The organism is Pseudomonas marginalis (genome assembly GCF_001645105.1).
Classification (GTDB): Bacteria; Pseudomonadota; Gammaproteobacteria; order Pseudomonadales; family Pseudomonadaceae; genus Aquipseudomonas; species Aquipseudomonas petroselini.
This window is the reverse complement of sequence record NZ_LKEG01000051.1, coordinates 1-57,671: the sequence shown is the minus strand read 5'-3', so window position 1 is coordinate 57,671 and position 57,671 is coordinate 1. Positions and strand designations below refer to the sequence as shown.

Here is a 57,671-nt window from a genome sequence, read left to right as displayed (position 1 = left end):
TCATCATGGAGAGCGGCTGGAAGGCTACTTGCGCCAATGCCATCCGGGCATGCTGGTGGCCCTGCCTGAACTGCACAAGGTCCTGCAGGGCAAGCCGTCCGCCGATATGCTGCAACAGTGGGTCACCGACACCAGCGGCTTACCAATGCCAATGCTGCAGCACCTTTACCGCAAGCGTCCATCGGTTACCGCGAGTGGCAAATTGCACGATGCTGGCGCAGTGTCCGGCGACAGCGCGCAGGCCTGTCAATTGTCCGGGCGATGACACTGCACGGCGAACGACAGGCGGATTTCGCGTATCAGGCGGTTTACCGCTACCTGATCAACTTGATCAACCAAGTCAGCACCGATACTCGGGTAAAACTGCCATCCCTGCGGCAATTGGCCGGGCGCCTGAACGTATCGATATCGACGATCCAGTACGCGTACGCATTGCTGGAGAAGGAGGGTAGGGTGTATTCGGTAGCCAAGTCGGGTTACTACGCCTGGCCTCTCTCGGCAAACTCGCTGACGTGGGCCGGTGGCGATCTGCTTGACCGGCTCTATGCCGCGGCACGGCGTCCGGGCATGGTGGTGCTCAGCGGGGATGAGCCCGCGCTGCTGGCCTCTTTGGATGGAACCCTGTTGCGCCTGGAGCGGGAGTTGGTGCGCCACTACCCGGCCCAGGCGCAACCCTGGTCCCAGCCGTGTGGCGTATGGGAGCTGCGTGCGGCACTGGCGGCACGCTACACCTCGTCACCCACGCGCTGCTGGCATGCCGATGATGTATACCTGGGGGCCGATCTGCGCGGTGTCCTGGACATCCTTATCGACGTACTGGGCCTGAGGGGGACTACGGTGATTGTGGAATCCCCCTGCGACTGGCTGATCCTGCGCCTGCTCCAGGATGCCGGGGTGCGCATTATCGAATTGCCCTGGACGCCGGAAGGGTGCCTGGATCTGGCGACCCTTGAGCAACTGCTGTGCGATGAGTCGGTGCATCTGGTATTGCTATCGTCCGTGGTCAGCCTGCCCTCTGGGGTCGCCCTCTCTGACCGCGACCGCGTGGCGGTCGCGCAAATGCTCGATCAGTACGGTTGCTGGCTACTGGAAAACGATACCTTTGGCGAGCTGGGTTTCAAGGAGCCGCAGGCGGCGTTACGCGAACTGGTGAACCCTGAGCGACTGGTGGTGTTTTCCTCTTTCGAGAAAATACTCGGCTCGGAAGCCCCCTATGGCTACCTGCTGTCCCGGCGCATGAGCAGCGAACTGCAGCGCCAGTTCCTGTTGCGTTCCTTTCGCTTATCGTCGATCCGCCAGCGCGCGATTGCCCGCCTTTATCAAAGCGGACGAGTCGACCAGCACCTGCGCGAACTGCGCTTGCAATTACGCGAGCAGGCGGAGGAAATGAGCCAGCGCCTCGACCGGCACCTGGGGGATCAAGTGGCGTACCGCGTGCCGGCCGCCGGGGCGGTGTTCTGGCTGGCTTCCACACGGACGGTAGACATGCGCCATGTGTTCCAGCAATTGCTCACCCAGCAGGTGGTGATTGCCCCTGGCGAGCTGTTCAGCGTCAGCGGCCTGCACCAGCAGAATTTGCGCTTGAGCAACACCTTTCATGGGCAACCCAACTTGGATATCGCGCTGACCGCCATCAGTGAGGCGCTGCGTCAGGCTCAGATTGGATGATTGTGCGAAGTTTCTCTGCCTGCTATAGGATCGATACCGTCGCGCAGCAGTCCAACTCTCAGTAAACTGCCATTTTTTTCCGAATCCTTCTTTCCGAGGTTTATGCATGACAATCAGTCCTTTTGCGGGCAAACCGGCGCCAGCCCAGTTGCTGGTGGATATCCCGCGACTGGTTACGGCCTACTACACCGGCCAGCCTGATGCAGCAATCTCCACCCAGCGCGTGGCGTTCGGTACGTCCGGCCACCGTGGCAGCTCGTTCGAGCTGAGCTTCAACGAGTGGCACGTGCTGGCTATCAGCCAAGCCATCTGCCTGTATCGCGAAGCCCAGGGCATCAACGGCCCGCTGTTTGTTGGCCTGGACACCCACGCACTGTCGACGCCTGCCGGCGCCAGCGCCCTGGAAGTGTTGGCCGCCAATGGCGTGCACGTGATGCTGGCGGAGGGCGATGAGTACACGCCGACCCCGGCGATTTCCCACGCCATCATCTGTTACAACCGTGGCCGCACCAGCGGCCTGGCCGACGGCATCGTCATCACGCCGTCGCACAACCCGCCGCAGAGTGGCGGCTACAAGTACAACCCGCCCAATGGCGGCCCGGCCGACACCCACGTCACTAAGTGGATTGAAGCCAAGGCCAATGAACTGCTGGCCAACAAACTGGCCGGGGTCAAGCGCATGACCCACGCCCAGGCACTCAAGGCCGACACCACCCATCGCCATGACTACCTCAACAGCTACGTGGCTGACTTGGTCAATGTGATCGACATGGACGCCATCCGCAGCGCAGACCTGCGCCTGGGCGTGGATCCGCTGGGCGGAGCAGGGGTGCGCTACTGGTCGGCGATCGCCGAGCACTACCGCCTGAACCTGGAGGTCGTGAACACCGAAGTCGACGCCACGTTCCGCTTCATGAGCGTCGACTGGGACGGCCAGATCCGCATGGACCCGTCTTCCAGCTACGCCATGCAAGGTCTGATCGGCCTCAAGGAACGTTTCGACGTGGCATTCGCCTGCGACCCGGACCACGATCGTCACGGCATCGTTACCCCGTCCGGCGGCCTGTTGGCACCGAACAACTACCTGGCCGTGTCCATCGACTACCTGTTCCAGAACCGTCCTGACTGGCGCGCTGATGCAGCCGTGGGCAAGACCGTGGTCAGCAGCGGCCTGATCGATCGGGTGGCGGCGCGTATTGGCCGTCGCCTGTACGAAGTGCCGGTCGGCTTCAAGTGGTTTGCCGATGGCCTGTTTGAAGGTTCGCTGGGCTTTGGCGGCGAAGAAAGCGCCGGCGCATCGTTCCTGCGCAAGGACGGCACGGTCTGGAGCACTGACAAGGACGGCCTGATCCCGGCGCTGCTGGCCGCGGAAATGACCTCGCGCAAAGGCCAGGACCCCAGCCAGATCTACCGTGGCCTGACCGATGCCCTGGGCGAACCGTTCGCCATCCGTGTCGACGCCAAGGCCACCCCGGCGCAGAAAGCGTTGCTGGGCAAGCTGTCACCGGACCAAGTGACCTCCACCCAGTTGGCCGGGGAAAGCATCCAGCAGATCCTCAGCCACGCGCCGGGAAACAACCAGGCAATCGGCGGGTTGAAGGTGATGACCGAAAACGGCTGGTTTGCCGCACGGCCGTCGGGGACCGAGGATATCTACAAGATCTACGCCGAGAGCTTCATTGGCGAAGATCACCTCAAGCAGTTGGTGGAAGAGGCGCAGGTGCTGGTAGACGGTGCTATCAGCGCTCACTGAAAACCCGCTGTATACAATGGGGGGGGCGGTTTTTTGTGGCGAGGGAGCTTGCTCCCGCTCGACAGCGCAGCTGGAGTCGGCTTTTGGGGGCGCTTCGCACCCCAGCGGGAGCAAGCTCCCTCGCCACAAAAGCCGGCCCCTACAAGGTCAGGCCAAGTCGACTAGGACAATCTCGCTGTCTTCAATCGCCGTCACCCGCAACACCTGCTCATCCTCCACCGCAACACCGTCTCGAGCTTGTGCACGCAAGCCATTGACTTCAATCACACCGGTCGCCGGCACCAGGTACGCACGGCGCCCGCTGTCCAGCCGGTATTCGGCACTTTCCCCCGCTTTCAGGTTCGCTGCCACCAAGCGTGCATCCGCACGAATGCGCAAGCTCTCGCTGTCACCGGCCTTGCCGCTGGCCAGGGTCACAAAACCTTCGCGATCGCCTTTCGGAAACGGCTTGGCGCCCCAGGCAGGTGGGAGGCCGGCTTCGTTCGGAATGATCCAGATCTGGAAGATCTTGGTCGGCGCCGCTTCCAGGTTGTACTCGCTGTGGGCGATGCCCGTGCCTGCGCTCATCACCTGCACATCACCGGCCTCGGTGCGGCCTTTATTGCCGAGGTTGTCGGCGTGGCTGATCGCACCTTCACGTACGTAGGTGATGATCTCCATATCGCGGTGAGCGTGCTGCGGGAAACCGGTGCCGGGGGCGATGATGTCGTCGTTCCAGACCCGCAGGTTGCCCCAGTGCATGCGCTTGGGGTCGTGGTATTCGGCGAATGAGAAATGGTGATGGGCGTCAAGCCAGCCATGATGGGCGCCGCCCAAGGATGTGAAAGGTCGAAGTTCAAGCATGATCGTCTCCTGTTGATGGCGCCTATGATCCAGCAGGTCATGATCGATAAAAAGCGTAAAAAATGCCTAATTCTTATCAGTGGATTAGATTGGTTGATGGCGTTTTGACTTTCAGTTCATCGCCTAACTGCATGACAGCAAAGCAATTGGCTGGAACTGAGCGTCGATTCCGGCGACCATGGCGCACTTGCAAAAACCCAACTCATCGCAGGAGTCCGTGTGTCGCAACAAAAGCCTGATCTTCCTCCCGAACTGCGCCCCCTGGCCGAGATGCCTCTGTTCAAACGCCTGGCCGCGCGCCTGATCGGCCATGGCCTGACCCGTTTGCGCGCCCAGCACCGGTTTTCCTGGTTGCACGGGCAGGCTGACGGTTTTCGCAGCGGGCACGAGGCGGGCGTAGAGTACGGCTATCGCGAAGGTAAGGCCGACGGCCTCGAGGAGGGCCGGCAGGTTCTGCTGATCCGTGACTTCCGACCGGAGGAGCACCGTGCGCCGGGGGTGGATGACAACCTGTTCGATGATTGGCGCCTGCCCCTCACCGCCGAGCTGAAAAAGCGCATCAAGGCTGACGTCTCGCGATTGCTACCGGCCCACGCCCAGCCAAGCACGGCGCAATGGAAGATGATTTTCAGCGATACGCCCTCTACATCCGTGATTGCCGGAGCCGGTGCGGGTAAGTCGACGTCGTTGGTGCTGCGTATTTTGCTGCTGACCCATTACCTGGGCTTTGAGCTGAGCTCGATGACGGTGGTGACCTTTACCCGTGAGTCACGCAAAGACTTCATCAGCAAGCTCATGCAGATTTTCAGTGTGTGGGGCCAACCCATTGATATGAAAGAAGCGCAGGGCGTGGTGCGTACCTTTCACTCGCGCATCCTGCCCATGGTGCGTAGCCTGCCGGGCTTTGAGCGTCTGCAAGCGTTCGAGAACCTGAACACCGGTTTTGAAGACGCTGACAGCAACCCGTTCGACCTGCGCATCAACGAAGCCCAGCGCCAACAAATGAACGCCTGCTATCACCGGCTGCACGGGCAGCACACGCGCTTTCGTGAGCTGATTGCGCCACTGGCGCGCCATGGGCTGCAGCTCAAAGAGCTGGAGCGCGATCACCCCGATGTGCAAAAACGGGTGGCGGTGACCGAGCTGGCGGCCAAGCGCGACGAAGAGCTCTGCGATGTGATCGAAGACTTGTGGTTTCGTGCGGGCGCCTGGCCGATCAAGGGCATTGAGCCCAACCGCCGGACCCTGGAGATCAATGGCGCGCAGTTTCACTGTCATGGCTATATTCCCGAACTGGACGCCTGGGTGGTGCTGGGCTTCGATTCACGGGAAAACGCCCAGATCAACCGGCCCAACTCAAAACTGTCTGTACGGGCAGAATGGGCGGTTAAGCGCACATTGTTTCAAGCTTTCTGTCGTAAGCCATTGATATGGTTAGATAGTTACGAGTCTTCCAAGCGACTTTTGAGCAGCCTGGCTGGGGATGCCACTGCCGGGCCAGGCTTTGATTACAAGGTCAAAGGCGAGTTGGCCTCGGCGCCGTTGCTGGACAGTTTTGTAACGGCGGCCGGGTTTATCGAAAACCTGGGGCTGGATGTGCCCACGGCAGTTGGGCAGATGAGCTTCGCCAAGGATGACCCGGACCGCTATTTCTTCGAAGCCCTGAGCATCTTCTGGAAAGCCTTGGAAGATCACCTGCTCGACCAATCGCCGCCGATCATGACGTATAACCGCATGTTTTCGCTGTTCGGCGAAAATACCCCGGAAAATCTCAAGCTGCTCAGCGATCCACTGTTGCGGCCGCTGTCGCACCTGATGATCGATGAATTCCAGGACGTTTCGCCGCAGATCGTCTCATGGCTACGCGCCAGCCTGCGTGAGATCCGCAGCCGTGGCCCGGCCATGCACGTCGGTCGCGGCGCCCAGCGCTCGTCGCTGCTGTGCGTGGGGGATGACTGGCAGTCGATCTACGGTTGGCGCGGGAGTTCGCCCAAATACTTCATGGCGTTCAATCAGGAATTTCCGTCACCCGCCACCACCCGCGTGATGCTGGGTGAGAACTACCGCAGCCATCAGCACATCATCGATGCCGCCGAGCATATCGTGCGGGCCGCACCGGCTATTCCTGGCAAGAAGGCCAAGGCCAGCGGGGCGCCCAAGGCACTGGTGCCGGTCAAGGTACTGGAGCGGGACGATGCGGGATTGGGACGGCAGTTGGCGGAGCATTACCAACGCGGCGAATCGGTATTAATGCTTTATCGAAAAAGCGGCGATAAGCTACTGATTCAAGAGCATATTCAGCCTTTAGTTAATCTGGATTCTAGCTTGCCGCCACCGGCGCGCAGGCTCAAGCAACTGACCTATCACAGTGCCAAGGGCCTGCAGGCTGACGCGGTGTTTTTGCTTGGGGATTGCCAGCACGTGACCAGCTCGCCCTACAAGAACCAGGTGTACCGCATGGCTGGCCTGGGCAAGGACGGCGACAGCGAGCCGTATGACACGGCGCAAAAGGACGAAGTGCTGCGCCTGGCCTACGTGGGCATTACCCGCGCGGTGAGCCATTGCTATTGGTATGTGGAAAAGCCCGAAGGCCAGGCGGTGAACGTGCCCAAGGCGTCGGAGCGGGTGGATGGCAGGAAAGCGTTCTTTGATGATCAACGCGGCTAGCGAGTGAATGGCATGTAACTGTGGGAGAGGGCTTGCCCCCTCCCAGAGGGGATATGTGTTGTTTGAACGATTGAATTCAGGCCCGCAATGACAGCGGCGGTACAAACGACTCCAACTCATCCTCCACCGCTTCGATAATCCGCTCTACGTCAGCCGCGTTCATCACCGTGGCGCAGGGGATGCCCGCGATGGCAATCAGTGTCTCGCCACTGGCGCGGTCGAACAGGCGGGCGATCATACTGCCAGGCGCGTCCATGCTGGCTTCAAAACCCATCGGATGAAAATGCCAGCGCATCAGCTGACAGGCGTTGGGGAACGTCACTTTGTTCATGTTGCCCACCTTGTTCATTGAGCGCTTCCTTTAGCTCGCGGCAGGGGGCCATGACCTTCACTGGTCGTGGCATCGAAGAACTTAAAAATAGCACTCGTTCGAGACCGGAACGTGAATTTTTTGACCCCGTTCAGCGGTTGTTTCCACTTGGATTGATGTGGGTCATGACCTGCGCAAATTTTGGCAAAAGGCCATCATCCTTGAGGGGTCAATAGGCCATTGAAGGCTTCGGCAAAATTCGGCAATCTCCAAGGTTGTTTAACCGCCTTCGAGCCTTCCATGCCACACATCGCCCCAGACGATGACTCCCAGCAATCCCAAGCCACACGTGAGTTGGTGCTGCGCCACCACCTGTGTTGGCGCCATCGGGACTTGGAGGGCGTGATGTCCTACTACCACCCGGACATTCAGTACCACGACTTTTTCCAGAACCGTGTCGTCGGTTCCGCCGAACTGCGCGACTACCTGCAAGCCAGCATGCCCCGCGAGGCCGATGAGGCGATCGAGCACACCGACCGCATCCGCGCCGACGGCGATACCGCGTTCATCCAGTACCGCATTACCTTGCGCGGCGGCCAGGGCCTGGTGTCGTTCCGTACCAGCGAGGCCATCACCGTGCGCGACGGGTTGATCTGGCGGGTCAACGAATACGCCTCCCTGGTGCATGAGCAGCCGGCTCAGGCTGCGCGGCCTTCAGTCAGCCGCCTGGGCCTGTCGCCCCAGCAATTGGGGCATATGGCCAATGACCTGCAGCAGTATTTCGAACACAAGCAACCCTACCTGGACCCCGAATTGGATCTGCAGCGGGTTGCCAAGGAGTGTGGCTACAGCCGCAATCAGATTTCCTACCTGCTGAATCAGGTACTGGGACAAAGCTTCTACCGCTATGTGAACCAGGCAAGGCTCCAGCATTTGCTGGCTGCATTGGATAGGGCCACTGCGCCGATCAAGGTTGACGACCTGGCGTTTGCCGCCGGCTTCAACTCGCTGTCGGCGTTCTACAGCGCCTTCCGCCAGCACACAGGCCAATCGCCCAAGGCCTACGTCAAACAAATTTCCCTGCGTGCACGCGCGCAAGACAGGCCTTAACGCCGCGCTCTAGGATCGCCCCTATCGAAACGAGGTAGGGGAACCTGGCATGCCGGCATGGCGCACTATCAGTTTATGGATGGACCAACTGGACGACCCGCTGCACGCGCGGCCCGCCCTGGAGCATGACCTGGACGTCGACGTGGCCATTATCGGCGCCGGTTACACCGGGCTGTGGACCGCTTACTACCTGAAACGCCAGGCCCCTGAGCTGAAAATCTCCATCGTCGAAGCGCAGACTGCCGGTTTCGGCGCCTCCGGCCGCAACGGTGGCTGGCTGATGGGCAACCTGCTGGGTGAGGACCGCTTGCTCGCCGGCTTGAACCCTGAACAACGGCGCGCCTCGTTTGACTTGTTGCACGCCATCCCTGACGAAGTCGCCCAAGTGCTGGCGCGTGAAGGCATCGACTGCGATTACCGCAAGGGCGGTGTCCTGTACTGTGCGGCGCGTTACCCCGAGCAGGAAGGCAGCCTGCGCCGCTATCTGGACACACTCTACGCACAGGGCCTGACCGAAGCCGACTACCGCTGGCTCGGCCCGCAGCAACTGGCCGAACAGGTCCGCATCGCCAAGCCCTACGGCGGCATTTATGCGCCCCACGTCGCGACCATCAACCCGGCCAAGCTGGTGCGCGGCCTGGCGCGGGTGGTTGAGCGCATGGGCGTGACCCTTTATGAAAACAGCCCGGTCACCCACTGGCAGTCCGGCAGCCTGCGCACCGCCAAGGCCAGTGTCCGGGCCGCCTGGGTGGTGCCGGCGGTGGAGGGCTACGCCAACACCTTGCCACTGCTGGGTCGCTACCAACTGCCGGTGCAAAGCCTGATCGTCGCCACGGAGCCCTTACCGGCCAGTACCTGGGATGAGATCGGCCTGAGCCACGGCCAGGCCTTTGGCGAAAGCAGTCGCCAGGTCACCTACGGCCAGCGCACGGCGGACAACCGCCTGGTGTTCGGTGCGCGCGGCGGCTACCAGTTCGCCGGGAAACTGCGCCACAACTTCGACTTGACCGACAGCGAGGTGGAACTGCGTCGCTACCTGTTTGGTGAGCTTTTCCCCCAGCTCAAGAACGTGCGGATTACCCATTCCTGGGGCGGCAACCTCGGCATGTCGCGCCAGTTCCGTCCGCACATGCTCTGCGATCACAAGACCGGCATTGCGCTGTCCGGGGGGTATGGCGGGGAGGGCGTCGGCGCCACCCACCTGGGCGGCCGCACCCTGGCCGACCTGATCCTGGGCCACGACACCCCGCGGGTTCACCAGCCCTGGGTGATTCGCGAACGCGGCCTGGATGCGCTCAAACCCTGGGAGCCCGAGCCCTGCCGTTGGCTGGGCTACAACGCGATCATTCGCAGTTTTGTCCACGAAGACCAGGTGTTGGCCGACCCCACTACCGCCCCTTGGCGCCGCAAGCTGGCGACCGGCGTGGCCGGGTTCATGGAAGGTTTCATGCACTGAGACCGGCATCTGGGACATCCAGGAGACCGTGCGCAAGACCTACGTATTGATTCTGTAACGCTTTGATCCTTGATCGCCTGCCATAAAAACAGCCCTAAAACCGCCAGGAAATCGAACCATGAAAGCCATTGCCCTGTTGCCCTTGATGTTGGTGGCCTCTGTCAGCCAGGCCGCCGAGACGGTGAAAATCTACAACTGGTCGGACTACATTGCACCGGACACCACCCAGAACTTCCAGAAAGAAACCGGCATCGGTTTCACCTACGACGTGTACGACAGCAATGAAACCCTCGACGGCAAGTTGATGACCGGTAAATCCGGCTACGACGTGGTTTTCCCGTCGAACCATTTCATGGCCCGGCAGATCCAGGGCGGCGCATTGAAGAAGCTCGACAAGCGCCAGTTGCCCAACTGGAAGAACCTCAACCCGGTGCTGCTCAAAGCCCTGGAGAACAATGATCCTGGCAATGCCCATGGCTTCCCGTACCTGTGGGGCAGCACCGGCATTGGCTACAACATCGACAAGGTCAAGGCGGTACTGGGCGACAACGCGCCTGTCGATTCCTGGGACTTGATCTTCAAGCCCGAGAACATGGCCAAGCTGCAGAAGTGCGGGGTGGCGATTCTGGATAACGGCCCCGAACTGTTACCGGCCGCACTCAACTACCTGGGTTTGCCGCACCACAGCAAAAAGGCTGAGGATTATAAGAAGGCGCAAGACCTGCTGATGAACGTGCGACCCTACGTGGCGTACTTCCACTCCTCGAAATACACCGCAGACCTGGCCAACGGCGACATCTGCGTGGCGGTCGGCTTCTCCGGCGACATCCTGCAGGCTGAAAGCCGTGCCAAGGAAGCCAAGAATGGCGTGAACATCGGCTACAACATTCCCAAGGAAGGCGCCGCGATCTGGTTCGACATGGTGGCCATGCCTGCCGACGCGCCTAATGAGAAAGCCGGCTATGCGTTCATGAACTACCTGCTGCGCCCGGAAGTGATGGCCGACATCACCAACTACGTGCACTACGCCAACGGCAACCAGGCCGCCGACAGCCTGGTAGACCCGGCGATCAAGGCCGACACCAAGATCTACCCAAGCCCCGAGATGATGGGCAAGCTGTTCGCACTGGAAGCCATGCCACTGAATATCGACCGCGTGCGCACGCGGGTGTGGAACACCATTCGCACCGGCCGCTGAGGCCTGATGTAAACGGACCGCTGTTGGGATGAGCCCGCTTGTTATGGTGAACGGGCTTGTTGTGGTGAGCCCGTTTGGTGTGGTGAACCGGCTTGTTGTGGTGAGCGGGCTTCGTGTGGTGAGCGGGCTTGCCCCGCGCTGGGCTGCGAAGCAGCCCCAATAAGATCACCGCGGTTATCCTAATGGATCGCGGCGCCTGGCCTTGGGGCCGCTTCGCGCCCCAGCGCGGGGCAAGCCCGCTCACCACAACAAGCCCGCTCACCACACGAAGCCCACTCACCACACCAAGCCGGATCACCACACCAAACCCACTCACCACACTAAGCCCGTTCGACCTACCGCCCCACAAACAGGTTAGGGATTCTCCAGATCATGCCCCAACGACTGGATAAACAACGAAAACAGCTCCGGCTGTGACGAGATATCCAGCTTCGCGTACAAGTGGCGACGGTGCACTTTCACGGTGTCCGGCGAGATATTCAGGCGTTCGGCCATGGCCTTGGACGAGAACCCGCGCAGCACCAGGCGGGCGATTTCCAGTTCGCGGTCCGAGAGCACGCCACAGCCGAACTGGCTCAATGCATCCCTGATCTGGCTGTCCATCGCCGGCGCTCGCTGGGTGCTTTGCTGCCAGTGCTGCTGCATCAGCGGCAATACCCAGGCGGCCATGGTTGTCATCAGCCCGGTCTCTTCAACACTGAAGCGCCGCTGCCTGCCCAATGACAGCGACAACGTCCCCGCGCCGGGCAATTGCAGAATCAATTGCACCTCGTCCTCCAGCACGTTGTCGTGGAAGTAATTGAGGAAGTACTCACTCTGGCGGAAATGATCCGGCGCCACTTCCTCCAGGCGGTACACGCCGCTGGCGTAGCCCTCGCGACACGCCTGGAAAAACGGGTCGAGCAAATACAAGCCATTGAGGTACACCAGCATCGACGCCGGTTTGCTGCTGGGTTGGGCATCGTATTCTTCCAGGGCCTGGGGCGGTCCTTCCAGGGGGTAGAAGATCGCCAGGGCGTTATCGAAAGGCAGGCACTGGTGCAACAGCAGCACCAGCTGTTTCCAGAAACGCTCGGTGCCGATGTGCGCGACGGTGCGGCCCAGGCCGGCATGCATCCCAACCTCCCGAAACAGGCTCATGTGACAGGCTCCCGCCAGCAAAAGATCGGGCAAGGGTTCGACTTTTGCCGGGTGGCGTCAAGGGGAGTACGCCAATAGGGGAATTGGCGGGCATAGGCCCAATGTTTATCTTCGCCATCATTGAGCGGGAAACATATCCCGTGACTTTCAGACTTTTCGTATCTGCCTCACACCAAGAACAACGAAAGAGGATAACGATATGAGCACTTCCCCCACGCCCAACAGCGTGCTGAAACCCACCTTGAGTGTCTTCGATGTAGTGGCCATCACCGTGTCGGCGGTGACGCCGGCCAGTTCCGTCTTCGTAATCGCGCCCTTTGCCATCCAGCAGGCCGGCAGCGGCGTGTTCCTGGCGTTTGTGATGGCCGGGTTGCTCGCACTGATGTTTGCCTTTTGTTACGCCGAACTCGGCCGCGCCCACAACAGCGCAGGGGGTGAGTATGTGTACGCCAAGCGCGTGTTCGGAGGCATGGCGGGCTATGCGACGTTTCTGACGGTGCTGGTGATGTTGCTGTTTATCCCACCGGTACTGGCCACCGGCGCGGCGACCTACCTGAATAACGCCCTCGGCACCCAGTTCGACTCGCAGACCGTCGCCTTGGCGATCGTCGTGTGCAGTTACGCCCTGGGCATCCTCAATATCAAACTCAATGCCTGGATCACCGGTACCTGCCTGTTGCTGGAAATCGCCGCGTTGCTGGTGATCGTGGTGATCGGCTTCGGCAATCCGGTGCAACCGGCCAGCGTGCTGTTCCAACCGCAGATCGTCGAAAACGGCGTGCTGCACCTGGCGCCATGGGCCCTGATGATCGGCGCGGTGGGTATCGGCCTGTTTTCCTATAACGGCTATGGCCCGGCGGTGTTGCTGGCCGAAGACATGAAATGCGGCGGCAAAGGCGTGCACAAGGCGGTGCTGTGGTCACTGGGGTTGGTGGTGATCATCGAGCTGGTGCCCATCACCGCACTGTTGATCGGTGCACCTTCCCTGAGCGCGATGATCAGCAGCCCGGACCCCATCGGCTACCTGTTGAGCAGCCATGGCAATGAAACCTTATCACGGCTGGTCAGCGCCGGGATCTTCATGTCGGTGTTCAACGCGATTGTGGCGATCGTGATCCAGATCGGCCGCGTGGTGTTCAGCAGCGGGCGCGATGCGCTGTGGACGCCGAGCATCAACACGCTGTTCACACGCATTCACCCGCGCTGGGATTCGCCCTGGTTGGCTACGCTGTTCCTGGCGATTCCTTCGGCGCTGCTGAGTTTCAGCTCCAACCTGGCCGACCTGACCTCGTTCAGCGTGCTGCTGATCATGCTGGTGTACCTGATGGTGGCGTTGAGCGCCTTGATGAGCCGGGTATTGCTGCGTGATCGCGAGCATCCCTATCGCATGCCGCTGTGGCCTTTGCCGGCGGTGCTCGCGGTACTCGGCGCCGGTTACCTGTTGGTCACCCTGGTGGCAGCCGCCTCGGTGCGGGACATCATGATCATCATCGGCCTGCTGGCGCTGTCGGTGATCCTGTATTGCATCAGTGGCCGGTCGAGTCCGGTCTTCCAGAAATTGTAAGGAGTGGTTATGCGCGCACGTCAATTGGGGGTCACGTTAGGGCTGGGCACGCCTGGAGAATGGAACGCCATCACCGATGTGCCCGGTGTGCGGGTTGGCCACAGCACGCTGAACACACGTATCGACGGCAAGCACGTGCGTACCGGCGTCAGCGTGATCCAACCGCGTGCAGGGGAGGCACGCCAGCAACCGTGCTTTGCCGGGTACCACGTGCTCAATGGCAACGGTGATGCCACCGGCCTTGAATGGGTCAGCGAGGCGGGGTTGCTGACCACGCCGCTGGCCATCACCAATACCCACAGCATCGGCATGGTGCGCGACAGCCTGATCGCCCTGGAGCGCGAGCGCCTGGCGGACCCGGCGGTGTACTGGTGCATGCCGGTGGTGATGGAGACCTATGACGGCCTGCTCAACGATATCTGGGGCCAGCACGTGGGCCCCGAGCATGTGCGCGAAGCCGTGGACAACGCCGCCACCGGTCCGGTGCAGGAAGGCGCGGTCGGTGGCGGCACCGGCATGATCTGCCATGAGTTCAAGGGCGGCATCGGCACCGCATCGCGGCGCTTATCGGCGGAGCAGGGCGGTTGGACTGTCGGCGTGCTGGTGCAGGCCAACCATGGCAAGCGCCAGGAACTGCGGGTGGATGGCTACCCGGTGGGGCGTCGGTTGATGGACATTCCGTCGCCCTTCGCCGAACGAGGCACGCCGGGCATGGGCTCGATCGTGGTGATCCTCGCCACCGACGCGCCGCTGTTGCCGCACCAATGCCAGCGCCTGGCGCAACGCGCGTCGATCGGTATCGCGCGTACCGGCGGCGGTACCGAGGATTCCAGCGGTGACCTGTTCCTGGCCTTTGCCACCGGCAACCAGGATTTGCCGCCGGCGGATTACGGACGTAAGGGCCTGCCTTTCAGTAGCGCGTTGCAGATGGTCAACAACGACCATATTTCGCCGCTGTTCAGCGCCGCGGCCGAGGCTGTGGAAGAGGCAATCATCAACGCGATCCTGGCCGGGGAGGACATGCTCACCGATCAAGGTGTGCTGGTACCCGGCCTGAGCGGTGACACGCTGTTGTCGGTATTACACACAACAGGCTGGAGGGTGTCCCGGTAATAGGGGGCACGCGAAGTTATTAAAACAAGTAATGGCCGTTTAATGTTGCTAATGACACCCTGGCAATATAATGGATCCAATTATTAACAGCGCCGGACAACTTAGGTTGCGTTAGCGCTATTTAATATTTAAATAACCCAAGGTTGTTTTTTGTCGGACAAAGTCAATTCCGCCCAACAAACACGGCGCGCAAATTACTTAAGTTGTTTGCGCGCCTGATTCTAATGCTGGAAAAGATGTAGACGAAAGATTTCAAGTTGTGTCAGTTTTCTTACGCCTTCAAAAGAGGCGAGTGATAGGACGATCTCGCCCGCGGGGTGCCTATCGATCAAAGACTGAAGCACTTGCAAACAAGGAAGTACGTTTATGTCAAAAGTAAAAGACAAGGCTATCGTGTCGGCGGCGCAAGCCAGCACCGCTTACTCGCAAATCGATAGCTTCAGCCATCTGTATGACCGTGGCGGCAACCTCACGATCAATGGCAAACCCTCCTACACCGTTGACCAGGCAGCCACCCAGTTGCTGCGCGACGGCGCCGCGTACCGAGACTTTGACGGCAACGGCAAGATCGACCTGACCTACACGTTCCTGACCTCGGCCTCTTCGAGCACCATGAACAAACATGGCATCTCGGGTTTCAGCCAGTTCAACGCACAGCAGAAAGCACAGGCCGTACTGGCCATGCAGTCCTGGGCGGACGTGGCCAACATCACCTTCACCGAGAAAGCCAGTGGCGGTGACGCCCACATGACGTTCGGCAACTACAGCGGCGGCCAGGACGGCGCGGCGGCCTTCGCCTACCTGCCCGGCACCGGTGCAGGCTACGACGGCACGTCGTGGTACCTGACCAACAACAGCTACACGCCGAACAAAACCCCGGACCTGAACAACTACGGCCGGCAGACCCTGACCCACGAAATCGGTCATACCTTGGGCCTGGCCCACCCTGGCGACTACAACGCCGGAGAAGGCGCCCCAACCTACAACGACGCGACCTATGGACAGGACACGCGCGGCTACAGCCTCATGAGTTACTGGAGCGAAAGCAACACCAACCAGAACTTCAGCAAAGGCGGGGTCGAGGCCTACGCGTCCGGCCCGCTGATCGACGACATCGCGGCGATCCAGAAGCTCTACGGCGCCAACTACAACACCCGCGCCGGTGACACCACCTACGGCTTCAACTCCAACACCGGGCGTGATTTCCTCAGCGCCACGTCGAATGCCGACAAGCTGGTGTTCTCGGTGTGGGACGGTGGTGGCAACGACACCCTGGACTTCTCCGGCTTCACCCAGAACCAGAAGATCAACCTCAATGAAGCCTCGTTCTCCGACGTTGGCGGCCTGGTGGGCAACGTGTCCATCGCCAAGGGCGTGACCATCGAGAACGCCTTCGGTGGTGCGGGCAATGACCTGATCATCGGGAACAACGCGGCCAACATCATCAAAGGTGGCGCCGGCAACGACCTCATCTACGGCGGTGGCGGTGCGGACCAACTGTGGGGCGGCGCGGGCAACGACACCTTTGTGTTCGGTGCCAGTTCCGACTCCAAGCCTGGGGCTTCTGACAAGATCTTTGACTTTACCTCGGGTTCGGACAAGATCGACCTGTCCGGCATCACCAAGGGTGCAGGCCTGACCTTCGTCAACGCCTTCACCGGGCATGCCGGCGATGCGGTACTGACCTACGCCGCAGGCACCAACCTGGGCACCTTGGCAGTGGACTTCTCCGGTCACGGCGTGGCGGACTTCCTCGTCACCACCGTCGGCCAGGCTGCGGTCAGCGACATCGTGGCGTGATGCACGGGCGCGGCGCTTCGGCGCCGCGCTTTACGGATGGAGCATGAAGATGCAGCGTTTTTTCAATAGGATCGCCTGCGTATTGCAGGTGATGTTCGTGTCGGCAGGAGCCCACGCAATGGCGAGCAGTCTTGTATTACCCACCACCGCCCAGTTGGCCGGGCATTGGCAGTTGCACCAGCAGGACCAGGTGTGCGCGCTGGACCTGCTGGAGCAGGCCAACGCGTTGGGTGGCGACGTGGCGTGTGTCGAACAATGGTTGGGCGCCAAGCCCCTGACCTGGACGCCAACGCCGGACGGCATCTGGCTGATGAACGCCGAAGGCAGTGGCATTACCCACCTTAACCGGCAAAAAGAAGGCGAATATAAAGGCCGCACGCCCACCGGTCTTGAAGTGGTATTGCAACGTACACCTTAGTTGCCGTTTTAAACCGATCACTTGATTTTATTAGTTGACCGCTCCGTCATTCGGGGTCGGGGCAACTATTGCGCGCAATTTGCTTCAAGGAAGATTAGAAACCATGGCGAAGTCCCATGCCGTCGCGCCGTTATTCAAGGCGCTGGGTGAATACAAGAGCATTTTGATCAGCGTCGGTTGTTTTACCGCCTTGATTAACCTGCTGATGCTGGTGCCGTCGATTTACATGCTGCAAGTGTATGACCGCGTGCTGTCCTCCCAGAATGAAACCACCCTGGTGATGTTGACGCTGATGGTCGTGGGCTTCTTTGCGTTTATTGGCCTGCTGGAGGTGATCCGCAGTTTTATCGTGATCCGTATTGGCAGCCAGTTGGAGAGGCGTTTCAACTTGCGTGTTTACAAGGCCGCGTTTGAACGCAACCTGCAACGCGGTCAGGGGCATGCCGGGCAGTCCCTGGGCGATTTGACCCATATCCGCCAATTCATCACGGGGCCTGCGCTGTTCGCGTTTTTTGATGCGCCGTGGTTCCCCCTCTACCTGTTTGTGATTTTCCTGTTCAACGTGTGGCTGGGCGTGTTGGCCACGGCCGGTGCCGTGCTGCTGATCGGCCTGGCGTGCCTGAATGAATACCTGACCAAAAAGCCGTTGGGCGAGGCCAGCGGTTACTCCCAGCAATCCACGCAACTGGCCACCAGCCACTTGCACAACGCCGAGACCATCCAGGCCATGGGCATGCTCGGCGCGCTGCGCTCGCGCTGGTTTGCCGTGCATTCGCAGTTTCTCGGCTTGCAGAACACCGCCAGCGATACCGGCTCGGTGATCACCTCCCTGAGCAAATCCCTGCGCCTGTGCCTGCAATCGCTGGTGCTGGGGCTGGGGGCGCTGTTGGTGATCAAGGGCGATATGACCGCCGGGATGATGATCGCCGGCTCCATCCTGATGGGCCGGGTGCTGAGCCCCATCGACCAGTTGATTGCGGTGTGGAAGCAGTGGAGTTCGGCCAAATTGGCCTACCAGCGGCTGGATGACTTACTGCGCGAGTTTCCACCGGACGTGGAGCAGATGAAGTTGCCGGCGCCCAAAGGGCAGGTGAGTTTCGAACAGGTCAGTGCCGGCCCGCCGGGGCGGCGCGTGGCGACCCTGCATCAAGTCAGCTTCAATCTGGGGGCTGGTGAAGTGCTCGGTGTGCTGGGTGCGTCGGGCTCCGGCAAATCCACCCTGGCGCGTGTGCTGGTGGGGGTGTGGCCGACGCTGGCGGGCACCGTGCGCCTGGATGGCGCGGACATTCACCGCTGGGACCGCGACGAACTCGGCCCGCACATCGGTTACCTGCCCCAGGACATCGAGCTGTTCAGCGGCAGCATCGCCGATAACATCGCGCGCTTTCGCGAAGCCGACCCCGATCAGGTGGTGCGTGCCGCGCAGCAGGCCGGCGTGCATGAACTGATCCTGCGCTTGCCGCAGGGCTATGACACGGTACTGGGCGACAACGGCGGCGGCCTGTCCGGCGGCCAGAAACAACGGGTAGCTCTGGCACGCGCTCTGTATGGCGGACCACGCCTGATCGTGCTGGATGAGCCCAATTCCAACCTCGATACGGTCGGCGAAGCCGCCTTGGCCAGCGCCATCGTGCAGATGAAAGCCCAGGGCAGCAGCGTGGTGCTGGTGACCCACCGTTCTTCGGCGTTGGCCCAGGCCGACAAGCTGTTGGTACTCAACGACGGGCATCTGCAAGCCTTCGGGCCCAGCCAAGACGTGCTGCGCGCGTTGTCCGGCCAGCAGGAAGCGCCGAAGGAGAAACCCGGCGTGAGTTTCAGTCGTCAGTACCAAGCCGGAAGGAATCCAGGCGCATGAGCAGCATCACTGTTGAACCACGCTTCAAAGAGCGCGACGCCACGTTTTTTACGCGCATGGGCTGGCTGCTGACGCTGGTCGGTGCCGGCGGGTTTTTCCTGTGGGCCAGCCTGGCGCCGCTGGACCAGGGCATTCCGGTGCAGGGCACGGTGGTGGTGTCGGGCAAGCGCAAGGCGGTGCAGACCCTCAGCCCTGGCGTGGTCAGCCGGATTCTGGTGAAGGAGGGCGAGCATGTGAAACAGGGCCAGCCGCTGTTTCGTCTCGACCAGACCCAGCACCAGGCCGACGTGCAATCGTTGCAGGCCCAGTACCGCATGGCCTGGGCCAGCGTGGCCCGCTGGCAGAGCGAACGGGATAACCACGCCAGCATCACCTTTCCCGCCGAACTGAGCGCCAACCCCGATCCAGCCCTGGCGTTGGTGCTGGAAGGCCAGCGCCAACTGTTCAGCAGCCGTCGCGAAGCCTTTGCCCGTGAGCAGGCCGGCATCCGTGCCAACATCGACGGTGCCTCCGCGCAATTGGGCGGCATGCGCCGTGCCCGCAGCGACCTGATCGCCCAGGCTCAATCCCTGCGCGACCAACTGAGCAACCTGCAACCCTTGGCCGACAACGGCTACATCCCGCGCAACCGGTTGATGGAGTACCAGCGGCAGTTGTCCCAGGTGCAACAGGACCTGGCGCAGAACAGCGGTGAAAGTGGCCGCGTCGAGCAGGGCATCCTCGAATCGCGGCTGAAATTGCAGCAGCACAGCGAGGAATACCAGAAAGAAGTGCGCAGCCAGCTGGCCGATGCGCAACTGCGCAGCCTGACCCTGGAGCAGCAGCTCACCTCGGCCGGGTTTGACCTGCAACACAGCGAGATCAACGCCCCGGCCGATGGTATTGCAGTGAACCTCAGCGTGCACACCGAGGGCGCCGTGGTGCGCGCCGGTGAAACCCTGCTGGAGATCGTGCCCCAGGGCACACGCCTGGAAGTGGAAGGGCACTTGCCGGTGCACCTGGTGGACAAGGTTGGCACGCACTTGCCAGTCGATATCCTCTTCACCGCCTTCAACCAGAGCCGCACACCCCGCGTGCCGGGGGAGGTCAGCCTGATTTCCGCCGACCAGATGCTCGATGAAAAAACCGGCGCGCCCTATTACGTGCTGCGCACGACGGTCAGCGACGCCGCGCTGGAAAAACTCCACGGCCTGGTGATCAAGCCGGGCATGCCCGCCGAGATGTTCGTGCGCACCGGCGAGCGCTCCTTGCTCAATTACCTGTTCAAGCCGCTGCTCGACCGCGCCGGCTCGGCGTTGACCGAGGAATGAACATGAAGCACGTGTTTATCGCCTTGCTGTTGACCAGCGCCACTGCCCAGGCCGCCATGGGCCCGTTCGATGTGTACGAACAGGCCTTGCGTAACGACCCGGTATTCCTCGGCGCCATCAAGGAGCGCGACGCCGGCCTGGAAAACCGCGCCATCGGCCGCGCCGGCCTGCTGCCCAAGCTGTCGTACAACTACAACAAGGGCCGCAACAACTCCCAGGCCACCTTGCCCGACGGGCGCGGCGGCAATTATCACGACGACCGCAACTACAACAGCTACGGCTCGACCTTCAGCCTGCAACAGCCGTTGTTTGACTACGAGGCTTACGCCAACTACCGCAAGGGGGTGGCCCAGGCGCTGTTCGCCGATGAAAGCTTTCGTGACAAGAGCCAGGCGCTGCTGGTGCGCGTGCTGACCTATTACACCCAAGCGTTGTTTGCCCAGGACCAGATCGACATCGCCCGTGCGAAGAAGAAGGCGTTCGAGCAACAGTTCCAGCAGAACCGGCATTTGTTCCAGCAAGGCGAGGGCACCCGCACGGACATTCTGGAAGCCGAATCGCGCTACGAACTGGCCACCGCCGAAGAAATCCAGGCGCTTGATGAGCAGGATGCTTCGCTGCGTGAACTGGGCGCCTTGATTGGCGTACAGAGCGTCAACATCGACGACCTGGCGCCGCTGAACCAGGGCTTTACCGCGTTCGCCCTGACCCCGGCCAACTACGACACCTGGCATGAACTGGCGATCAGCAACAACCCCACGCTGGCCTCCCAGCGCCAGGCCCTGGAAGTCGCGCGCTATGAAGTGGAGCGCAACCGCGCCGGGCATTTGCCCAAGGTCACAGCGTATGCCAGCTCGCGCCAGCAGGAGTCCGACAGCGGCAACACTTACAACCAGCGCTACGACACCAACACCATCGGCGTCGAAGTGAGCGTGCCGCTGTATGCCGGTGGCGGCATCTCGGCGTCCACCCGCCAGGCCAGCCGGGCCATGGAACAGGCCGAGTACGAGCTGGAGGGCAAGACCCGCGAAACCCTGATCGAGCTGCGCCGGCAGTTCAGCGCCTGCCTGTCGGGGGTGAGCAAATTGCGCGCTTATCAAAAGGCCCTGGCGTCGGCCGAAGCGCTGGTGGTGTCGACCAAGCAGAGCATCCTAGGCGGTGAGCGGGTCAACCTTGATGCACTGAACGCCGAGCAGCAGCTCTACAGCACCCGGCGCGACCTGGCCCAGGCCCGGTATGACTACCTGATGGCCTGGACCAAATTGCATTACTACGCCGGCAACTTGCGTGACACCGACCTGGCCAAGGTGGATGAGGCGTTTGGACGTTGATTTTTGGGTGTTAAACAACAATAAGAGAGGACTGGCATGGGTATATTTGACTATAAAAACCTCGGCACCGAGGGCTCCAAGGCGCTGTTCGCGGATGCGATGGCGATCACGTTGTACACCTATCACAATCTGGATAACGGCTTTGCCGTGGGTTACCAGCACAATGGCCTGGGGTTGGGCCTACCGGCCACGCTGGTCGGTGCATTGCTCGGCAGCACTGATTCCCAGGGCGTTATCCCCGGCTTACCGTGGAACCCGGATTCAGAGAAAGCCGCCCTGGACGCGGTGCAAAAGGCCGGCTGGACGCCGATCAGCGCCAGCGCCCTGGGCTACGGCGGCAAGGTCGATGCACGAGGCACGTTCTTCGGCGAGAAGGCAGGCTACACCACGGCCCAGGTCGAGGTGCTGGGCAAGTACGATGACGCCGGCAAGCTGCTGGAAATCGGCATCGGCTTTCGCGGCACCTCGGGGCCCCGGGAAACCCTGATCAGCGACTCCATCGGCGACTTGGTCAGCGATCTGCTGGCGGCGCTGGGGCCCAAGGATTACGCGAAGAATTACGCCGGCGAAGCCTTTGGCGGCTTGCTCAAGAACGTCGCCGACTACGCCAGCGCCCATGGCCTGAGTGGCAAGGACGTGCTGGTCAGCGGGCATAGCCTGGGGGGCCTCGCGGTCAACAGCCTGGCGGACTTGAGCGGTAACAAGTGGGGCGGCTTCTACAAGGACGCCCACTACGTGGCCTACGCGTCGCCGACCCAGAGTGCCGGCGACAAGGTGCTCAATATCGGCTACGAGAACGACCCGGTATTCCGTGCGCTGGATGGCTCATCCTTCAACCTGTCGTCCCTGGGCGTGCACGACAAACCCCATGAGTCGACCACCGATAACATCGTCAGCTTCAACGACCACTACGCCTCGACGCTGTGGAACGTGCTGCCGTTTTCCATTGCCAACCTGCCGACCTGGCTCTCGCACCTGCCCACCGGGTATGGCGATGGCATGACAAGGATTCTCGAGTCAGGGTTCTACGAGCAGATGAGCCGCGACGCCACCGTGATTGTCGCCAACCTGTCCGACCCGGCGCGGGCCAACACCTGGGTGCAGGACCTCAACCGCAATGCCGAGCCGCACAAAGGCAATACCTTCATCATCGGCAGTGACGGCGATGACCTGATCCAAGGAGGGAAGGGCGTGGATTTTATCGAGGGCGGGAAAGGCAACGACACCCTCCGTGATAACAGCGGGCATAACACTTTTCTGTTCAGCGGACATTTCGGGCAAGACCGGGTGATTGGCTATCAATCGACGGACAAGCTGGTGTTCAAGGATCTACAGGGGAGTGTGGATTACCGGGAGCACGGAGGCGATACGGTGATCAGTGTGGGGGGCGATTCGGTGACGTTGGTCGGGGTGAGTGGAGGGTTGGGCGAGGTGGTGATCGGCTAGGAGTGGAGTGCAGTTGAAAAAGGTGGGAGGGGGCTTGCTCCCGATTGCGGTGGAGCAGCCAACGCATTTATCGACCGGTACACCGCCATCGGGGGCAAGCCCCCTCCCACATTTGATAGGTTTCGGCTTTGGGAATCAGTCTTCCTTACGCACGGTGGCCACGTCGTCGGCCTTGACCCGTACACGCTTGCCGGCGATATCGGTGAATTCGTAAAAACCGTCGGCGGTCTTGGTTTTTGGGGTGTCCTTGGTCAAATACTGCGTGCCATTTTGCATCGTCACTACGGTTTGCGTCGCGCAACCGGCCAATACCAGAAAAGTGAGTGCAACCAGCGGCAGACCCAAATTCTTCATGTTCATAACCCTTACCTTAACCGTGAAAGTCCCACGCCAGAGGCCGTGGGCGACAAATGTTACGCCATCGACTTCAGCATCTGATCACTTTTATGTAAAAAGTTGCAGGCGCCATTTATCTATTACCGATTGCAACCAGGCCTTTGCGACGGCACTCTGTATGCATAACCAGTATTTGATCGCTGCGCGCCATGGCCAATTCCCTCGAAGAACCGCTCTATTATTTGCATAACTTCCGCCAAGTCCTGCATTGGCTGGGGCAACGCTATGCGGATCTGCTCGACCCGGACGAAGAGCATTTCATTCAGCAATTTGACAGGTTGCCGCAAGCGTCCCAGGCCTTGTTGGTGCGCATGGTGATGCGCAAGGGCGTGCATTTTCGTGCGGGCAAGCTCAACTATGTGGAGATCGGTTGCACCCAGGCTGCTGCCGGGCCATTGCTGGAGCTGGGGTGGGTTAACGACAAATGCCTGCTGGCCTTTGACGCGTTGTTCGCCTTGCTGCAAAAAGGCGAGATTCTCGCTGCATTCAAGCCTTGGATCGAACAACCCAAAGCCAAGAAAACCGATTGGCTGGAAGGGTTGTCGGCGCATTTCACCGACAATCGCTGCTTTGCCCACTGGTGCCCCGACCTTGCCGACACGTTGTACAGCCTCACCGTGATGGACCTGTGCGATCGTCTGCGCCTGATGTTCTTCGGCAACTTGCATCAGGACTGGTCCGAGTTCGTGCTGGCTGACCTGGGCATCTACACCTACGAAAAAGTCGAGTTCTGCGCCGAATCCCGTGGCTTACGCAGCCGTGATGACGTGCAGGGTTTTCTGTTTCTGCACCAGTGCCAGCAGGCTTTTGAAACCGGTGCGGCGCTGGAGGAGGTACTGGCCCAGGTCGCCACATTGAACACCGACAATCCCTGGCTGGAAAAACGGCGGGCCAAGCTGTTGTTCCAAGTGGGTCAATATTGCGAGCGCACTGCCGAATTGGCGCTGGCGGAACAGATTTATCGCGCCTGCGCCTACCCCGGCGCCCGCTCACGCTTGATCCGTGTGCTGGAGCGCCAGGAGCACTACGTGCAAGCCATGGCCCTGGCGAACGCCGCACAACAGGCCCCGGAAAGCGCCGCCGAGCAGCAGCACTTGCTGCGTGTGGTGCCACGCCTGCGGCGCAAACTGGGCGAGCCGGCCTTGCCCAAGGTCAAGCCACGGCCGGTCACGCGCCTGGACTTGGCGCTCGCGCTACCGGACCCGCTGATGTCGGTGGAGTATTGCGTGCAGGCTCACCTCAGCGAGCCCGATGGGCCGGTGCACTATGTGGAAAACGGCCTGATCAACTCGCTGTTCGGCCTGTTGTGCTGGGACGTGATCTTTGCGCCGCTGCCGGGTTCGTTTTTCCACCCGTTCCAGCGCGGGCCGGCGGATCTGCACAGTGAAGACTTCCACCTGCGGCGCGCGCCGCTGTTCGCCGCGTGTTTCGAACAATTGCAGGACGAGCGCTACAAAACCACCATCCGCCAATGCTACAGCGAAAAATGGGGGATCCAGTCGCCCTTCGTATTCTGGAACCTGCTCAGCGCAGAACTGCTGGAGCAGGCCCTGGCCTGCCTGCCCGCCGAACACCTGCGCTACTGGTTTGAACGGCTGCTGCTGGACATCCGCGCCAACCGTGCCGGCATGCCGGACCTGATCCAGTTCTGGCCCGCGCAGAAGACCTACCGCATGATCGAGGTCAAGGGCCCCGGCGATCGCCTGCAAGACAACCAGCTGCGCTGGCTGGAGTTCTGCGGTGAATACCAGATGCCGGTCACGGTCTGCTATGTGCGTTGGGCAGCGTCCGCTTGAGTTACAACGTTGCCGTGCGTGCACTGTGTGAGTTCACGGCCAAGGTCGGTGACCTGGACCTGCGCTTCACGCCGTCGCCCAGCGCCCAGGAAGGCATTGTCGGCCACCGCACCGTCGCCTCGCGGCGCAGCCCGCACTACCAGAATGAAGTGGCGCTCGAAGGTGAGTACCAGCAACTCAAGGTGCGGGGCAGGGCGGACGGCTACGACCCGGACGCCAACCGCCTGGAAGAAGTGAAAACCTATCGCGGCGACCTCGACGCCCAACCCGCCAACCACCGGCAACTGCATTGGGCCCAGGTCAAAGTGTACGGCTGGTTGATGTGCCAGAAACTCGGCCTCTCGCAGATCGACCTGGCGCTGGTGTACTTCGACATCGTCGGCGAGGGCGAGACGGTGCTCAACCAACACTTCCACGCCAGCGAACTGGAGCCGTTCTTCAACCAGCAATGCGCGCTGTTCCTCGGTTGGGCCCAGCAGGAAATGGCGCACCGCGAAGCGCGCAACAGGGCCGCGCAGGCCCTGGCGTTTCCCCATGCCGGTTTTCGTCCTGGCCAGCGTTCGCTTGCTGAATCGGTGTACAAGGCCGTCAGTACCGGCCGCTGCCTGATGGCCCAGGCGCCTACCGGCATCGGCAAGACCATCGGCACGATTTTCCCGTTGCTCAAGGCCCTGGCGCCGCAGCAACTGGACACGCTGTTCTTCCTCACAGCCAAAACCCCCGGCCGCAAGCTCGCCCTGGACGCCGCCCACGTGCTGCACACCAGCAGCCCCGAGCTGCAATTGCGCGTCCTGGAGCTGGTGGCGCGGGACAAAGCCTGCGAGCACCTGGACAAAGCCTGTCACGGCGACTCCTGTCCCTTGGCCAAGGGTTTCTACGATCGCTTGCCCGCCGCGCGCATCGCCGCGTCCAAGGTGCGCCTGCTGGACCAGCGCAACCTGCGCGACGTGGCCCTGGCCCATGACGTCTGTCCCTATTACCTGAGCCAGGAAATGGCGCGCTGGGCCGACCTGGTGGTCGCTGACTACAACTACTACTTCGATTTTGGCGCCATGCTGTTCGGCCTGGCCCAGCTCAACCATTGGCGCGCGGCAGTGCTGGTGGACGAGGCGCACAACCTGGTGGAACGGGCCCGCTCGATGTACAGCGCGAGCCTCGACCAATACCACCTCAAGACCCTGCGCGACGTCGCGCCCGAGCCCTTGAAAAAACCTTTGCAGCGCCTCAACCGTGAGTGGAACGCACTGCACAAGGACCAGATCGCGCCGTACCAGGCTTATGCCGCCCGCCCGGAAAAACTGTTGCAGGCCCTGAGCCTGTGCGCCAGCAGCATGGGCGAGTATTTCAATGAGCATCCCGAATCGCTCAGCGGCGACCTGCAAGCCTTCTATTTCGAGGTGCTGCAATTTGCCAAAGTCGCCGAGCTGTTCAACGAACACTTCATTTTCGACATCAGTAAACGCCAGCTCAGCGGCAAACGCAGCAGCTCAACCCTGTGCCTGCGCAACGTGGTGCCCGCCGAATTCATCCGCCCACGCTTGACCGCTGCCCGCAGCAGCGTGCTGTTTTCCGCGACCCTGAGCCCCCGTCATTACTACGCGGATTTACTCGGTTTGCCGGCGGACACGGCCTGGGTCGATGTAGAGTCGCCGTTCAAGGCCGAGCAATTGCAGGTGCGCATCGTCGATGCGGTCTCCACGCGTTTCGTGCATCGCCACGCCTCGCTGGAGCCTATCGTTGAGCTGATCGCCCGCCAATACACCGGGCAGCCTGGCAACTACCTGGCGTTCTTCTCAAGCTTCGATTACCTGCAGCAGGTGGCGCAGTTGCTGGCGGAGCGACACCCGCAGATCACACTCTGGCAACAGTCACGCGGCATGGCCGAGGCCGAGCGCCAGGCGTTCCTCGACCAATTCACCGAACACAGCCAGGGTGTCGGCTTTGCCGTGCTCGGCGGCGCCTTTGGTGAAGGCATCGACCTGCCCGGCGCCCGTTTGATCGGCGCCTTCATCGCCACCCTCGGGTTGCCCCAACTCAACCCGGTCAATGAACAGATGAAACTGCGCATGGGCGCGATCTTCGGTTCAGGCTACGACTACACCTACCTGTACCCCGGCCTTCAGAAAGTGGTGCAGGCAGCGGGGAGGGTCATCCGCAGCCAGCAGGACCGTGGCGTGGTGATGTTGATCGATGACCGCTTCGGCGAAGCGCGGGTACGGCAGTTGTTGCCGCGTTGGTGGGCGGTTGCATGAGGCATTCCCGTGATCAATGATGCTGGTGGCGTTGAAAACAATGCCGCACGCTGGGAAAAATCTCGAAAAGGCCATGCCAATGAGCGAGCAACTCATCTGCGTCAACGGTATTGAGTTAAGCGTCCACATCGCCGGTCCCGAAGACGGCAGGCCGATCTGGCTGCTTCACGGCTTCCCGGAGTGCTGGCACTCCTGGCGCGAGCAGATTCCCGCGCTGGCGGCTGCGGGCTATCGGGTGTTTGCCCCTGAAATGCGCGGCTACGGCCAATCAGGTTCGCCGGCCGAGGTCGCCGATTATGATCTGCTGACGCTGTGTAGCGATATCCAGCAGGCCATGGACCATTTTGGCCATGCGCAGGTGGTCATGGTCGGCCATGACTGGGGCGCGGTCGTGGCCTGGCACCTGGCGTTGCTCGAACCTGAACGGATCACGCGCTTGATCACGCTGTCGGTGCCGTTTGCCGGGCGCGCACGGCGGCCGGTGATTGAAATCATGCGCGAGCTGTACGCCGACCGCTTCAACTACATCCTGTATTTCCAGGAACCGGGCGTCGCCGAGCAGGAGTTGAACGCCGATATCGAGCGTACCTTGCGCCTGTTCATGCAGGATCAGGATGTGTTTCTGCAAAGCAAACCTGCGAATGCCAGGTTGCTTGAGGGTGTTCCGGCACCCGGCGCCTTGCCGCACTGGTGTTCCCAGGCGGATCTGGACGTCTACGTGCACACCTTCGCCGAGCATGGGTTTCGCGGCCCGTTGAACTGGTACCGCAACTTCGAACGCAACTGGCAACGCACCGAAAGCTTGGCCGGCAAGCAGGTGCTGCAACCCACGCTGTTCCTGATCGGCGACCGCGACCCGGTCGGGGTCTTCGAGGCCCACACGCTCAAGCGCATGCCTGAGTCAGTGCCTCACCTTGAGCAGCATGTGCTGCTCAATTGTGGCCACTGGATCCAGAACGAGCAAGGGCAGCAGGTCAACGCACTGATGCTCGGGTTTCTAGGGAAAGCGGGGGCTGCTTAGACCACTTCCAGGTATGAGCTGTGTATCGCCCGTGCCAGCTCGCGCACGGTGTCGATGAATTCCGTGAGACGGCTATGCAAACCATCCTCCAGAATCTCATCAATCCCGGTATACCTGAGCCGCGCCTCGAACTCCGCCGCCAACCGCTGCGCCGTGCGCCCATAACTGCCGGGCAGATCCGCCAGGATATGGCTCAATTCCTCGATACACGCATGCAACGAACGCGGCACATCACTGCGCAGCAACAGCAGCTCCGACACCGACCGCGCATTCAATGCATTCGGGTACAGCTCGGTATACGCCTCAAACGACGACAATGCGCGGAGCAGGGCGCTCCACTGGTAATAACCGCGTGCCGACAAGTCGCTGACTTCTTCCGACTCTTCGCCAAACATCTCGTAACGCGCATCCAGCAGACGCAGGGTGTTGTCCGCGCGCTCGACAAAAGTGCCCAAGCGGATGAACCGATAGGCGTCGTTGCGCATGATTGTCCCGGAGGTCGCCCCACGGAACAGGTGTGAACGCTGCTTGACCCAGTCACAAAAGTGGCTGATGCCATGCCGCGCCAGGCCGCCGGCGGCGATGCTGCGCATTTCCAGCCAGGTGGCGTTGAGGTTTTCCCACATGTCGGCGGTGATGCGCCCGCGTACCGCGTGGGCATTGCCACGTGCAGCGCGCAGGCAGTTGTAGATGCTGGCGGGGTTTTCTTCGTCGAGGGCGAAAAAATGCAGCATGCGTTCGGCGTCCAGCTGTTTATGACGCTCAAGGTAGCTGTCCAGGGTGCCGCTGCTGAGCAACGACATGGCCAGTTCATCCAGGCCATCGCTGCGCCCGGCCTGGGGCATCAACGACAGCGAGTAACTGACTTCCAGCATGCGCGCCAGGTTCTCGGCACGCTCCAGGTAACGGGACATCCAGTACAGATCTGCGGCGGTTCTACTCAACATACTCAGCCCTCCACCACCCAGGTGTCCTTGGTTCCGCCGCCTTGCGACGAGTTGACGATCAACGAGCCTTCCTTCAGCGCCACGCGGGTGAGACCGCCGGGCACCAGGCGGGTTTCCTTGCCCGAGAGCACAAACGGCCGCAGGTCGATATGCCGTGGGGCGATGCCATTTTCGACAAAGGTCGGGCAGGTGGACAGGCTCAAGGTCGGTTGGGCGATGTAGGCGTGAGGACGGGCCTTGATGCGCTGGCGGAAGTCCTCGATCTCGGCGGCGGTGGAGGCCGGGCCGACCAGCATGCCGTAGCCGCCGGAGCCCTGGGTTTCCTTGACCACCAGTTCCGGCAGGTGGGCCAGGACGTGAGACAGCTCATCGGGTTTGCGGCACTGGAAAGTGGGGACGTTCTGTAGCACCGGTTCTTCATCCAGGTAGAAACGGATCATTTCCGGCACATAGGGGTAGATCGACTTGTCGTCGGCCACGCCGGTGCCGATGGCATTGGCCAGCACCACATTGCCCGCGCAATAGGCGGCGACCAGGCCGGGCACGCCGAGCATCGATTCGGGGTTGAAGGCCTTAGGGTCGAGGAAGGCGTCGTCGATACGCCGGTAAATCACGTCCACCGGCTTGGGGCCGTCGGTGGTGCGCATGAACACCTTGAGGTCGTGCACGAACAGGTCGGCGCCTTCCACCAGCTCCACGCCCATCTCCCGTGCCAGGAACGCATGCTCGAAGAACGCGCTGTTAAAGCGCCCCGGCGTCAGCACCACCACATTGGGGTTGTCCAGGCGGCTTGAGCTTTTAAGGGTCTTGAGCAGCAGGTTGGGGTAGTGGTCCACCGGCGCAATGCGCTGTTTGGCAAACACCTCGGGGAACAGGCGCATCATCATCTTACGGTCTTCGAGCATGTAGCTGACGCCGCTGGGGGTGCGCAGGTTGTCTTCAAGCACGTAGTAGGTGCCGTCGCCGTCGCGCACCAGGTCCACCCCGGAGATATGCGAGTAGATGTCGCGGTGCAGGTCCAGGCCGACCATCGCCTTCTGGTAGCCCTCGTTGCCCAGCACCTGCTCCGCCGGAATGATCCCGGCCTTGATGATGCGCTGGTCGTGGTAGATGTCGGCGAGGAACATGTTCAGCGCATTGACGCGCTGGATGCAGCCGCGTTCGATCACGCTCCATTCACTGGCGGGGATGCTGCGCGGGATGATGTCGAAGGGGATCAGGCGCTCGGTGTCTTGTTCGTCGCCATACAGGGTGAAGGTGATCCCGGCGCGGTGAAACAGCAAATCGGCTTCACGGCGACGCTGGGCCAGCAGTTCCGGCGGCGTATTCGCCAGCCAGCGGGAGAAATCCTGATAGTGCGCGCGGCACGCGCCGTTCGCGTCATTCATTTCATCGAAGAAAGATAGAGCCATTCCAGTACCTTGTCAGTGCCGAGGAGAGCTTGGGTGGCACTGCCGCTTAAAAAACCGCATATTTTTATGAGCCCGTGGCCGATGGTGCCAATGGGCCTGGTCCTTACTTTCTTGTGGGGTCGGCTCTGGGTCGGGGGGTAACGAATGCTCCTTTATTCGGGCAGATGAATGGTTTAAGCAATGCCTGTGCCGAAACGCCCAAATTCTGCGTAGTGAGCGGGCTTGCCCCGCGCTGGAGTGCGTAGCGCTCCTGTTTGTTGGGGGCCACTACGCTGCCCAGCGCGGGGCAAGCCCGCTCACTACAAGAGCCCTGTCTTCCATGGGGCACGCAGTGCTCCGGATTGGTGCGCGAACAAACTTGAACTTCACCCACCCCCGATTCTTCTAATAGGACTCGAACCTGTGTGGAGCACTGTCGTGCCCAGAATCATTCCTTCTCCCAATACGCCGGAAGCGGCGCTGGCCGACCACAGCGAACACAACGCGAAAATCTTCGGCTCACCCAAGGACCGCCTCGATTTCTACCGGCGCGAAATCCAGTACGAAACCACCATTTTGGCCAACCGCACCGACGCCTACCTCACCGCGCAGTCGTTCCTGGTCATCGCCTTTGTGTCCGGCATGGGCAACCTCAACCCGGAGTGGGGCAAGCTGTTCACCCTGGTGGTGCCGGTGTTCCTGGTCGCGCTGGGCATTCTCAGCTCCCTTAACGCCTGGCCAGGCATTCGTGCCGCGTACGAGATCATCGACCACTGGCACTACAAGCAAAGCGAACTGCTGCGCAGCGAGCCGGTGATGGGCTTGGCCTACGATGAGTCGCCGCTGTTTTCCGAAATGGAGTCGTCCCACAAGGGCTATCGCAAGTCGTTGCTGTTCTCCATGCGTGCGCCCTGGCTGTTCATGGTGTTCTGGCTGGTGCTGGGGATTTATGCGTTCTATATCCAGGTCGACAATCCGATCCGGTGAGCAATCGGACGGAACTTCGCCGGTCGGCGCAGCGCCTTACCTTCAGGCCCTGCTGATTTCCCTCCGGCCTACCAAGAGGTGACCCATGAGCACGAATAAAGACCCCCAAACCGATAACCGTAACGACCCGGCCATCGACGGCGGCGAACCGGCGCCGGGGACCGCTGCCGACGCGCCCAAGGACCCGGTTCCGGCCAAAGACCCCAAAGCCAAGGAAAACGACTACAGTCCAGACTTCAAGCCCGAGCGCGAGCCCAAGCCTGAAACCGATGCTGATATCGACACCCAAGGCGGTTAGAGGAGACGGTCATGTCAAAAGAACTCGACGAAGAACTCAACGATCCGGGCAATGAAGACCCGGGTTCGTTGATGGACGATGCAGAAGTGCCGCTCAACGATCTGGATGAAGCGGCAGATGTGGGCAATAGCGAGGATCAAGACTGAGCTTTCACCTGGGCACGTCGTTCATACCACGCCAGCATCGGCTGGGTACTCAGGCCATGAACGACGATGCTCAAGGCGATGACGGACAGGGTCAGGTTCACGGCCACCGCGCTGCTGGTGCCGATCAACCCATGATTGAGCGCGTAGAACAGGTAGTAAATGCTGCCGATCCCACGAATCCCGAACCAGCCCATCAGGCCGCGCTGCCTGAGGTCGACTAGACGCCCCCAGGGCATCGCCAGCACGCCTATCGGGCGAATCACACAGAATAACAACGCCGCCACCGGCAACGCGCGCCAATCCCAATGGCTCACCAGCACGATCCCCAACACCGTCACAAGGAACACCTCCATCGAACGCTCCACCAGGCTGCCGAATGAAAGCATGTCGCCCATCATCACGCCGGCGGCGATCTGGGTATCTTTCAATTCGCTGACGTCGCCCTGCAGCGCGTGCTCGGGCTCGACTTCCAGGTGACCCACCACCGGCAGCGCAAGGTGCTCCGAGGGTGTCTGCGAACTGCCGGTAGAGCGAAATTCCGCCTGGCGCAGACCAAGCCCTGCCGCGAACACCGACAGGAAGCCATAACCGCCCACCGCTTCGGCCACTACGTAGGCCAGCGCGATCAAGGCGAGCGTCAGGTAGTCATTGGGCGAGAGCGTGCTGTCACTGTGGGTGATGCGCAACCACAGCGTCACCCGGCCAATGCCGCGGCCCATCCAATAGCCGATCAACAACCCGACCGGTACCGCCCAAACCAGGTTCTTCAGCACCCAACCGCCCAGCCAGTCACCGTCAAACCCGCCGTGCTGCATGAACAGCAGGGCGAAGATCACAAACGGGAAGGCGGTGCCGTCGTTCAAGCCTGCTTCACCGGACAGCCCGTAGCGCAGCGCGTCATAATCCTGGGCGTTATTGACCTGCACCAGTCCCGCCAGCACCGGATCGGTCGGTGCCAGGATCGCCCCCACCAGCAGCGACACGCCCCACGACATTGCAAACAGGTAGTGCAGCGCCAGGCAGAGGCCGAGGATGGTCAGCAGCATCACCGGCCCGGCCATGCCAAATGCGATGCGCCAGAGCCGGTGTTTGAGCGGCAGACGCAGCTTTAAACCGCTGACGAATAGTGAAAACAGCACCGCGACTTCGGTCAGGTGCTCCATCCAGCGCGCGGAATGCTTGATATCCAGGTGCAACAGGTCGACGCCCAGCGGGCCGATCCCTACGCCCAAGAGCAGGCACACCGCCGAAGTCGTGACCGGCATCCAGCGCAGGTAAGAGGAGGTGAGGGCAAGCGTGAGCAATACGGCGCCCAGTACGGCCATCCATAGAATAAAAGTCATCGGACATCTACCGGGCCGTGGTCTGTCCGGGTTTGAGACTAAGCGTCGCGTACAGGTTCAATGTGATTGCGCACACGCCGAGATTTCACAGACCCTCTACGCGTTCCAGCAACAGGCGCTCCAAGGTTTCCACCGGCAACGGCCGGCTGAACAGATACCCCTGGATCTGATCGCAGCCGGCCTCTTTCAAAAACGCCAACTGCGCCTGGGTTTCCACGCCTTCGGCCACCACCCGCAGGTTGAGACTGTGGGCCAGTTCAATGATGGTGCGGGTGATCGCCGCATCCTGCGGGTTGCTGGTGACTTCGCGGATAAACGCGATGTCGATCTTCAGCGTGTCGATGGGAAACCGCCGCAGGTACGCCAGGCTCGAGTAGCCGGTGCCGAAGTCGTCGATGGAGATTTTCACGCCCATGGTGTGCAAGCGTTGCAGGCTGGCGATGGTGTGCTGGGTGTTTTCCATCAACGACCCTTCCGTCAGTTCGACTTCCAGCCAGTGCGGCTCGACCTGGTGTTGCTTGAGCAGGCGCGCGATATCGGCAATCAGGTCGCCTTCGATCAATTGATGACCGGAAACGTTGACCGACACCTCCACCGGGCCAATCGGCCCTTGTTGCCACTCGGCGATCTGTCGGCACACCTGTTCGATCACCCAGCGCCCCACGGGCACGATCAATCCCAGGCTTTCCAGGATGGGCACGAACACGGCCGGCGACACGGCGCCATAGTCCGGCCGTTCCCAGCGCAGCAACGCCTCGAGGGCGCACAGGCGGCCGCTGGCGACCTCGACCTTGGGCTGGTAATGCAGGGTGAATTCATCGTGTTCGACGGCCTGGCGCAAGGCACTTTCCAAGTCCTGCCGGGCCAGGTCATGCACGTTCATGCCGGTAGGGCGTTGCGCCAGCTCGCGCGAATGGCTCACCCAGTCGCCGCGCGTCTTGAGCCGCAACAGGTTACGTACCCGCAACCAGAGTTCGACACGCTCCACGGGCTTGGTGATGAATTCCTCGGCGCCGGCCTCCAGTCCGTTGACCCGGGCACTCGGTTCGCTGAGGGCCGACAACATGATGATCGGAATGCCTGCCGTGGTTTCATCACCTTTCAACTGGCTGGCGACTTCGTAGCCGTCCATGCCTGGCATCATGATGTCCAGCAGGATCAGGTCCGGTGGCTGTTGCGCCACCAATTGCAGGGCTTCTTCTCCGCTGCCCGCCGTGAGGGTCTGGTAGCCCTCGTGTTGCAGCAAGGTTTCCAGGAGCTTGCGAACCTGAGGTTCATCATCAACGATCAACAGCGTCGCGGGTTGGCTGGCCATGGAGAGGACTCATATGAGGGGTTTTGTGTGCTGTTGCAGCAAGGTGTCGATCACCTGGTACAGCTCTTTGTAACGCAGCGGCTTGATGATGTAGGCGTCACAACCGGCCAGCCGGGTTTTTTCACGGTCTTCTTTCATCGCCATGGCCGTCAGGGCGATCACCGGGATGTGTGCGGTAAGCGGGTCACGCTTGAGCAGCGCGGTGGCGGCCAGGCCGTCCATGCCCGGCAACTGGATGTCCATCAGGATCAGCGCCGGTTGCTGTTCGCGGGCCAGGGTCAGGCCGGTTTCGGCATCGGGCGCCCACAGCACGGTGTGACCTGCATTCACGAGCAATAAGCGCGCCAGGCGCATATTGGCCTCATTGTCTTCAACGATCAGGATATTGGCCATGCAGCCTCCGCAGCGCGGTGCAGCGGCAGCCAGGCCACAAAGCGTGCGCCACAGCCTGCGCGGCTGGCCACGGCGACGCTGCCGCCATGCAGGTCCGTCAATTGCTTGACCATCGCCAGCCCCAGGCCGGTGCCTTCGAATTTGCGCGCCAGGCTACTGTCGATCTGGCTGAATGCCTTGAACAACTTGCCCATGTCGTCCTCGGCAATCCCGATGCCTGTGTCGCTGACGCTCAACTCGAGGAACTGTTGGTGGGGGCTATCGGGCAAGGCAAAGTTGTACACCGGCCATTCGCCTGGAATCTGCCCGACTTGCTCGCGGGGCACCTGGCGCACCGTCAGGGTCACTGAGCTGCCGTGCTCGCTGAACTTTACGGCGTTGGCCAGCAGGTTGTAGACGATCTGTTTGGTCTTGCGCAGGTCCAGCGCCAGGCAGCCGAGGTCTTCGGGGCTTTCGAGTTTCAACTGGATGCGTTGCAGCGCGGCTTTTTCCCGCACGATCAACAGGCTGTTGGCCAATAACCCCGCCAGCTCCACGGCTTCCAGCTCCAGTTCCATCATCCCGGCCTCGACCTTGGACAGGTCGAGGATGTCATTGATCAGCGACAGCAGGTGCTGGCCGCTGGTGAAAATGTCGCCGATGTATTCGCGTTGGGTGTCGCTCATTTCGCCGACCAGGCCATCCTTGAGCGCTTCGGAAAAGCCGATCACCGCATTCAACGGCGTGCGCAGTTCATGGGACATGGTGGCGAGGAACTCGGACTTCATATGGCTGGCATGTTCCAGCTCCAGGTTCTTCTCTTCCAGCGCCCGTTCGAAGCCTTTGCGCTCGGCTTCTTCCTGCTTGCGCGCGGTGTTGTCGGTGCCGATCAAGAGGTAGCCGATGATGGTGTCGTAGCGGTTGCGCAGGGCGGTCACCGAGACCATGGCCGACAGGCGACTGCCGTCCTTGCGGATATAGGTCAGCTCATAGATGTCTTCGATGCCACGCGAGGCCTTGAACACCAGCGCTTCGAAACCCGGCGTGATCGGTGTGTCCAGCTCAAGGCTGAGGGCGGCGGCGCGGGTGATCAGTTCGACGGGGTCGGAGATGTCGGCAGGGGTGATGCGGTTGACCACATCGGCGGCGGCATAGCCGAGCATGCGTTCGGCGCCGACGTTGAAGATCTGGATGACGCCTTTCTCGTCGGTGGCGATGCTGGAAAAGTACGCGCTGTTGAAGATCGCGTCCTGCAGGGCGCCGGTCTTGAGCAGGGTTTTCTGCCGTTTGAACTCGACGATTTTTTCGGCCCGCGATTGGGGTTCGGGCGAGGTGCCAAGAGCTGGTTTGTCCACTGCGTTGTTGTCCGTGCAGATAAGGCCCGGACGCGTCGTTGACACGGCCGCAGAGCATACTCACAGAAAATCGCAGCAACGCGATGAGGAGGAGATGAGGTCCTTGGACGATAGCAGATACCGCACCCCGCGCGGTACGAATACACTCAAACGGATGTATGCTGACAACGGGGTCGGGGCGCCCGTTCAGTGCTGTTCATCACGTCACGCTACTGGCGACCTGGGTACTCTTACCCAAATAAATGGCGCTATGGAACCCTGAGGCACGGTTCAGCTCGCGGAGCGGGGCATTGGCTGTCGCGTCGACGGCATGCATTCGTTTGAATGCATTGGCGCGCGCTGTCGTCCTCAAGTGACACATCAACGTGCCCCCCACAGTCGGTCATGACTGCGGGATTTCCAGCGTTGCTCTCAGCCCTCCGGCCGCCAGGTTTTCCAGGCGCACCTGGCCGCCGAGGCGCTGGGCAATGGTGTGTACGATGGTCAGGCCCAGGCCGGCGCCTTCGGCGTTGCCCCGGCTGTAAAACAGCTCGAAGAGGCGGTCACGCTCACTTTCTTCAATGCCGGGCCCTTGGTCATCCACGGTCAGCACGAAACGCTGGGGGACCTGGCACAACCTCACCGTAATGACCCCGTGTTCAGGAGAGAAATTCGCGGCATTGGTCACCAGGTTGGTCAGGGCGATGTTGATTACGCCGGCATCGGTCGTCACGCGGTACGGCGCATCGTCCACGTCGAACACCAGCTCAAGGCCTTTGCTCAGCAGCCAGGGTGTCAGCTGGATCAGCGTTTCACGCACTGTCGTTGCCAGGTCGATGGTTTGTACGGATGGCTGTGTGGCGCTGGGTTCAAGGCGCGCCATGGTCAGCAATTGGTTGACCAGGCGGGTGGTGCGGTCGACGCCGGTGATCAGAAAAGCCAGGGACTCGCGGCGTTCGGTGTCTGTGCCGGCTTCCAGCAGGTTTTGCGCGTGCACCCGCAATACCGCCAGGGGCGTACGCATTTCGTGGGCGGCGTCGGCGATAAAGCGGCGTTCACGGCCGAGCATCTCTTGGATCTGCGCCAGCATGCGGTTCAATGCCGCCTGCATGGGCTCCAGCTCCGTGGGCAAGGGGGTCAGTTGCATCGGTTCCAGTGAGCCAGAGTGCCGCGCACGCAACGTGGCAGCCATATCGGCCAGCGGCTTGAGCCCCCAACCAATGGCCAGCCAGACCATCGCGGCCAGGATCAGGCTACCCAACACATTGGGCCACAGGGTATGCCGCACGATGCGTTGCACCAGGTCGGACCGTACATCGTCGCGTTCGCCCACCCAGATGCGCAGGCCATTGTCCTTGTCCTTGAGCACGAAGCCGCGCCATTGCCGACCATTGAGGTCGTTGATGTTGCTGTACCCCGGCTGTGCGGGGGGCTTCGAGAAGGAAGGGGCACTGGCGGTAAACACCAGCAGCTCGTCCTGCGGGTTCCACACCTGAAAGGCGATTTTACTTTCATAAGGGTGCCCATCCACCTTGGGCATGGCTTCGCCCAAGGCTTTATTGAAGGCGCGATACAGGTCTGCCTGGTCTTTGCTGGCCAGCGGCATGCTCATGACGCCTTGGAGCAGCCGCGCGTTTTGCGCCAGTTGTGCGTCGTAGACTTCGGCGATTTCGTGATTGCTGTCATGCAGGTTCAGCACGCTGATCACCAGCAGCCCGGTGAGCAGCAGGCCAATAATAAGGGTCAGGGTTCGTCGCCGAATCGAAGTCATCGGCGCTCCTCGACCAGATAGCCCACACCTCGGACGGTGCGAATCAGTTCGCTGGAGAACTTCTTACGCAGGTGATGGATGTGCACCTCCAGGGTGTTGCTTTCGGCTTCTTCGTTCCAGCCGTAGAGCAATTGCATCAACTGGTCACGGGTCATGACGCGGCCGGGCGGCGATAGCAGTTCGTGCAGCAGCTGATATTCCTTGGGGGTGAGAAGCACGGGGACACCGTGATAACTGACCTGCTGCGTGCTCGGGTCCAGGCAGATACCCGCGTGCTCGATTACCACCCGGGCACGCCCGGCACTGCGGCGCAACAAGGCGCGCAGACGCGCCTTGAGTTCAGCCAGGTCGAACGGTTTGACCAGGTAGTCATCGGCGCCGGCATCGAGCCCGGCGATGCGGTCTTCGGTGGCGTCGCGCGCCGTGAGGATCAGCACCGGCACGGTTGCGCCACTGTCGCGCAGGCGACGCAGCACTTCCAGTCCGTCCATGCGTGGCAGGCCAAGGTCAAGCACCACGGCGTCAAAAGTTTCGCTGAGCAGGGCATGCAAGGCACTGCTGCCGTCTTGCAGCCAGTCGACGGTATACCCCTCACGCGCCAGTGCCTGGTGAATGCCTCCCCCCAATGCGTCGTCATCCTCGATCAGTAATAGGCGCACGCGGACTCCTGGTTAGTTGAGTTTTTTATGGATGTCGGCCAGCAGGCTTTCGATCTCTTTGCGCCGCCCGGCATCGGCGGTTTCCCGACCGGGTCGTGGCGCGGCCAGCAGGGCTTTTTGCAAAGCCTCACGCGCTTCGTCATAACGTTTTTGCCGGTACAGGTGGTCTCCCCAAAAGTACAGACTATCAATGCCCGCCGGGTTGAGTTGCAAGGCCTGTTTCAGTAACTGTTGCGCCTTGTCCGCATCGCCGAAGCCGATCGGCCAGCCGGGTACGCGGTCGTACAACGCCGCCAGGCTGGTGTAGGCCGAGCCTTGCAGTGCCTTCGGATCCAGGGCGAGGGCTGTTTCCAGATCAACCTTGGCCCGCTTGACCTTGCTCAACGCACCGAGCCCGCCTTGGGCACCGGCCCAACTGCTGGTGACAATCCCCGACCAGATCCACGCCTCGGCGGTCTGCGGGCGGGCCTGGGTGAAAGCCGTCGTCTGGGCGGCCAGTTGTTCGAACGCTTGGGTACGTTGTTCCTCCGGCAGGTTGTATTGGATCTGTGCCCAGCGTGCCTGGATATCGTTCAGGCGCTGCTGGTCGGCGGTGTCCAGCGCCCAGGTGAAGGGGCTCAAGGCACAGAGCAGCAGCGCGGTAAGCAGTCGTTTCATGGTTTCAGGTCCTTTTTCACGGGTTTATCGATCAAGCGACGTACCAGCGGCAGCTGTTTACGCAACCCTCGGTCGACCAGGTTCGGCCACAGGCTGTTGAGACGCACAAAGAAGCGCTCCGGCCAGCCCAGGTACAGGTCGCGGCGTTCGTTGGCAATCGCCTGGATGACCGCGTGCGCCACCGTGTTCGGGTCGTCGACATTGGCCTTGAGCGCATCGTTCAAGGCCTGCGCCGCCGGGCTGTTCATCGGGGTCCGGGTCGCACGTGGCGCCACGTACAGCACGCCGACACGGGTGTCGGCCAGTTCCCGGCGCAAGGCTTCGGAAAACCCGCGCAAGGCGAACTTGGTGGCGCAGTAGGTGGCGTAGCCGGGGTAACCGATGGAGCCATAGGTTGAGCCGACATTCACGACCATGGCGCTCGGCGCTTGCTTGAGCAGCGGCAGCAGCAGCTTGGTCAGGCAGATGGGCGCGGTAATGTTGAGTGCCAGCATGCCGTTGATGTCGTTGTCGTCCAGCTGTTCCAGCATGGCAAAGTGGTTGATACCGGCGGCGTTGATCAGCAGGTTCACCCCCCCGATGGCTTCGGCGGCGGCCAGCACCTTACGGCGGTCAGCGAGGAAGGTCAGGTCGGCACCGACCCAGCACAGCTGCTGGGGGTAGCGCTCAAGCAAGCCCTCCAGCGGTACCCGATGACGGGCCACGGCCAGCACCCGCGCGCCGCTGGCGCACAGGGCGGTGGCAATTGCCAGGCCGATGCCACCGCTGGCGCCGGTCAACACCACGCGCGCATCAGACAGGCGCATCGGAAGCCTCCCCGAGGCGCGGCAGGCTACGGAACATGTCGGTGTAGAGGGCGTATACCACCTTGGATGCGCGGATCACCGCGGCCTGGTCGTCGGGGTCTTCCAGGCTGTTCATCAAGCGTCGGTAGGTTTCCATGTGGCCGATGTCCAGGGCCCCGTGGGAGCTCAAGTAACTGAACGCCGTGTCAGGCAGATGCAAACGCTCACGGATACTGCCGGCCGCATGGGTGGCCAGGGCGATGCTGGTGCCTTCCAGCACATTGACCATGCCGAACAGGCCGACCGGGTTGTCACGGGCGATCAGGTCATAGAGGTAACTGACCATCAGCTCGATGGGCAAGCCAGGGCGCCCGTCACGCACGGCGTCCTGGTCACCGCCACAGGCGGCGATGTCATTGAGCACCCATTGTTCATGGCCATATTCATCCTCGATGTACTCACAGACGGCCTTGCGCAACCACTCCAGGCGCGACGGCAGGCGCGCACCGCAGGCCATCATCAACGGCACGGTATGCCGGACGTGGTAGTAAGCCTGGGTCAGGAACGCGCGATAGCTTTCCAGGCTGACCTTGCCCTCCAGGGCCTCCCGAATAATCGGCAAATTGAACAGTGCCTGGCGTTCCTGTTGGGTGGCTTCTTGAAGCGTGTCGAAAAAATTCACGATGAGGTCTCCTCGTTGAGTCGCGGGGCAAGTTGGGCTTGATACCGGGCGACAATAGCGTCGCGCCGTGGTCGACCATTGGCGGTGAGCAGGCCATTGGTTGCGGTAAAGGGTTCTGCCAGGCGGGTCCAGCGATGTACCTGGGCGTAGTCGGGCAGGCCGACGTTGGCCTGCGCCACGGCGGCGGCCAGTTGGCTGTCGCTGCAGTCGGCGCGATGAGGCCAGAGCAAGGCGTGGTTCTCCGGCAGCGCTTCGCCATAGACGAACGCCTGGGCGATGACGCCGTCCTGGGTCAACTCGGCCTCGACCCAATCGGGGTTGACGTTGCGTCCGTAGCTGGTGACGAATTGATGCTTCTTGCGGCCCTTGAGGTAAAGAAACCCGTCCGCGTCAAAGTCACCGAGATCGCCGGTGGGCCACCATTGTTCGGGCTGACCGGGCTGGCCCAGGTAGCCGAGCAGTGTCGAACCCTTGATCAGCACCTCATCGTCTTCGGCCAAGCGGATTTCAACATGGGGCAACGGCCGCCCGACACTGCCTGGACGCTGCGCCCCGGGGGCGTTCAGGCATACCACAGAGGCACATTCCGAGAGCCCGTAACCTTCGTAGACCGGCATGCCCAGCCGGTGTGCGCGTTGCAGCAAGGCCTTGGACACACGGGCACCGCCGACGGCGGCAAATCGCAGGCCCTGGGGGCTGAATGCCCTTTGCTCGGCGGCGATCACCAGCATCAACAGCAATTGCGGAACCAGGATCAGGCTGTGGGGCTGGCGCGTCGCCAGGCACCCGAGCAACTGTGCGGCGTCCACCGCGCTGGCGCCCTGGATGCCCAGGCTCTTCTGGCTGGGCACACTCAGCGTGGCGCCGGCATATAGCGCCGCGTAGCAGCCGAGGTTTTCCAGCAAAATCGCAATGGGCAACAGCGCCAGGTGATGGCGCGGATCGGTGATGTGGCTCGCCTGATGCAACTCGCGGGCGACCCGAAGCAGGCTGTCGGCGCTCAGGCAGACCCCCTTGGGCGTTCCGGTGGTGCCGGACGTGAAGGTCACCTTGGCGGTGCCCGAAGGCATGGAAGGTCGGCCTTCAAAGGCGCGGCACCAGAAGTCGCCGGATTGACGGTAACCGCCGGCCAGCAATTCTGCCTCCAGGTAAGGCTCGGCGATCACCCGTTCGGCGTGACTCTGTTCAAGGCAGTGGATGCGCTGGGCTGGACTGAAGAACGGCGGGAGAGTCAGGCAAGTCAACCCTTCGAACAACACCGCCAGGTCCCACAGCATCGCGTCCACGCCGTTGTCCAGGGCCAGGGCCACGACCTTGACGCCCTCATCGCGCAGGCGCTCCTGTCGATACGCCACTTCGGCGAACAATGAGGTGTAGTCCATTTTCATTGCGTCACCCCACAGGGCGATGGCGCCATCGTTGCGTTCGGCATGGCCGCGCAGTACGGCGTGGAAGCGACAGGTTTCAGGCGACATGGCTGGTGTCCTCGATCGTGGTAGGCAACCCCAGGCGCGCGAACAGGCCCATGTTGCGCAAATGGACGAATCCGGCGCGGATATTGCCGACATGCACCCAAGGTTGGCTTTCGTAGTAACTGCCCCAGTGGTGGCGGTCATCGCCCAGGCGCTGCGGGTCGGCCGCGCAGAGGGTGACGGGCTTTAAGCCGAGGCGGTGGAAGCTGTTGACCAGGCCGATATTGCCGGTGAACGCCACCCACTCCAGGCCCCCCATGGCGAGCAGCCAGGTAATGGCGATGATGCTCAGGCGCGCACTGCCGGTATCGCTGGCCGCGAGGTTGCCGACTTCGGCAATGGCGCTGCGCTCTACCGGGTGTTCGGCGGCGGCGCTGATCAGCGGCTCGACCGCATGGTCCAGATAACGCTCCAGGAACAACGGCTCTGCGCTCGCCAGGCGTACGCCGGCGACGGCGCACAGGTCACCGTTGGCCTGGCTGACGCCGAATAGCTGCGGCATGAAATGGCGGATATCGGCCCCGTGGGCGATGCGAAAACGCTGTTGGATAAACGCTTCGAAGTCAGGGCGCTGAGGGTCTTGGGGCAGGGCGCGAGCCAGGCGCAACGGTGTGCTGTCGGCCTGACCAAACAGCAGCGGTAATGGCGTGTTCCAATCGATATCGGGCATTGGCGTTACGCCTCCCCAGTGAAGTTGGGAGGAGTATCAAAGGCATTTCTTAACGAAGTCTGAAGGTGGCGAAAATGTGGCGAAAATGACCGTTCTATCGATCTTCAGATTGCCTTAAGACTTGTAGGGCAGGGTGGCGCCGACTCTTCCCGGCCACGTAAGGCCGCCCTCCTGCACAAGGTGTGTTTCCCATGAGCTACCCCCTGATCACGCAACGCTACGCAAGGCTATCGATGACCCTGCACTGGTTGATGCTGGCGCTGTTCGTCGGCGTCTATGGCTGCATTGAAATCAAAGGCCTGCTGCCTCGCGGCCATGCGCTCAAGGGCGTGTTCCTGGGCGGCCACGCACTGTTCGGCATCGGGATTTTCCTGCTGGTCTGGCTGCGCCTATGGGCGCGCCTGGCGCCGCGGCCACCGATTGTGCCGCGCCCACCTGCCTGGCAGACGGGCGTATCGCACTTGATGCACATGGCGTTGTACGGCCTGATGATCGTTACGCCGCTACTGGCCTGGTTGATGCTCAACGCCGCCGGCAAACCGCTGCCTTATCTGGAGTTTCCGTTGCCCTCGCTGGTGGCGCCTGACCCGGATCTGGCCAAGCAGTTCAAACACTGGCATGAGTGGCTGGGCAGTACCGGTTACTGGTTGATCGGCCTGCACGCGGCAGCGGGGCTGTTCCACCATTATTGGGTACGGGACAACACCTTGCTGCGCATGTTGCCAAAACGTTAGAAATGCCGAAATAGCCAAAAAAGCGCTTGATGAAACGATTCATCTTGCGACAAACGGCGCAAGCAAGCGCTTGCGTAAGCAAATGTATCTGATTAGAGTCGGTGGCAATCGGCTCTGATCCAAGGAGCGCGAATACAAAAATAATAAAATCCAGGAGCTCATAGATGAGCCTTGAACCCTTGCTTGAGATGCAGGGCATCAGCAAAACCTTCAACGGTTTGCGCGTGCTCAAGAATGTCGGCCTGAAGGTCTACCCCGGCGAAATCCACGCCTTGATGGGGGAGAACGGCGCCGGCAAGTCCACCCTGATGAAAATCCTCTCCGGTGCCTACCAAGCCGACCCTGGCGGTGAAATCCGCATTGGCGGTCAAGCCATTCCCACCTTCGACCCTGCCACCGCCAAAGCCCTCGGCATCGCCGTGATCTACCAGGAACTGAGCCTGTGCCCCAACCTGAGCGTGGCCGAGAACATCTACCTGGGCCGCGAACTCCGGCGCGGTTGGACCATCGACCGCAAGGGCATGGAGGCCGGTTGCATCGAAGTGCTGCAACGCCTGGGCGCGGAGTTCACCCCGGCAACGCGGGTCAGCAGCCTGTCGATCGCCGAACGCCAACTGGTGGAAATCGCCCGCGCCTTGCACGCCCACGCCAAGATCCTGGTCATGGACGAACCCACCACGCCGTTGTCTTCCCGTGAGACCGACCGCCTGTTCGCGCTGATCAAACAGCTGCGCAGCCAGGGGTTGGCGATCATCTATATCAGCCACCGCATGGCCGAGATCTATGAGTTGTCGGACCGTGTGTCGGTGCTGCGCGACGGCCAATACATCGGCGAACTGACCCGCGAGGCGCTGTCGGCCGAAGTGCTGGTGAAAATGATGGTGGGTCGTGACCTGTCCGGCTTCTACAAGAAGGAACACGCGGCGTACAACCCCGGCAACGTGGTGATGCGTGTGCGCGACATGGCCGACGGTAAGCGTGTGCGCAACTGCAGTTTCGACCTGCATGCCGGGGAAGTGCTGGGCATTGCCGGCCTGGTCGGGGCAGGGCGCACCGAGCTGGCGCGCCTGATCTTCGCCGCCGACCCGCGCACCTCCGGCACGCTGGAAGTGGTCGGCAAGACCGTCACGCAACTGCGCACCCCGGCGGATGCCATTCGCGCAGGCGTCGTTTACCTCACCGAAGACCGCAAGGCCCAGGGCCTGTTCCTGGACATGAGCGTGGCCGACAACATCAACGTCTGCGCCTGCGTGCCGGATGCCCATGCCGGCGTACTGGATCGCGGGCATGCCGCGCAGCGCGCCACGGACGCGATCAAGTCTCTGTCGATCCGCGTGGCGTCGGGCAAGGTCAATGTCGGCGCCTTGTCCGGCGGCAATCAACAGAAGGTGCTGCTGGCGCGACTGCTGGAGGTCAAGCCGCATGTGCTGATCCTCGACGAGCCCACGCGCGGCGTGGACATCGGCTCCAAGTCCGAAATCTACCGCATCATCAATCAACTGGCCCAGGCCGGCGTTGGCATCGTGGTGATCTCCAGCGAACTGCCGGAAATCATCGGCACCTGCGACCGCGTGCTGATCATGCGCGAAGGCCAGTTGGTGGCTGAAGTCGGCGGCGCGTCAGGCCAGGTTATTTCCCAGGAACGTATTATTGACCTCGCCACCGGTGGCGATCAGGTGGTAGCCAATGGCTGAATTGAATGTTGCAACAATCGGTAAGGCTGAGCGCGCACGCGAACTGATGCGCACGGTGGGCATGTTGCCGGTGCTGATCCTGTTGCTGGTGGGCTTTGCCTTGGCCAGTGAGAACTTCCTGACGGTGCAGAACCTGTCGATCATTACCCAGCAAGCCTCGGTGAACGTGGTGCTGGCGGCGGGCATGACCTTTGTGATCCTCACGGCGGGGATCGATCTGTCGGTGGGCGCGATCCTGGCGGCGTCGGCTGTGGTGGCGTTGCAAGCGTCAATGTCGCCGCAGTTCGGCATGTTCGGGATCGCCGCCGGTATCGGCTTCGGGCTGCTACTCGGGTTGGTCAACGGCGGGTTGATCGCCTTCATGCGCCTGCCGCCGTTTATCGTCACCCTCGGTGCGTTGACCGCCATGCGCGGCCTGGCTCGCCTGCTGGCGGACGACAAGACCGTCTTCAACCCGGACCTGCCGTTTGCCTTTATCGGCAATGATTCGATCCTCGGTGTGCCCTGGCTGGTGGTGATCGCCGTGGCGGTGGTGGCGCTGTCGTGGTTCATCCTGCGCCGCACGGTGATGGGCGTGCAGATTTATTCGGTGGGCGGTAACCCCGAAGCGGCGCGGTTGTCGGGGATCAAGGTGTGGAAGGTGCTGCTGTTTGTCTACGCCATGTCCGGCGCGTTGGCCGGGCTGGGCGCGGTGATGAGCGCGTCGCGCCTGTTCGCCGCCAACGGCCTGCAACTGGGGCAATCCTATGAGCTGGATGCGATCGCCGCGGTGATCCTCGGCGGCACCAGCTTTACCGGCGGCGTCGGCACCATCGGCGGCACGCTGATCGGTGCCCTGATTATCGCGGTACTCACCAACGGTTTGGTGCTGCTGGGCGTCTCGGACATCTGGCAGTACATCATCAAGGGCATCGTGATCATTGGCGCCGTGGCGCTGGATCGTTATCGCCAGTCCGGTGCGCGGACCTGATTTCACTCATACAACAATCACAAGAGAGACCCGCATGAACCTTAAACGCATGTTTCCCGTCATTGCCTTGGCTGCCCTGATGTCCCACGTCGTCGAGGCCCGAGAGTTGAAAGCGCTCGGCATCAGCATGGGCTCACTGGGCAACCCGTATTTCGTGACCCTGGCCGACGGCGCGACCGCCAAGGCCAAAGAGTTGAACCCCAACGTCAAGGTCACCTCGGTGTCCGCCGACTATGACCTGAGCAAACAGTTTTCGCAGATCGATAACTTCATCTCCTCCAAGGTCGACCTGATCCTGATCAACGCCGTCGACCCGTCCGCCATGGCCTCGGCGATCAAGAAAGCCCGCGACGCAGGCATCGTCGTGGTCGCCGTGGACGTGGACGCCAAGGGCGTGAACGCCACCGTGCAGACCGACAACGTCGAAGCCGGCAAGCTGGCCTGCCAGTACCTGGTGGACAAGCTGGCCGGCAAGGGCAATGTGATTATCCAGAACGGCCCGCAAGTCACCGCCGTGACTGACCGGGTCAAAGGCTGCAAGTCCGCACTGGCGGCCGCGCCGGAGATCAAAGTGCTGTCCGATGACCAGGACGGCAAGGGTTCCCGCGAAGGCGGGCTGAACGTGATGCAGGGTTATCTCACGCGCTTCCCGAAAATCGACGGACTGTTCGCGATCAACGACCCGCAAGCCATCGGCAGCGACCTGGCGGCCAAGCAGCTCAAGCGCAGCGGCATCATCATCACCTCGGTGGACGGTGCGCCGGATATCGAGAACGCGCTGAAGACCGACACGCAGATCCAGGCATCGGCCAGCCAGGACCCCTGGGCCATGGCGCAAACGGCAGTGAACGTGGGCAATGACATTCTCAACGACAAAGCCCCTGCCGAAGCGATTACCCTGCTCACGCCAAAACTGATTACCCGCGACAACGTCGCTACCTACAGTGGTTGGTCGAGCAAACATTGATCCAGTGAGAGGAACTGCACTGTGGTGACCATGGATGACGTGGCAAGCCGGGCAGGGGTGTCGACGTCGACCGTGTCACACGTGTTGAACGGCACCCGCAAAGTCAGCCCGGCCACGGTGCAGGCGGTGCAGCACGCGATCCAGGCGTTGGGGTACATCCCCAACACCCTGGCGCGCTCGCTGGCCCGCTCCAGTACCAACACCATCGGCGTGGCGATTTCTGCGCTGTCCAACCATTACTTCAGCGAAACCGTGCACGCGATTGAAACCGAGTGCGCCAAGCACGGCTTCATGATGCTGTTTGTCGACACCCACGACGACCCGGAGCAGGAATTGCGGGTGGTCACGGCGCTGCATCATCGACGGGTCGACGGGATTGTGCTGGCGCCGTCAAACGGCTCCAAGGCCCTGGCGTACCTGCGAGCCAACGAGATTCCCGCGGTGCTGGTGGACCGCATGATGAGCGAGCACTTCGACCAGGTCGGGGTGGAGAATGCCCAGCCGACCCAGGCCCTGGTTGAGCACCTGATTGCCCATGGTCACCGTCGGATCGGCTTTATCGCCGGGCGCGAGGGGTTCAGCACCACCGACGAGCGCGTTGCCGGGTATCGGGCTGCGCTGCAGGCGGCAGGGCTGGCGTTTGATCCGCAACTGCTGGTCAACGGTGGCTCCAATACTGAGCCCGCCCGCCAAGCCACGGTGCAACTGCTCGGCTTGGCCGCGCCGCCCACGGCGATCATGGCCGGTAACAACCTGATGACGCTCGGCGCCATGCAGGCCCTGCGTGACGCGCAGATCGACGTGCCGTCACAGATGGCCCTGGTGGGTTTTGATGATTTCGACTGGGCGGATTTTTTCGTGCCGCGCCTGACCTTGATCGCTCAGCCGGTCCAGGCACTCGGCGCCCAGGCGGTAAACCTGCTGTTGCAACGCATGGCGTGTCCCACCGCACCGCCCCACAGCGTGCGCCTGGCGCCGACCTTGCAATGGCGTAATTCATGTGGCTGCGATTGATTGGAAGACCTGCATATGAGCCGTCCTGTTTCCCTCGGCATTGACCTCGGCACCTCGGAACTCAAGGCCATCCTGATGGACCTCGACGGGCAGGTGCTGGCCCACGCCGGCGTGCGCCTGAGTGTGTCGCGGCGCCACAGCGGCTGGTCCGAGCAGGCGCCGGAAGACTGGTGGCAGGCGTGTTTACAGGCGCTGACCGAGTTGCGCGGGCATGCGGCGTTCGCCCACGTGGCCTGTATCGGCCTCTCCGGGCAGATGCACGGCGCGGTATTGCTGGGAGCTGACAACCGCGTGTTGTACCCGGCGATCCTGTGGGATGACTCCCGCGCCATCGCCGAGGCCGAGCAGCTGGGCGCGGCGTTCGCGGACGTGACCGGCAGCTTGCCGATGGCCGGGCTGACCGCGCCGAAACTGCTGTGGCTGCAACAGCATGAGCCAGCGGTGTTCAAGGCCATCGACTGCGTGCTGTCACCCAAGGATTACCTGCGTTTGCGCTTGAGTGGCGAGCGTATCAGCGAAATGTCCGACGCTGCGGGTACGTTGTGGCTGGATGTGGCACGGCGTGAGTGGTTCGTCCCGATGCTGCGGGCAACAGGCCTCACGCTTGAGCAGATGCCCAGGTTGGTGGAAGGCGGTGCCGCCAGCGCTGGGTTAACAGTGGACGGACTGGGCTTGCCTGCTTCGGTCGTTATCGCCGGCGGCGGTGGCGATAACCCGGTGGCGGCGGTGGGTATCGGTGCAATCAATGCAGGGGACGGGTTTATCACCCTGGGCACCAGCGCGGCCGTCGTCGCCATCACCGACCACGCCGCCGGCAACCCGGCCAGCGCGGTACACAGCTTCTGCCATGCACTGCCGGGCCGTTGGTACACCATGGGCGCGATGCTCGCCGGCGCCAGTTGCTTGCGCTGGGTGACGCGCCTGACGGGCATGCCGGATGAGCAAACACTGTTGGATCAGGTGCAGGCGCAATTGCCGATGGGGCAACCGGTGCCCCTGGACACGCCGTTGTTCCTGCCTTACCTCGCCGGTGAACGCACGCCGCACAACGATCCGTTATTGCGCGGTGGCTTTATGAGCCTTGGCCATGACTGCACGCCAGCCATGTTGGGTTATGCGGTGATGGAGGGGGTGGGGTTTGGTTTGCTGGATGCGTTGCACGCGGTGGAGTCCGCCGGGGCCAACCTCGGCGCCTGCGCCCTGGTCGGCGGCGGCGCGCGGAGTGAATATTGGGCGCAGTTGCTGGCCAATATCCTGCAGCGGGAGGTCTTCACCTTGCACGGAAGTGAGTTGAGTGCCTGCGTGGGCGCGGCGAAGCTGGGGTTTCTGGCGATCGGCCAAGGGGCGGCCTTGCTTCAGGCAGGGATGGCGGTGAAAGCGCGGTACTTCCCCGATGCCACGCAGCGAGCAGTATTGGAGGCGCGTTATCACAAGTTCCAGGGGTTGCTGGCGGCGGCTAAGACGCTGCACGAATAGTGGAGACGCTAATCCGCCAAAGGCGGCAAGCGCCGTTTCACCGGGGTTTTCTTGACGATTGCCGTGTTGGTTTCGGCATACGCGTTGATCCGGTCGAGCAAACTGTCGAGATGGTCCATGGTGCGTACGTGCAACCGCGCGATGAAGCAGTCTTCGCCCGTGACCTTGTCGCACTCGGTGAATTCGGGGATGGCCTGGATCTGACGCTCCACCTCCTGCAATTTGCCTGGCAACGGGCGGATGCGCACGATGGCTTGCAGCAGGTAGCCAAAGTGCTTGGCGTCGATGTCGACGGTGTAGTGGGTGAGCACGCCGCGCTCTTCCAGGCGGCGCAGGCGTTCGCCAACGCTGGGTGACGACAGCCCGGTGATGCCCGCCAGGGCCTTGAGGGACAGGCGCGAGTCGTCCATCAAGGCGGCGATCAGTTGCTGGTCGATGGTGTCGATCATGGTATTTGCCTAATAAGAAAAGGTGATCTGGCAGTTTTGCCTTTTTTAGTCGCTGGAGCCACTGACCCGCAGATTGCCATACTTGAGCCTCACTTGAGGAGCCTCAATCATGGATACATCCATCCGTCGCGGGTCGTGGGAAATGGTCGCCGCCATGCTGATCTCGGGCACCATTGGCTGGTTTGTCTTGGTCTCCGGCGTGTCGGTGATCGAGGTGGTGTTCTGGCGCTGTGTCATCGGCGGCCTGACACTGTTGCTGGTGTGCGCACTGCTGGGCTACTTGCGCCTGGACCTGCTGAGTTGGGCCACGTTGGGCCTGGCGATGCTCAGCGGCGTGGCGATTGTCGGCAACTGGCTGCTGTTGTTCGAATCCTATTCCCGCGCGTCGATTGCCATCAGCACGGCGGTGTACAACGTGCAGCCGTTCTTGTTGGTGATGCTGGCAGCGCTGTTCCTGGGTGAAAAGATCACCGTGCAGAAATTGGCGTGGCTGAGCGTGGCGTTCCTGGGGATGCTGGCGATTGTCACCGCGCATGGCGATCAACAGACCGGCGACGATTACCTGGCAGGCATCGCATTGGCGCTGGGCGCGGCCTTCCTGTACGCGATAGCGGCGCTGATCATCAAACGTCTAAAAGAAGTGCCGCCGCATTTGATGGCGTTGATCCAGGTGACCACCGGCGCGTTGTTACTCGCGCCGAGGGTGCCCTGGCATAGCCTGCCGGACTCGACCAACGCCTGGACGGCAGTGGTGACGCTCGGCGTGGTGCACACCGGTTTGATGTATGTATTGCTGTACGGGGCGATCCAGAAGCTGCCCACGGCCATTACCGGCGCACTGTCGTTTATCTACCCGATTGCGGCGATCTTCGTTGATTGGATCGCCTTCGGGCATCGCCTGGGCTGGCTGCAATGGCTGGGGGTGGCGGCCATTCTATTGGCGGCTGCAGGGTTGCAGCGGGGCTGGTGGTGGCCCCGCTCCCGCAGGGTTAGTGCGTGCCCTGAAAGATGATATTTTCCGGATTGAAATGCTCCACCACGCTGCCCGGCTGCGGTAGCCCGAGGATGTGCCCCTTGATCTTGCCTACCACGTGCATCTCGCAGGGTTTGCAGTCGAACTTCAGGGTCAGCACTTCGTCGCCGTGGATCAACTGCATCGGCGCGACCTTGGTCTTCACGCCCGTCACACCCTTAGCTTGTTTAGGGCACAGGTTGAACGAGAAGCGCAGGCAGTGCTTGGTGATCATCACCGGGACTTCGCCGGTTTCTTCGTGAGCCTCGAAGGCGGCGTCGATCAGCTTCACACCGTGCCGGTGGTAGAAATCACGGGCTTTCTGGTTGTAGACGTTGGCCAGGAACGACAGGTGCGCATCCGGGTAGACCGGCGGCGGCGAGGTTTCGGCCTTGCGGCCACCGCGTGGGTGAGCGGCAATGCGAGCGGTGGTCAGCGCCTCGATCACTTCACGGCGCAGGGCCTTGAGCTGCGAATTGGGGATGAAGAACGCTTGCGGCGCATCCAGCTGAATGTTCGTCGCGTGGTACTCGGTAGTGCCCAGTTGGCCGAGCAGGTCACGCAGGGTGTCCAGCGCCTGTTCCGGCTTGTTGGCCACACCAAACGGGCCGGGCAGGGTGACGCTGGCGCTGATGCCTTCTTCACTGGTGGCGATGACTTCAAGCTGCTCTTCACGCAAACGAGCAACCCAAGACAGGCCGATACGGCGCTCGGACGAGGTCTTCAACAGCGCCTGTTGCCAGTTGTGATCGAGGTTGCGGTTCAGCGGGTGGTTCGGACGCAGTTGATGCAGGCCGGCCGGCATTTCATTCGGCTCGACGCGGTAGCGGTAGCGCTTCTCGCCGTCTTCCTCGAACTCACCTTTAGGCTCGGCGATGTTGGCGCGGAAACCCACCACTTCGCGCTTGACCAGCACATTCAGGCCGTCACCATTGGACAGCGGCTCATGGGTGACCACTTGCAGGTCGCGCTTGCCGGCTTTTTCCACCACGCCCACCGGCAGGCCGGTGAAGGTCGGGGTGTCGAAGGCGCCGATGTCGATCTTGCGGTCACTGACGAAATAGTCGGTGCTGCCACGGTGGAAGGTTTTTTCCGGGTCGGGCAAGAAGAAGTGCGCGGTGCGGCCGCTGGAAGCACGGGCCAGGTCCGGGCGGTCTTCGAGAATCTCGTCGAGGCGCTGACGGTAATAGGCGGTGATGTTCTTCACATAGCCCATGTCCTTGTAGCGGCCTTCGATCTTGAATGAACGCACGCCGGCTTCGACCAGGGCGCGCAGGTTGGCGCTCTGGTTGTTGTCTTTCATCGACAGCAGGTGCTTTTCAAAGGCCACGACGCGGCCCTGGTCATCTTTCAAGGTGTACGGCAGGCGGCAGGCCTGGGAGCAATCGCCACGGTTGGCGCTGCGGCCGTTCTGCGCGTGCGAGATGTTGCACTGGCCGGAGAATGCCACGCACAGCGCGCCGTGGATGAAGAACTCAACGGCGGCCTCGGTTTCGTCGGCAATGGCGCGGATCTCTTGCAGGTTCAGCTCACGGGCCAATACCAACTGCGAGAAACCGGCCTGGTCGAGAAACTTGGCGCGGGCCAGGGTGCGAATGTCGGTCTGGGTGCTGGCGTGCAGCTCGATGGGCGGAATATCCAGCTCCATCACGCCCAGGTCTTGCACGATCAACGCGTCGACACCGGCGTCGTAGAGCTGATGGATCAGCTTGCGCGCGGGTTCCAGTTCGTTGTCGTGCAGGATGGTGTTGATGGTGGTGAAGACGCGGGCGTGGTAACGGCGGGCGAATTCCACCAGGGAAGCGATGTCGCTCACGTCGTTACAGGCGTTATGGCGGGCGCCGAAGCTAGGCCCGCCAATGTAGATGGCGTCGGCGCCGTGCAAAATGGCCTCGCGTGCGATGGCGACATCGCGGGCAGGGCTGAGCAATTCCAGGTGGTGCTTGGGCAAGGACATAGTTTTTTTAGTCAGGCTTGTCACGGTCGAGGCGGGCATTGTAGCGATGAAAACCCCTACAAGCATCCGCGCATTGTCCGATTGTGAGCGCTGGTGGAGCCTGACTCAGGCTTTGGCAGCCATCGCGGTGACTTCCACGCGCATACCCTCTACCGCCAACGCGGCCACGCCAACTGCCGCACGCACCGGCCAGGGCTTGGCGAAGAAGCGTTTGTAGACCTCGTTGAAAGCGGCGCGGTCGGCCATGTCCGTCAGATAAATGGTCAGGTGCATCACCCGGTCCATGCCGCTGCCGGCCTTTTCCAGGGCAACTTTCAGGGCTTGAAGGGTGCATTCGCTCTGCTGGGTGATGTCGCCCAGTTCCAGGCTGCCGTCGGCGCGGGTCGGGATCTGGGTGGACACCAGGATGCCGTTGAAGCCGATCACATCGGAAGAAATCGAATCGGCATCTGGGTCCGGGGTGTAGTGCAGGTCGTGGTTGGCCATGGGCGCCTCTCGTTGGCTGGTTCAGAAAGGCGCCATGGTCCCCGAAAATGACGGAGGGGGCAAACTACGCCCAGCGGCGGAACAGTACGCTGGCATTCACGCCGCCAAAGCCGAAGCCATTGGACAGCGCGTACTCAATCGGCATTGGCCGGGCTTGACCACGCAGCAGGTCCAGACCGTCAGCAAGGGCGTCGGGGTTTTCCAGGTTGAGCGTTACCGGAGCCACCTGGTCGCGCAGGGCGAGTACGGTGAAGATGGCTTCGATCCCGCCCGCCGCCCCGAGCAGGTGGCCGGTGGCGGATTTGGTCGAACTGATCGCCAGGCTGCCGCCAGCACCGAAGACCGTTCTGATTGCGGCCAATTCACCTTTGTCACCCACCGGTGTCGAGGTGGCGTGGGCGTTCAAGTACTGCACCTGATCCGCATCGATACCGGCCTGACGCAAGGCCTGCAGCATCGCGCGTTGCGCACCGTCGCCGTCTTCCGGGCCCGCGGTCATGTGATAGGCATCGGCGCTGGTGCCGTATCCGACCAACTCTGCAATCGGTTGCGCGCCCCGCGCCAGGGCGTGCTCCAGCGCTTCGATGACGAGAATACCGGCGCCTTCACCCATGACGAAACCGTCGCGCGCCTGGTCGAAAGGGCGGGAGGCGCGTTCGGGCGTGTCATTGAAGTCGCTGGACAATGCCCGCGCCGCCGCAAAACCGGCGAGGCTGACCCGATGGATGGCCGCTTCGGCACCGCCACACACCGCCACATCGACTTCACCGGCGCGAATCATCCGCGCGGCGTCGCCGATGGCCTGTACACCGGCAGCACAGGCGGTGACCGGTGCACCCAACGGGCCTTTCAACCCGTAGTTGATCGACACATGCCCGGCGGCCATGTTGCTCAGGAAGGAGGGGATGGTGAACGGCGACAAACGCCGTGGGCCTTTGCTGTCGGTGGTACGCACCGCATCGGCGATCGCTGGGAAACCGCCCACGCCTGAGGCAATGATGGTGGCCGTGCGCGCCTGCTGTTCGGGCGTCTCGGGCGCCCAGCCTGCTTGCTTCAAGGCTTCATCCGCCGCCGCCAGGGCGAACAGGATAAAGCGGTCCATTTTGCGCTGTTCCTTGGCCGCCAGCAGCCGATCGGGGTCAAACCCGGCTTCGGGGTCTTGCAGCACGCTCTGGACCTGGCCACCGATGCTCACGGCCAGGTCTCCGATCAACGCCTGCGGCAAGCGTCGAATGCCCGACTGCCCGGCCAACAGGCGTCGCCAGGTTGTCTCCACGTCAGCGCCCAATGGCGTCAGCGCGCCCATGCCTGTCACAACGATGCGTTTACTCATGATCAATCGACTCCGGTTGCGTTGAGGGTACAGACTCTATGGACGTCACTATCATCATGAAAGTAACATGGCATCACACACCTTTGCACCGACCGATAGGAACTTCCATGCAACGCAAATCCCTGACTCGCGACGAATGCCCCATCGCCCGTAGCCTTGAGCGGGTAGGGGAGTGGTGGAGCATCTTGATCATGCGCGACGCGCTGCAGGGCTTACGCCGTTTCGATGAGTTCTCACGCAGCCTGGGCATCGCGCCCAATATGTTGACGCGCCGCCTTAATGCACTGGTGGAGGCCGGCATGCTGGAGCGTCGGCCTTACAGCGAGCGGCCGCCGCGCGACGAGTATGTGCCGACGGCCAAGGGTGAGGACTTCCGTATGGTGCTGATGTCGCTGGTGGCCTGGGGTAATCGGCACTACGCCGAGGAGGGCACCAGTGTCGAGTTGGTGGAGCGGGGCACCGGGCGTCCGCTGCAGCCGATATTGGCGAGCGAGCAGGGGCAGATCGTGTCGTTGGAGGACTGCGTTTTGCAGGCCGGCCCGGCCGCCAGCGACGGCATGCGCGAGCGTTTGGCGGCGCTCGCCGCAAAGTCTTAAGTACCGCGGCCTCCAGCAATAACTTGGCGCCAGAAAATAAACATTTTTGCCGCATAAAGTCGTGTATTTCTCAGCCGATAGCCAATTAAGAGACCCGTTTTTCCGCACGGCTGAGGGCACGTCATGTTCAACACAACACTCAAGACAGAACTGGCGGCCAGGACGGCCGAAGCCACTGAATACAAAGGACTGATAGCTGCACTGGAACGCTCCATGGCCGTGGTCGAATTCGACCTCAACGGCAAGGTGCTGCGGGCCAACGACAACTTCCTCAAGACCCTCGGTTATCGCGCCGATCAATTGGCCGGCAAGTCCCACCGTGACTTCTGCCTGCCAGAGCTGACCAGCAGCCCGGCCTACAGCCAGTTCTGGACTGACCTGAAGGCTGGCAGGTTTGTGTCAGGCACCTTCAAACGGGTGGACGCCAACGGCAAGACCGTCTGGCTGGAGGCCAGTTACAACCCGGTGCTGGATGAGCGTGGCCAGGTACTGAAAGTGGTCAAGTACGCCTTGGACGTCACCGCCAAAGTCGAGCAAGAGGCAGCGACCCGCAGCAAGCTGACCGCGCTGGACCGAGCAATGGCAGTGATCGAATTTGATTTGAGCGGCCAGGTGCTGGATGCCAATGCAAACTTCTTGAACGTCATGGGTTATGGGTTGGCAGAAATAAAAGGCAAGCACCATCGCCTGTTTTGCGAACCGGCGCTGATCAACAGCAGCGAATACACAGACTTCTGGCGCCGCTTGAACAACGGCGAGTTCTCCACCGGGCAATTCAAGCGCCTGGGCAAGCATGGCCGGGTGGTGTGGCTGGAGGCGAGCTATAACCCGGTCTACGACGGCGACGGCAAGCTGGTCAAGATCGTCAAGTTCGCCAGCGATATCACCGAACGCGTGGAAAAGTTCGAGGAAGACTCTCGTGGTGCTTCCCGGGCCTACCATATCTCGTCCGAGACCGAGCGGTTTGCCGAACATGGCACCCAGGTGATCCAAGAGACCGCCACTGAAATGCGCCGCATCGCCGACAACATCGGCGCGTCTGCACGGCTGGTGGGACAATTGGGCGACCGATCCGAGCAGATCACCGCCATCGTCAACACCATTCGCGGCATCGCCGACCAGACCAACCTGTTGGCACTCAACGCAGCCATCGAGGCCGCGCGGGCGGGTGACCAGGGGCGCGGCTTTGCGGTGGTGGCCGATGAAGTGCGGCAACTGGCCGGGCGGACCAGCCGCTCAACGGCGGAAATTGCCGAGATGATCGGGATGATTCTCTCGGAAACCCGCGATGCGGTGAGCAGCATGAGCTCGACCCAGGAAGGCGCACAACGTGGCGTCAACCTGGCCGACCAGGCGGGCTCGGTGATCCTGCAGATTCGCACCAGCACCCGTGATGCGGTGGAGGCGGTCAGCATGTTTGCATCGAAGTTGGACGAGTCAGACGTGATTCCCAAAACCGCAGTCGGCTGGGTGGGCTGATGTAGCGAGGAAGCTTGCTATAAGGGCCCAGCTGTGGAGAGGGGGCTTGCTATGAGGTGGCCTTCTGTGGCGAGGGAGCTTGCTCCCGTTGGACTGCGCAGCAGTCCCTTTAGAACGGGGCCGCTTCGCGCCCCAGCGGGAGCAAGCTTGAACTGGCCTAATGATTTTGGACACTTCAATCGGGCGCTATGATAGCGCTCAAATCTGAGGTGTTTGGATATGCGTAAA

Annotated in this window: 51 protein-coding genes and 1 pseudogene (1 of these 52 running past the window's edge); 31 read left to right on the top strand and 21 right to left on the bottom strand. The window is 61.7% G+C overall.

The window, feature by feature from the left end; translation table 11 throughout:
- From AO064_RS22035 to pgm, 3 genes are all read left to right on the top strand, one after another.
- Positions 1-265 carry the 3' portion of a hypothetical protein gene (locus AO064_RS22035; RefSeq protein WP_064054659.1) on the top strand. The gene continues 1,160 nt to the left of window position 1, outside the view, so 265 of the gene's 1,425 nt are visible here — the last part of the coding sequence; its start codon lies off the left edge, out of view; its stop codon occupies positions 263-265.
- The gene (locus AO064_RS22030) at positions 262-1,668 is read left to right on the top strand and encodes an aminotransferase-like domain-containing protein (RefSeq protein ID WP_064054658.1); all 1,407 of its coding nucleotides are present in this window, start codon (positions 262-264) and stop codon (positions 1,666-1,668) included. Before AO064_RS22035 ends, AO064_RS22030 begins: the two co-directional genes overlap by 4 nt.
- Positions 1,669-1,774: 106 nt before the next feature.
- Complete coding sequence (gene pgm, locus AO064_RS22025; protein ID WP_064054657.1) at positions 1,775-3,421, top strand: phosphoglucomutase (alpha-D-glucose-1,6-bisphosphate-dependent); 1,647 nt, start codon at positions 1,775-1,777, stop codon at positions 3,419-3,421.
- Between the two features lie 147 nt (positions 3,422-3,568).
- On the opposite strand, the gene AO064_RS22020 is transcribed toward pgm, so the two are convergent.
- Positions 3,569-4,264: a pirin family protein gene (locus AO064_RS22020; RefSeq protein ID WP_046036303.1), complete on the bottom strand. Its 696-nt coding sequence runs from the start codon at positions 4,262-4,264 to the stop codon at positions 3,569-3,571.
- A gap of 219 nt (positions 4,265-4,483) precedes the next feature.
- Here AO064_RS22020 and AO064_RS22015 point away from each other — a divergent pair, with 219 nt between their 5' ends.
- Positions 4,484-6,931, top strand: a complete 2,448-nt coding sequence (locus tag AO064_RS22015) for a UvrD-helicase domain-containing protein (RefSeq protein ID WP_064054656.1) — start codon at positions 4,484-4,486, stop codon at positions 6,929-6,931.
- Between the two features lie 76 nt (positions 6,932-7,007).
- Here the strand turns inward: AO064_RS22015 and AO064_RS22010 are convergent, their stop codons facing one another.
- Entirely contained in the window at positions 7,008-7,280 is a 273-nt protein-coding gene (locus tag AO064_RS22010; protein WP_003217129.1) for a DUF1652 domain-containing protein, read from the bottom strand.
- 261 nt (positions 7,281-7,541) lie between these two features.
- Here AO064_RS22010 and AO064_RS22005 point away from each other — a divergent pair, with 261 nt between their 5' ends.
- The 3 genes from AO064_RS22005 (at position 7,542) to AO064_RS21995 (ending at position 11,005) form a co-directional block, all read left to right on the top strand.
- Positions 7,542-8,351 (top strand): helix-turn-helix transcriptional regulator, encoded by an 810-nt coding sequence (locus AO064_RS22005; protein WP_064054655.1) that lies wholly within the window; start codon positions 7,542-7,544, stop codon positions 8,349-8,351.
- Between the two features lie 49 nt (positions 8,352-8,400).
- Positions 8,401-9,807, top strand: coding sequence for an NAD(P)/FAD-dependent oxidoreductase (locus AO064_RS22000; RefSeq protein ID WP_064054654.1), 1,407 nt, complete (start codon positions 8,401-8,403; stop codon positions 9,805-9,807).
- A gap of 118 nt (positions 9,808-9,925) precedes the next feature.
- Positions 9,926-11,005 carry a polyamine ABC transporter substrate-binding protein gene (locus AO064_RS21995; protein ID WP_064054653.1) on the top strand — a complete coding sequence of 360 codons (1,080 nt, stop codon included), beginning with the start codon at positions 9,926-9,928 and terminating at the stop codon, positions 11,003-11,005.
- Positions 11,006-11,359: 354 nt separating this feature from the next.
- Here AO064_RS21995 and AO064_RS21990 read toward each other — a convergent pair whose 3' ends face one another.
- Positions 11,360-12,145 (bottom strand): helix-turn-helix transcriptional regulator, encoded by a 786-nt coding sequence (locus AO064_RS21990; RefSeq protein WP_012724324.1) that lies wholly within the window; start codon positions 12,143-12,145, stop codon positions 11,360-11,362.
- Positions 12,146-12,344: 199 nt separating this feature from the next.
- Here AO064_RS21990 and AO064_RS21985 point away from each other — a divergent pair, with 199 nt between their 5' ends.
- From AO064_RS21985 to AO064_RS21950, 8 genes are all read left to right on the top strand, one after another.
- Positions 12,345-13,709 (top strand): APC family permease, encoded by a 1,365-nt coding sequence (locus AO064_RS21985; RefSeq protein ID WP_064054652.1) that lies wholly within the window; start codon positions 12,345-12,347, stop codon positions 13,707-13,709.
- 9 nt (positions 13,710-13,718) lie between these two features.
- Positions 13,719-14,822 (top strand): DmpA family aminopeptidase, encoded by a 1,104-nt coding sequence (locus tag AO064_RS21980; protein ID WP_064054651.1) that lies wholly within the window; start codon positions 13,719-13,721, stop codon positions 14,820-14,822.
- A 366-nt stretch (positions 14,823-15,188) separates the two neighbouring features.
- The gene (locus tag AO064_RS21975; protein WP_046036308.1) at positions 15,189-16,622 is read left to right on the top strand and encodes a serralysin family metalloprotease; all 1,434 of its coding nucleotides are present in this window, start codon (positions 15,189-15,191) and stop codon (positions 16,620-16,622) included.
- A 49-nt stretch (positions 16,623-16,671) separates the two neighbouring features.
- Entirely contained in the window at positions 16,672-17,040 is a 369-nt protein-coding gene (locus tag AO064_RS21970; protein WP_043205364.1) for a protease inhibitor Inh/omp19 family protein, read from the top strand.
- A 103-nt stretch (positions 17,041-17,143) separates the two neighbouring features.
- The gene (locus AO064_RS21965; RefSeq protein WP_064054650.1) at positions 17,144-18,895 is read left to right on the top strand and encodes a type I secretion system permease/ATPase; all 1,752 of its coding nucleotides are present in this window, start codon (positions 17,144-17,146) and stop codon (positions 18,893-18,895) included.
- Positions 18,892-20,205: an HlyD family type I secretion periplasmic adaptor subunit gene (locus AO064_RS21960; protein WP_064054649.1), complete on the top strand. Its 1,314-nt coding sequence runs from the start codon at positions 18,892-18,894 to the stop codon at positions 20,203-20,205. The genes AO064_RS21965 and AO064_RS21960 overlap by 4 nt, the downstream gene beginning before the upstream one ends.
- A gap of 2 nt (positions 20,206-20,207) precedes the next feature.
- The gene (locus AO064_RS21955; protein ID WP_064054648.1) at positions 20,208-21,536 is read left to right on the top strand and encodes a TolC family outer membrane protein; all 1,329 of its coding nucleotides are present in this window, start codon (positions 20,208-20,210) and stop codon (positions 21,534-21,536) included.
- 36 nt (positions 21,537-21,572) lie between these two features.
- Entirely contained in the window at positions 21,573-22,982 is a 1,410-nt protein-coding gene (locus AO064_RS21950; protein WP_064054647.1) for a polyurethane esterase, read from the top strand.
- A gap of 135 nt (positions 22,983-23,117) precedes the next feature.
- On the opposite strand, the gene AO064_RS21945 is transcribed toward AO064_RS21950, so the two are convergent.
- Entirely contained in the window at positions 23,118-23,342 is a 225-nt protein-coding gene (locus AO064_RS21945) for a YgdI/YgdR family lipoprotein (RefSeq protein WP_046036312.1), read from the bottom strand.
- A 185-nt stretch (positions 23,343-23,527) separates the two neighbouring features.
- On the opposite strand from AO064_RS21945, the gene AO064_RS21940 reads away from it, so the two are divergent.
- From AO064_RS21940 to AO064_RS21930, 3 genes are all read left to right on the top strand, one after another.
- Positions 23,528-25,174 (top strand): VRR-NUC domain-containing protein, encoded by a 1,647-nt coding sequence (locus AO064_RS21940; protein ID WP_064054646.1) that lies wholly within the window; start codon positions 23,528-23,530, stop codon positions 25,172-25,174.
- Complete coding sequence (locus AO064_RS21935; RefSeq protein ID WP_064054666.1) at positions 25,171-27,426, top strand: ATP-dependent DNA helicase; 2,256 nt, start codon at positions 25,171-25,173, stop codon at positions 27,424-27,426. Before AO064_RS21940 ends, AO064_RS21935 begins: the two co-directional genes overlap by 4 nt.
- Positions 27,427-27,505: 79 nt before the next feature.
- Positions 27,506-28,447, top strand: coding sequence for an alpha/beta fold hydrolase (locus tag AO064_RS21930; protein ID WP_064054665.1), 942 nt, complete (start codon positions 27,506-27,508; stop codon positions 28,445-28,447).
- Here the strand turns inward: AO064_RS21930 and AO064_RS21925 are convergent.
- Positions 28,444-29,394: an alpha-E domain-containing protein gene (locus tag AO064_RS21925; RefSeq protein WP_012724311.1), complete on the bottom strand. Its 951-nt coding sequence runs from the start codon at positions 29,392-29,394 to the stop codon at positions 28,444-28,446. The two genes, AO064_RS21930 and AO064_RS21925, sit on opposite strands and share 4 nt — an antisense overlap.
- Positions 29,395-29,396: 2 nt before the next feature.
- Complete coding sequence (locus AO064_RS21920; protein WP_046036314.1) at positions 29,397-30,806, bottom strand: circularly permuted type 2 ATP-grasp protein; 1,410 nt, start codon at positions 30,804-30,806, stop codon at positions 29,397-29,399.
- 417 nt (positions 30,807-31,223) lie between these two features.
- Between AO064_RS21920 and AO064_RS21915 the strand changes: the two genes are divergently transcribed.
- From AO064_RS21915 to AO064_RS31530, 3 genes are all read left to right on the top strand, one after another.
- Positions 31,224-31,772: a hypothetical protein gene (locus tag AO064_RS21915; protein WP_064054645.1), complete on the top strand. Its 549-nt coding sequence runs from the start codon at positions 31,224-31,226 to the stop codon at positions 31,770-31,772.
- Positions 31,773-31,857: 85 nt separating this feature from the next.
- Entirely contained in the window at positions 31,858-32,070 is a 213-nt protein-coding gene (locus AO064_RS21910; RefSeq protein ID WP_064054644.1) for a hypothetical protein, read from the top strand.
- Positions 32,071-32,081: 11 nt separating this feature from the next.
- The gene (locus tag AO064_RS31530; protein WP_255610698.1) at positions 32,082-32,216 is read left to right on the top strand and encodes a hypothetical protein; all 135 of its coding nucleotides are present in this window, start codon (positions 32,082-32,084) and stop codon (positions 32,214-32,216) included.
- Here AO064_RS31530 and AO064_RS21905 read toward each other — a convergent pair.
- From AO064_RS21905 to AO064_RS21855, 11 genes are all read right to left on the bottom strand, one after another.
- Positions 32,207-33,559 carry a cation:proton antiporter gene (locus AO064_RS21905; protein ID WP_064054643.1) on the bottom strand — a complete coding sequence of 451 codons (1,353 nt, stop codon included), beginning with the start codon at positions 33,557-33,559 and terminating at the stop codon, positions 32,207-32,209. The genes AO064_RS31530 and AO064_RS21905 overlap by 10 nt on opposite strands.
- A gap of 85 nt (positions 33,560-33,644) precedes the next feature.
- A complete protein-coding gene (locus AO064_RS21900) occupies positions 33,645-34,874 on the bottom strand; it encodes an EAL domain-containing response regulator (protein ID WP_064054642.1) in 1,230 nt (409 codons plus the stop codon).
- Positions 34,875-34,883: 9 nt separating this feature from the next.
- Entirely contained in the window at positions 34,884-35,267 is a 384-nt protein-coding gene (locus AO064_RS21895; RefSeq protein ID WP_012724304.1) for a response regulator, read from the bottom strand.
- Complete coding sequence (locus AO064_RS21890; RefSeq protein WP_064054641.1) at positions 35,252-36,601, bottom strand: sensor histidine kinase; 1,350 nt, start codon at positions 36,599-36,601, stop codon at positions 35,252-35,254. Before AO064_RS21890 ends, AO064_RS21895 begins: the two co-directional genes overlap by 16 nt.
- A 382-nt stretch (positions 36,602-36,983) precedes the next feature.
- Complete coding sequence (locus AO064_RS21885) at positions 36,984-38,351, bottom strand: sensor histidine kinase (RefSeq protein ID WP_064054640.1); 1,368 nt, start codon at positions 38,349-38,351, stop codon at positions 36,984-36,986.
- Positions 38,348-39,010 carry a response regulator gene (locus tag AO064_RS21880; RefSeq protein ID WP_064054639.1) on the bottom strand — a complete coding sequence of 221 codons (663 nt, stop codon included), beginning with the start codon at positions 39,008-39,010 and terminating at the stop codon, positions 38,348-38,350. The genes AO064_RS21885 and AO064_RS21880 overlap by 4 nt, the downstream gene beginning before the upstream one ends.
- 12 nt (positions 39,011-39,022) lie before the next feature.
- On the bottom strand, positions 39,023-39,667 hold the full coding sequence (locus tag AO064_RS21875; protein WP_064054638.1) for a tetratricopeptide repeat protein: 645 nt from the start codon (positions 39,665-39,667) through the stop codon (positions 39,023-39,025).
- Positions 39,664-40,473 (bottom strand): SDR family oxidoreductase, encoded by an 810-nt coding sequence (locus tag AO064_RS21870; protein WP_064054637.1) that lies wholly within the window; start codon positions 40,471-40,473, stop codon positions 39,664-39,666. Before AO064_RS21870 ends, AO064_RS21875 begins: the two co-directional genes overlap by 4 nt.
- Positions 40,460-41,134: an iron-containing redox enzyme family protein gene (locus tag AO064_RS21865; protein ID WP_064054636.1), complete on the bottom strand. Its 675-nt coding sequence runs from the start codon at positions 41,132-41,134 to the stop codon at positions 40,460-40,462. The genes AO064_RS21870 and AO064_RS21865 overlap by 14 nt, the downstream gene beginning before the upstream one ends.
- Complete coding sequence (locus tag AO064_RS21860) at positions 41,131-42,609, bottom strand: AMP-binding protein (RefSeq protein ID WP_064054635.1); 1,479 nt, start codon at positions 42,607-42,609, stop codon at positions 41,131-41,133. Before AO064_RS21860 ends, AO064_RS21865 begins: the two co-directional genes overlap by 4 nt.
- Entirely contained in the window at positions 42,599-43,276 is a 678-nt protein-coding gene (locus AO064_RS21855; RefSeq protein WP_064054634.1) for a thermostable hemolysin, read from the bottom strand. The genes AO064_RS21860 and AO064_RS21855 overlap by 11 nt, the downstream gene beginning before the upstream one ends.
- Positions 43,277-43,467: 191 nt before the next feature.
- On the opposite strand from AO064_RS21855, the gene AO064_RS21850 reads away from it, so the two are divergent.
- The 6 genes from AO064_RS21850 (at position 43,468) to xylB (ending at position 50,131) form a co-directional block, all read left to right on the top strand.
- On the top strand, positions 43,468-44,010 hold the full coding sequence (locus AO064_RS21850; RefSeq protein WP_064054633.1) for a cytochrome b: 543 nt from the start codon (positions 43,468-43,470) through the stop codon (positions 44,008-44,010).
- Positions 44,011-44,174: 164 nt separating this feature from the next.
- Complete coding sequence (locus AO064_RS21845; protein WP_064054632.1) at positions 44,175-45,704, top strand: sugar ABC transporter ATP-binding protein; 1,530 nt, start codon at positions 44,175-44,177, stop codon at positions 45,702-45,704.
- Entirely contained in the window at positions 45,697-46,674 is a 978-nt protein-coding gene (locus AO064_RS21840) for an ABC transporter permease subunit (RefSeq protein WP_012724293.1), read from the top strand. Before AO064_RS21845 ends, AO064_RS21840 begins: the two co-directional genes overlap by 8 nt.
- A gap of 34 nt (positions 46,675-46,708) precedes the next feature.
- A complete protein-coding gene (locus tag AO064_RS21835) occupies positions 46,709-47,641 on the top strand; it encodes an ABC transporter substrate-binding protein (RefSeq protein WP_064054631.1) in 933 nt (310 codons plus the stop codon).
- A 21-nt stretch (positions 47,642-47,662) separates the two neighbouring features.
- Positions 47,663-48,655: a LacI family DNA-binding transcriptional regulator gene (locus tag AO064_RS21830; protein WP_064054630.1), complete on the top strand. Its 993-nt coding sequence runs from the start codon at positions 47,663-47,665 to the stop codon at positions 48,653-48,655.
- A 15-nt stretch (positions 48,656-48,670) separates the two neighbouring features.
- Positions 48,671-50,131 carry a xylulokinase gene (xylB, locus tag AO064_RS21825; RefSeq protein ID WP_064054629.1) on the top strand — a complete coding sequence of 487 codons (1,461 nt, stop codon included), beginning with the start codon at positions 48,671-48,673 and terminating at the stop codon, positions 50,129-50,131.
- Positions 50,132-50,139: 8 nt separating this feature from the next.
- Here the strand turns inward: xylB and AO064_RS21820 are convergent, their stop codons facing one another.
- Positions 50,140-50,580 (bottom strand): Lrp/AsnC family transcriptional regulator, encoded by a 441-nt coding sequence (locus tag AO064_RS21820; protein ID WP_064054628.1) that lies wholly within the window; start codon positions 50,578-50,580, stop codon positions 50,140-50,142.
- A gap of 109 nt (positions 50,581-50,689) precedes the next feature.
- Between AO064_RS21820 and AO064_RS21815 the strand changes: the two genes are divergently transcribed.
- On the top strand, positions 50,690-51,592 hold the full coding sequence (locus AO064_RS21815; RefSeq protein ID WP_064054627.1) for a DMT family transporter: 903 nt from the start codon (positions 50,690-50,692) through the stop codon (positions 51,590-51,592).
- Here AO064_RS21815 and AO064_RS21810 read toward each other — a convergent pair.
- From AO064_RS21810 to fabF, 3 genes are all read right to left on the bottom strand, one after another.
- On the bottom strand, positions 51,570-53,549 hold the full coding sequence (locus AO064_RS21810) for a peptidase U32 family protein (RefSeq protein WP_046036327.1): 1,980 nt from the start codon (positions 53,547-53,549) through the stop codon (positions 51,570-51,572). The two genes, AO064_RS21815 and AO064_RS21810, sit on opposite strands and share 23 nt — an antisense overlap.
- A 105-nt stretch (positions 53,550-53,654) precedes the next feature.
- Positions 53,655-54,035: a RidA family protein gene (locus AO064_RS21805; protein WP_012724285.1), complete on the bottom strand. Its 381-nt coding sequence runs from the start codon at positions 54,033-54,035 to the stop codon at positions 53,655-53,657.
- Positions 54,036-54,099: 64 nt separating this feature from the next.
- The gene (gene fabF, locus AO064_RS21800; RefSeq protein ID WP_064054626.1) at positions 54,100-55,368 is read right to left on the bottom strand and encodes a beta-ketoacyl-ACP synthase II; all 1,269 of its coding nucleotides are present in this window, start codon (positions 55,366-55,368) and stop codon (positions 54,100-54,102) included.
- A gap of 107 nt (positions 55,369-55,475) precedes the next feature.
- Between fabF and AO064_RS21795 the strand changes: the two genes are divergently transcribed.
- The 3 genes and pseudogenes from AO064_RS21795 to AO064_RS31905 all read left to right on the top strand — a co-directional run bounded on the left by AO064_RS21795 (position 55,476) and on the right by AO064_RS31905 (position 57,443).
- Positions 55,476-55,964: a winged helix-turn-helix transcriptional regulator gene (locus AO064_RS21795; protein WP_064054625.1), complete on the top strand. Its 489-nt coding sequence runs from the start codon at positions 55,476-55,478 to the stop codon at positions 55,962-55,964.
- A 123-nt stretch (positions 55,965-56,087) separates the two neighbouring features.
- A pseudogene (locus tag AO064_RS31910) lies at positions 56,088-56,855 on the top strand (PAS domain-containing protein); the annotation flags it as partial.
- Positions 56,856-56,858: 3 nt separating this feature from the next.
- A complete protein-coding gene (locus AO064_RS31905) occupies positions 56,859-57,443 on the top strand; it encodes a methyl-accepting chemotaxis protein (protein WP_224265899.1) in 585 nt (194 codons plus the stop codon).
- The last annotated feature ends 228 nt before the right edge of the window (positions 57,444-57,671 follow it).

Bases quoted from the DNA above. Each gene is read 5' to 3' on its own strand.
- AO064_RS22030 (WP_064054658.1), top strand. From the start codon at position 262: ATGACACTGCACGGCGAACGACAGGCGGATTTCGCGTATCAGGCGGTT.
- pgm (WP_064054657.1), top strand. From the start codon at position 1,775: ATGACAATCAGTCCTTTTGCGGGCAAACCGGCGCCAGCCCAGTTGCTG.
- AO064_RS22020 (WP_046036303.1), bottom strand. From the start codon at position 4,264: ATGCTTGAACTTCGACCTTTCACATCCTTGGGCGGCGCCCATCATGGC.
- AO064_RS22010 (WP_003217129.1), bottom strand. From the start codon at position 7,280: ATGAACAAGGTGGGCAACATGAACAAAGTGACGTTCCCCAACGCCTGT.
- AO064_RS22005 (WP_064054655.1), top strand. From the start codon at position 7,542: ATGCCACACATCGCCCCAGACGATGACTCCCAGCAATCCCAAGCCACA.
- AO064_RS22000 (WP_064054654.1), top strand. From the start codon at position 8,401: ATGCCGGCATGGCGCACTATCAGTTTATGGATGGACCAACTGGACGAC.
- AO064_RS21995 (WP_064054653.1), top strand. From the start codon at position 9,926: ATGAAAGCCATTGCCCTGTTGCCCTTGATGTTGGTGGCCTCTGTCAGC.
- AO064_RS21990 (WP_012724324.1), bottom strand. From the start codon at position 12,145: ATGAGCCTGTTTCGGGAGGTTGGGATGCATGCCGGCCTGGGCCGCACC.
- AO064_RS21985 (WP_064054652.1), top strand. From the start codon at position 12,345: ATGAGCACTTCCCCCACGCCCAACAGCGTGCTGAAACCCACCTTGAGT.
- AO064_RS21980 (WP_064054651.1), top strand. From the start codon at position 13,719: ATGCGCGCACGTCAATTGGGGGTCACGTTAGGGCTGGGCACGCCTGGA.
- AO064_RS21975 (WP_046036308.1), top strand. From the start codon at position 15,189: ATGTCAAAAGTAAAAGACAAGGCTATCGTGTCGGCGGCGCAAGCCAGC.
- AO064_RS21970 (WP_043205364.1), top strand. From the start codon at position 16,672: ATGCAGCGTTTTTTCAATAGGATCGCCTGCGTATTGCAGGTGATGTTC.
- AO064_RS21965 (WP_064054650.1), top strand. From the start codon at position 17,144: ATGGCGAAGTCCCATGCCGTCGCGCCGTTATTCAAGGCGCTGGGTGAA.
- AO064_RS21960 (WP_064054649.1), top strand. From the start codon at position 18,892: ATGAGCAGCATCACTGTTGAACCACGCTTCAAAGAGCGCGACGCCACG.
- AO064_RS21955 (WP_064054648.1), top strand. From the start codon at position 20,208: ATGAAGCACGTGTTTATCGCCTTGCTGTTGACCAGCGCCACTGCCCAG.
- AO064_RS21950 (WP_064054647.1), top strand. From the start codon at position 21,573: ATGGGTATATTTGACTATAAAAACCTCGGCACCGAGGGCTCCAAGGCG.
- AO064_RS21945 (WP_046036312.1), bottom strand. From the start codon at position 23,342: ATGAACATGAAGAATTTGGGTCTGCCGCTGGTTGCACTCACTTTTCTG.
- AO064_RS21940 (WP_064054646.1), top strand. From the start codon at position 23,528: ATGGCCAATTCCCTCGAAGAACCGCTCTATTATTTGCATAACTTCCGC.
- AO064_RS21930 (WP_064054665.1), top strand. From the start codon at position 27,506: ATGAGCGAGCAACTCATCTGCGTCAACGGTATTGAGTTAAGCGTCCAC.
- AO064_RS21925 (WP_012724311.1), bottom strand. From the start codon at position 29,394: ATGTTGAGTAGAACCGCCGCAGATCTGTACTGGATGTCCCGTTACCTG.
- AO064_RS21920 (WP_046036314.1), bottom strand. From the start codon at position 30,806: ATGGCTCTATCTTTCTTCGATGAAATGAATGACGCGAACGGCGCGTGC.
- AO064_RS21910 (WP_064054644.1), top strand. From the start codon at position 31,858: ATGAGCACGAATAAAGACCCCCAAACCGATAACCGTAACGACCCGGCC.
- AO064_RS31530 (WP_255610698.1), top strand. From the start codon at position 32,082: ATGTCAAAAGAACTCGACGAAGAACTCAACGATCCGGGCAATGAAGAC.
- AO064_RS21905 (WP_064054643.1), bottom strand. From the start codon at position 33,559: ATGACTTTTATTCTATGGATGGCCGTACTGGGCGCCGTATTGCTCACG.
- AO064_RS21900 (WP_064054642.1), bottom strand. From the start codon at position 34,874: ATGGCCAGCCAACCCGCGACGCTGTTGATCGTTGATGATGAACCTCAG.
- AO064_RS21895 (WP_012724304.1), bottom strand. From the start codon at position 35,267: ATGGCCAATATCCTGATCGTTGAAGACAATGAGGCCAATATGCGCCTG.
- AO064_RS21885 (WP_064054640.1), bottom strand. From the start codon at position 38,351: ATGACTTCGATTCGGCGACGAACCCTGACCCTTATTATTGGCCTGCTG.
- AO064_RS21875 (WP_064054638.1), bottom strand. From the start codon at position 39,667: ATGAAACGACTGCTTACCGCGCTGCTGCTCTGTGCCTTGAGCCCCTTC.
- AO064_RS21870 (WP_064054637.1), bottom strand. From the start codon at position 40,473: ATGCGCCTGTCTGATGCGCGCGTGGTGTTGACCGGCGCCAGCGGTGGC.
- AO064_RS21860 (WP_064054635.1), bottom strand. From the start codon at position 42,609: ATGTCGCCTGAAACCTGTCGCTTCCACGCCGTACTGCGCGGCCATGCC.
- AO064_RS21855 (WP_064054634.1), bottom strand. From the start codon at position 43,276: ATGCCCGATATCGATTGGAACACGCCATTACCGCTGCTGTTTGGTCAG.
- AO064_RS21850 (WP_064054633.1), top strand. From the start codon at position 43,468: ATGAGCTACCCCCTGATCACGCAACGCTACGCAAGGCTATCGATGACC.
- AO064_RS21845 (WP_064054632.1), top strand. From the start codon at position 44,175: ATGAGCCTTGAACCCTTGCTTGAGATGCAGGGCATCAGCAAAACCTTC.
- AO064_RS21840 (WP_012724293.1), top strand. From the start codon at position 45,697: ATGGCTGAATTGAATGTTGCAACAATCGGTAAGGCTGAGCGCGCACGC.
- AO064_RS21835 (WP_064054631.1), top strand. From the start codon at position 46,709: ATGAACCTTAAACGCATGTTTCCCGTCATTGCCTTGGCTGCCCTGATG.
- xylB (WP_064054629.1), top strand. From the start codon at position 48,671: ATGAGCCGTCCTGTTTCCCTCGGCATTGACCTCGGCACCTCGGAACTC.
- AO064_RS21820 (WP_064054628.1), bottom strand. From the start codon at position 50,580: ATGATCGACACCATCGACCAGCAACTGATCGCCGCCTTGATGGACGAC.
- AO064_RS21815 (WP_064054627.1), top strand. From the start codon at position 50,690: ATGGATACATCCATCCGTCGCGGGTCGTGGGAAATGGTCGCCGCCATG.
- AO064_RS21810 (WP_046036327.1), bottom strand. From the start codon at position 53,549: ATGTCCTTGCCCAAGCACCACCTGGAATTGCTCAGCCCTGCCCGCGAT.
- AO064_RS21805 (WP_012724285.1), bottom strand. From the start codon at position 54,035: ATGGCCAACCACGACCTGCACTACACCCCGGACCCAGATGCCGATTCG.
- fabF (WP_064054626.1), bottom strand. From the start codon at position 55,368: ATGAGTAAACGCATCGTTGTGACAGGCATGGGCGCGCTGACGCCATTG.
- AO064_RS21795 (WP_064054625.1), top strand. From the start codon at position 55,476: ATGCAACGCAAATCCCTGACTCGCGACGAATGCCCCATCGCCCGTAGC.